The 57,671-nt window shown below is 41.4% G+C and carries 51 protein-coding genes, 2 tRNA genes and 1 pseudogene (1 of these 54 running past the window's edge); 37 read left to right on the top strand and 17 right to left on the bottom strand.

Annotated features, from left to right (window positions below):
- The 15 genes from frr to tilS all read left to right on the top strand — a co-directional run.
- Window positions 1–302, top strand: the 3' portion of a protein-coding gene (gene frr, locus CXF95_RS24130) for a ribosome recycling factor (protein WP_101201065.1). The gene continues 256 nt to the left of window position 1, outside the view; the window shows 302 of its 558 coding nt (coding positions 257–558); its start codon lies beyond the left edge, outside the window; the stop codon is at window positions 300–302.
- An 18-nt stretch (window positions 303–320) separates the two neighbouring features.
- On the top strand, window positions 321–1,061 hold the full coding sequence (gene uppS, locus CXF95_RS24125; protein ID WP_101201064.1) for a polyprenyl diphosphate synthase: 741 nt from the start codon (window positions 321–323) through the stop codon (window positions 1,059–1,061).
- A 40-nt stretch (window positions 1,062–1,101) separates the two neighbouring features.
- On the top strand, window positions 1,102–1,965 hold the full coding sequence (locus tag CXF95_RS24120) for a phosphatidate cytidylyltransferase (RefSeq protein WP_101201063.1): 864 nt from the start codon (window positions 1,102–1,104) through the stop codon (window positions 1,963–1,965).
- Window positions 1,965–3,176: a 1-deoxy-D-xylulose-5-phosphate reductoisomerase gene (ispC, locus tag CXF95_RS24115; RefSeq protein ID WP_101201062.1), complete on the top strand. Its 1,212-nt coding sequence runs from the start codon at window positions 1,965–1,967 to the stop codon at window positions 3,174–3,176. The genes CXF95_RS24120 and ispC overlap by 1 nt, the downstream gene beginning before the upstream one ends.
- The gene (rseP, locus tag CXF95_RS24110; RefSeq protein WP_101201061.1) at window positions 3,173–4,522 is read left to right on the top strand and encodes a sigma E protease regulator RseP; all 1,350 of its coding nucleotides are present in this window, start codon (window positions 3,173–3,175) and stop codon (window positions 4,520–4,522) included. Before ispC ends, rseP begins: the two co-directional genes overlap by 4 nt.
- A gap of 65 nt (window positions 4,523–4,587) precedes the next feature.
- Window positions 4,588–7,065, top strand: coding sequence for an outer membrane protein assembly factor BamA (gene bamA / locus CXF95_RS24105; RefSeq protein WP_101201060.1), 2,478 nt, complete (start codon window positions 4,588–4,590; stop codon window positions 7,063–7,065).
- 48 nt (window positions 7,066–7,113) lie between these two features.
- Window positions 7,114–7,629, top strand: coding sequence for an OmpH family outer membrane protein (locus CXF95_RS24100; protein WP_101201059.1), 516 nt, complete (start codon window positions 7,114–7,116; stop codon window positions 7,627–7,629).
- 29 nt (window positions 7,630–7,658) lie between these two features.
- The gene (gene lpxD / locus CXF95_RS24095) at window positions 7,659–8,693 is read left to right on the top strand and encodes a UDP-3-O-(3-hydroxymyristoyl)glucosamine N-acyltransferase (protein ID WP_101201058.1); all 1,035 of its coding nucleotides are present in this window, start codon (window positions 7,659–7,661) and stop codon (window positions 8,691–8,693) included.
- Window positions 8,694–8,732: 39 nt separating this feature from the next.
- Window positions 8,733–9,179 (top strand): 3-hydroxyacyl-ACP dehydratase FabZ, encoded by a 447-nt coding sequence (gene fabZ / locus CXF95_RS24090; protein WP_101201057.1) that lies wholly within the window; start codon window positions 8,733–8,735, stop codon window positions 9,177–9,179.
- Between the two features lie 3 nt (window positions 9,180–9,182).
- The gene (gene lpxA / locus CXF95_RS24085) at window positions 9,183–9,950 is read left to right on the top strand and encodes an acyl-ACP--UDP-N-acetylglucosamine O-acyltransferase (protein ID WP_101201056.1); all 768 of its coding nucleotides are present in this window, start codon (window positions 9,183–9,185) and stop codon (window positions 9,948–9,950) included.
- Between the two features lie 3 nt (window positions 9,951–9,953).
- Window positions 9,954–11,114, top strand: coding sequence for a lipid-A-disaccharide synthase (gene lpxB, locus CXF95_RS24080; protein WP_101201055.1), 1,161 nt, complete (start codon window positions 9,954–9,956; stop codon window positions 11,112–11,114).
- A 67-nt stretch (window positions 11,115–11,181) separates the two neighbouring features.
- Window positions 11,182–11,775, top strand: coding sequence for a ribonuclease HII (gene rnhB, locus CXF95_RS24075; RefSeq protein WP_101201054.1), 594 nt, complete (start codon window positions 11,182–11,184; stop codon window positions 11,773–11,775).
- Window positions 11,776–15,261 carry a DNA polymerase III subunit alpha gene (dnaE, locus tag CXF95_RS24070; RefSeq protein WP_101201053.1) on the top strand — a complete coding sequence of 1,162 codons (3,486 nt, stop codon included), beginning with the start codon at window positions 11,776–11,778 and terminating at the stop codon, window positions 15,259–15,261. It abuts the gene before it with no gap.
- Between the two features lie 55 nt (window positions 15,262–15,316).
- Window positions 15,317–16,273, top strand: a complete 957-nt coding sequence (accA, locus tag CXF95_RS24065; protein ID WP_101201052.1) for an acetyl-CoA carboxylase carboxyl transferase subunit alpha — start codon at window positions 15,317–15,319, stop codon at window positions 16,271–16,273.
- Between the two features lie 97 nt (window positions 16,274–16,370).
- Window positions 16,371–17,759, top strand: coding sequence for a tRNA lysidine(34) synthetase TilS (gene tilS / locus CXF95_RS24060; protein ID WP_101201051.1), 1,389 nt, complete (start codon window positions 16,371–16,373; stop codon window positions 17,757–17,759).
- 251 nt (window positions 17,760–18,010) lie between these two features.
- Here tilS and CXF95_RS24055 read toward each other — a convergent pair whose 3' ends face one another.
- The 5 genes from CXF95_RS24055 to CXF95_RS24035 form a co-directional block, all read right to left on the bottom strand.
- On the bottom strand, window positions 18,011–19,450 hold the full coding sequence (locus tag CXF95_RS24055) for a response regulator (RefSeq protein ID WP_232788014.1): 1,440 nt from the start codon (window positions 19,448–19,450) through the stop codon (window positions 18,011–18,013).
- Window positions 19,451–19,481: 31 nt separating this feature from the next.
- Window positions 19,482–19,898, bottom strand: a complete 417-nt coding sequence (locus tag CXF95_RS24050; protein WP_101201050.1) for an acyl-CoA thioesterase — start codon at window positions 19,896–19,898, stop codon at window positions 19,482–19,484.
- A 114-nt stretch (window positions 19,899–20,012) separates the two neighbouring features.
- Window positions 20,013–21,236: a CaiB/BaiF CoA-transferase family protein gene (locus CXF95_RS24045; protein WP_101201213.1), complete on the bottom strand. Its 1,224-nt coding sequence runs from the start codon at window positions 21,234–21,236 to the stop codon at window positions 20,013–20,015.
- Between the two features lie 298 nt (window positions 21,237–21,534).
- Window positions 21,535–25,092, bottom strand: coding sequence for a M1 family aminopeptidase (locus CXF95_RS24040; RefSeq protein WP_101201049.1), 3,558 nt, complete (start codon window positions 25,090–25,092; stop codon window positions 21,535–21,537).
- Between the two features lie 12 nt (window positions 25,093–25,104).
- On the bottom strand, window positions 25,105–26,010 hold the full coding sequence (locus CXF95_RS24035) for an ABC transporter ATP-binding protein (protein ID WP_101201048.1): 906 nt from the start codon (window positions 26,008–26,010) through the stop codon (window positions 25,105–25,107).
- A gap of 177 nt (window positions 26,011–26,187) precedes the next feature.
- Here CXF95_RS24035 and aspS point away from each other — a divergent pair, with 177 nt between their 5' ends.
- From aspS to CXF95_RS23960, 15 genes are all read left to right on the top strand, one after another.
- Entirely contained in the window at window positions 26,188–27,954 is a 1,767-nt protein-coding gene (aspS, locus tag CXF95_RS24030; protein WP_101201047.1) for an aspartate--tRNA ligase, read from the top strand.
- A 12-nt stretch (window positions 27,955–27,966) separates the two neighbouring features.
- On the top strand, window positions 27,967–28,416 hold the full coding sequence (nudB, locus tag CXF95_RS24025; RefSeq protein WP_101201046.1) for a dihydroneopterin triphosphate diphosphatase: 450 nt from the start codon (window positions 27,967–27,969) through the stop codon (window positions 28,414–28,416).
- Window positions 28,417–28,467: 51 nt separating this feature from the next.
- Window positions 28,468–28,989: a crossover junction endodeoxyribonuclease RuvC gene (gene ruvC / locus CXF95_RS24020; RefSeq protein ID WP_101201045.1), complete on the top strand. Its 522-nt coding sequence runs from the start codon at window positions 28,468–28,470 to the stop codon at window positions 28,987–28,989.
- Between the two features lie 112 nt (window positions 28,990–29,101).
- Window positions 29,102–29,725: a Holliday junction branch migration protein RuvA gene (gene ruvA, locus CXF95_RS24015; protein ID WP_101201044.1), complete on the top strand. Its 624-nt coding sequence runs from the start codon at window positions 29,102–29,104 to the stop codon at window positions 29,723–29,725.
- Window positions 29,726–29,848: 123 nt separating this feature from the next.
- Window positions 29,849–30,856, top strand: a complete 1,008-nt coding sequence (ruvB, locus tag CXF95_RS24010; RefSeq protein WP_101201043.1) for a Holliday junction branch migration DNA helicase RuvB — start codon at window positions 29,849–29,851, stop codon at window positions 30,854–30,856.
- 420 nt (window positions 30,857–31,276) lie between these two features.
- Window positions 31,277–31,681: a tol-pal system-associated acyl-CoA thioesterase gene (ybgC, locus tag CXF95_RS24005; RefSeq protein ID WP_101201042.1), complete on the top strand. Its 405-nt coding sequence runs from the start codon at window positions 31,277–31,279 to the stop codon at window positions 31,679–31,681.
- Window positions 31,671–32,381, top strand: a complete 711-nt coding sequence (tolQ, locus tag CXF95_RS24000; RefSeq protein WP_101201041.1) for a protein TolQ — start codon at window positions 31,671–31,673, stop codon at window positions 32,379–32,381. Before ybgC ends, tolQ begins: the two co-directional genes overlap by 11 nt.
- 11 nt (window positions 32,382–32,392) lie before the next feature.
- Window positions 32,393–32,815 carry a protein TolR gene (gene tolR / locus CXF95_RS23995; RefSeq protein WP_101201040.1) on the top strand — a complete coding sequence of 141 codons (423 nt, stop codon included), beginning with the start codon at window positions 32,393–32,395 and terminating at the stop codon, window positions 32,813–32,815.
- An 8-nt stretch (window positions 32,816–32,823) separates the two neighbouring features.
- Window positions 32,824–33,717: a cell envelope integrity protein TolA gene (tolA, locus tag CXF95_RS23990; RefSeq protein WP_101201039.1), complete on the top strand. Its 894-nt coding sequence runs from the start codon at window positions 32,824–32,826 to the stop codon at window positions 33,715–33,717.
- Window positions 33,717–35,087: a Tol-Pal system beta propeller repeat protein TolB gene (tolB, locus tag CXF95_RS23985; protein WP_101201038.1), complete on the top strand. Its 1,371-nt coding sequence runs from the start codon at window positions 33,717–33,719 to the stop codon at window positions 35,085–35,087. The genes tolA and tolB overlap by 1 nt, the downstream gene beginning before the upstream one ends.
- A 42-nt stretch (window positions 35,088–35,129) precedes the next feature.
- Window positions 35,130–35,699: a peptidoglycan-associated lipoprotein Pal gene (gene pal / locus CXF95_RS23980; RefSeq protein WP_101201037.1), complete on the top strand. Its 570-nt coding sequence runs from the start codon at window positions 35,130–35,132 to the stop codon at window positions 35,697–35,699.
- 12 nt (window positions 35,700–35,711) lie between these two features.
- Window positions 35,712–36,458, top strand: a complete 747-nt coding sequence (gene ybgF / locus CXF95_RS23975) for a tol-pal system protein YbgF (protein WP_101201036.1) — start codon at window positions 35,712–35,714, stop codon at window positions 36,456–36,458.
- Between the two features lie 242 nt (window positions 36,459–36,700).
- Window positions 36,701–36,776 (top strand) — tRNA-Lys (locus tag CXF95_RS23970).
- A 49-nt stretch (window positions 36,777–36,825) separates the two neighbouring features.
- A tRNA-Lys gene (locus CXF95_RS23965) sits at window positions 36,826–36,901 on the top strand.
- Between the two features lie 557 nt (window positions 36,902–37,458).
- On the top strand, window positions 37,459–38,304 hold the full coding sequence (locus CXF95_RS23960; RefSeq protein ID WP_101201035.1) for an HDOD domain-containing protein: 846 nt from the start codon (window positions 37,459–37,461) through the stop codon (window positions 38,302–38,304).
- Between the two features lie 42 nt (window positions 38,305–38,346).
- Here CXF95_RS23960 and CXF95_RS23955 read toward each other — a convergent pair whose 3' ends face one another.
- Entirely contained in the window at window positions 38,347–39,156 is an 810-nt protein-coding gene (locus CXF95_RS23955; RefSeq protein ID WP_101201034.1) for an acyl-CoA thioesterase II, read from the bottom strand.
- A gap of 218 nt (window positions 39,157–39,374) precedes the next feature.
- Here CXF95_RS23955 and CXF95_RS23950 point away from each other — a divergent pair, with 218 nt between their 5' ends.
- Both CXF95_RS23950 and CXF95_RS23945 read left to right on the top strand, forming a co-directional pair.
- Window positions 39,375–40,697, top strand: a complete 1,323-nt coding sequence (locus CXF95_RS23950; RefSeq protein ID WP_101201033.1) for an MFS transporter — start codon at window positions 39,375–39,377, stop codon at window positions 40,695–40,697.
- Window positions 40,698–40,757: 60 nt separating this feature from the next.
- Window positions 40,758–41,576 carry an alpha/beta fold hydrolase gene (locus CXF95_RS23945; protein WP_101201032.1) on the top strand — a complete coding sequence of 273 codons (819 nt, stop codon included), beginning with the start codon at window positions 40,758–40,760 and terminating at the stop codon, window positions 41,574–41,576.
- A 56-nt stretch (window positions 41,577–41,632) separates the two neighbouring features.
- Here CXF95_RS23945 and glgC read toward each other — a convergent pair whose 3' ends face one another.
- From glgC to CXF95_RS23900, 9 genes are all read right to left on the bottom strand, one after another.
- Complete coding sequence (glgC, locus tag CXF95_RS23940) at window positions 41,633–42,895, bottom strand: glucose-1-phosphate adenylyltransferase (protein ID WP_101201031.1); 1,263 nt, start codon at window positions 42,893–42,895, stop codon at window positions 41,633–41,635.
- A 544-nt stretch (window positions 42,896–43,439) separates the two neighbouring features.
- Entirely contained in the window at window positions 43,440–44,222 is a 783-nt protein-coding gene (lgt, locus tag CXF95_RS23935) for a prolipoprotein diacylglyceryl transferase (RefSeq protein WP_101201030.1), read from the bottom strand.
- A 75-nt stretch (window positions 44,223–44,297) separates the two neighbouring features.
- Window positions 44,298–44,555 (bottom strand): hypothetical protein, encoded by a 258-nt coding sequence (locus CXF95_RS23930; RefSeq protein ID WP_101201029.1) that lies wholly within the window; start codon window positions 44,553–44,555, stop codon window positions 44,298–44,300.
- A 10-nt stretch (window positions 44,556–44,565) separates the two neighbouring features.
- On the bottom strand, window positions 44,566–45,459 hold the full coding sequence (locus CXF95_RS23925; RefSeq protein WP_101201028.1) for a hydroxymethylglutaryl-CoA lyase: 894 nt from the start codon (window positions 45,457–45,459) through the stop codon (window positions 44,566–44,568).
- A complete protein-coding gene (locus tag CXF95_RS23920) occupies window positions 45,449–47,488 on the bottom strand; it encodes an acetyl/propionyl/methylcrotonyl-CoA carboxylase subunit alpha (protein ID WP_101201027.1) in 2,040 nt (679 codons plus the stop codon). Before CXF95_RS23920 ends, CXF95_RS23925 begins: the two co-directional genes overlap by 11 nt.
- 11 nt (window positions 47,489–47,499) lie before the next feature.
- Window positions 47,500–48,294: an enoyl-CoA hydratase/isomerase family protein gene (locus CXF95_RS23915; RefSeq protein ID WP_101201026.1), complete on the bottom strand. Its 795-nt coding sequence runs from the start codon at window positions 48,292–48,294 to the stop codon at window positions 47,500–47,502.
- 13 nt (window positions 48,295–48,307) lie between these two features.
- A complete protein-coding gene (locus CXF95_RS23910; RefSeq protein ID WP_101201025.1) occupies window positions 48,308–49,915 on the bottom strand; it encodes a carboxyl transferase domain-containing protein in 1,608 nt (535 codons plus the stop codon).
- A 71-nt stretch (window positions 49,916–49,986) separates the two neighbouring features.
- Window positions 49,987–51,156 carry an isovaleryl-CoA dehydrogenase gene (locus CXF95_RS23905; protein ID WP_101201024.1) on the bottom strand — a complete coding sequence of 390 codons (1,170 nt, stop codon included), beginning with the start codon at window positions 51,154–51,156 and terminating at the stop codon, window positions 49,987–49,989.
- On the bottom strand, window positions 51,153–51,563 hold the full coding sequence (locus CXF95_RS23900) for a MerR family DNA-binding transcriptional regulator (RefSeq protein WP_101201023.1): 411 nt from the start codon (window positions 51,561–51,563) through the stop codon (window positions 51,153–51,155). Before CXF95_RS23900 ends, CXF95_RS23905 begins: the two co-directional genes overlap by 4 nt.
- 208 nt (window positions 51,564–51,771) lie before the next feature.
- Between CXF95_RS23900 and CXF95_RS23895 the strand changes: the two genes are divergently transcribed.
- From CXF95_RS23895 to CXF95_RS23880, 4 genes and pseudogenes are all read left to right on the top strand, one after another.
- Window positions 51,772–52,962 (top strand): thiolase family protein, encoded by a 1,191-nt coding sequence (locus tag CXF95_RS23895; protein WP_101201022.1) that lies wholly within the window; start codon window positions 51,772–51,774, stop codon window positions 52,960–52,962.
- Window positions 52,963–53,038: 76 nt separating this feature from the next.
- Entirely contained in the window at window positions 53,039–53,281 is a 243-nt protein-coding gene (locus tag CXF95_RS30085; protein ID WP_198556690.1) for a hypothetical protein, read from the top strand.
- 33 nt (window positions 53,282–53,314) lie between these two features.
- A complete protein-coding gene (gene kynU / locus CXF95_RS23885) occupies window positions 53,315–54,550 on the top strand; it encodes a kynureninase (RefSeq protein ID WP_101201021.1) in 1,236 nt (411 codons plus the stop codon).
- A 66-nt stretch (window positions 54,551–54,616) separates the two neighbouring features.
- Window positions 54,617–54,739: pseudogene (locus tag CXF95_RS23880) on the top strand (SDR family NAD(P)-dependent oxidoreductase); the annotation flags it as partial.
- 36 nt (window positions 54,740–54,775) lie between these two features.
- Here CXF95_RS23880 and CXF95_RS23875 read toward each other — a convergent pair.
- Complete coding sequence (locus CXF95_RS23875; protein WP_101201020.1) at window positions 54,776–56,398, bottom strand: response regulator; 1,623 nt, start codon at window positions 56,396–56,398, stop codon at window positions 54,776–54,778.
- A 278-nt stretch (window positions 56,399–56,676) separates the two neighbouring features.
- Here CXF95_RS23875 and CXF95_RS30910 point away from each other — a divergent pair, with 278 nt between their 5' ends.
- Complete coding sequence (locus CXF95_RS30910) at window positions 56,677–56,844, top strand: DDE-type integrase/transposase/recombinase (protein WP_232788013.1); 168 nt, start codon at window positions 56,677–56,679, stop codon at window positions 56,842–56,844.
- Between the two features lie 161 nt (window positions 56,845–57,005).
- On the opposite strand, the gene CXF95_RS23865 is transcribed toward CXF95_RS30910, so the two are convergent.
- Window positions 57,006–57,317 (bottom strand): hypothetical protein, encoded by a 312-nt coding sequence (locus CXF95_RS23865; RefSeq protein ID WP_101201019.1) that lies wholly within the window; start codon window positions 57,315–57,317, stop codon window positions 57,006–57,008.
- Between the last annotated feature and the right edge of the window lie 354 nt (window positions 57,318–57,671).

The following is a 57,671-nucleotide window of genomic DNA, read 5'->3' as shown; positions in this document are numbered from 1 at the left end:
ACTTAGGGCTTAACCCTATGAGTGCTGGTTCTGTTATGCGTATTCCTATGCCTGCATTGACTGAAGAGCGTCGTAAGGACTTAATTCGTGTTGTGCGCCATGAAGCTGAACAAGGTAAAGTGGCTATCCGTAATATTCGTCGTGATGCGAATAGTGATATAAAAGAATTATTGAAAGAAAAAGAAATCAGTGAAGACGATAGCCATCGTGGTGAAGATGCGGTGCAAAAATTAACAGATGCTTTTGTAAAAGAAATTGATGAGATTTTAGTCGCGAAAGAAAAAGACTTAATGGAAGTGTGATTGAGTTGTAACTGATAAATGAATTCATCTGAACAATTAGTCGAATCTTCGATGCCACAGCATGTAGCTATTATTATGGATGGTAACGGTCGCTGGGCTAAGAAAAAAGGCAAAATTCGCACATTTGGTCACAAAGCGGGTGTGAAAGCAGTGCGAGCCTCAGTTTCCTACGCATTAAAGAATGGTGTGAAAGTTCTCACACTGTTTGCTTTTAGCAGTGAAAATTGGAACCGACCAGCTGAAGAGGTTGGGGTGCTAATGGAACTCTTTAAGATGGTGCTTGGCAGTGAAGTGAAAAAACTGCATAAGAATAATGTCAAGCTCAAAATCATTGGAGATACGAGTCGGTTCGATAGTAAGTTGGTGAGTAGGATCAGTGAAGCGGAAGCCCTGACTGAAAAAAATGATAGTTTAGTTTTAAATATTGCCGCTAACTATGGCGGTCGCTGGGACATAGTCAACGCGGCTAAAGAGTTAATTACACAAGTGCAAGCTGGTCAGATTGATGTGGCAGATATCGACGAAACGACATTTACACGTCATACCTGCGCAGCAGATTTACCCGCAGTAGACTTATTGATCCGCACCGGCGGAGAACAAAGAATTAGTAACTTTTTGTTATGGCAAATTGCCTATGCCGAATTATATTTCTCAGAAGACTTTTGGCCAGATTTTAATGAAGCTGTTTTCCAAACCGCGGTGGACGCTTTTAATGACCGGCAAAGACGTTTCGGTAAAACCTCAGAGCAAGTAAGTTAATGATTAGTCAAGACAAAATTAGTAAATTTGAGAGGCATACGTGTTAAAACAACGGATTATCACTGCGCTTATTCTTGCCCCTTTGGCATTGTTTGCGATTTTATATCTACCCCTATTCAGCTTTGAAATTATGATTGCCATAGTCATGGGCTTAGGGGCTTGGGAATGGTCAAGCATGTCTGGTATGACCCGTACCTATACTAAAAGTGCCTATGCCATACTCGTTGTTGCAGTCTGTTTGATATTATCAATAATATTGCCTACAGATTTGATTTGGTATCAAGGGCAGTTAAATAGTTTATATACCTACATTTTATCCATAGCCGCTTTATGGTGGGTCGTGTCATTGGCGATGATTATTGCCTATCCCAGATACAGTTCTGTGTGGTACACCAGTAAAATACTCCGCGGTATATTCGGCTTTTTAACACTTATCCCCACTTGGGTTGCGGTTGTTTCGTTGCGTACCAGTTTATACGATGTTGATCCATACTATGGTGCATCGCTCATCTTTTATGTGCTGGGCATCGTCTGGGCTGCAGATATAGGTGCTTTTTTTGTTGGCGTGAAATTTGGGAAACATAAATTGCGTCCTGAAGTTTCACCAGGCAAAACTATTGAAGGTCTTATGGGAGGGGTTTTTGCATCTTCAGCCATTATTGCTTTTGCCGCATTACATTATCAAGTCGATCCGTCCCGCATCTGGTTACATGTATTAGTCGGTGCCTTAGCTGTTGGCGTTTCTGCTTTAGGTGATCTAAATGAAAGTATGTTTAAACGCTGTGCTGGCATAAAGGATAGTGGAACGTTACTGCCTGGACATGGCGGTGTTATGGACAGAATTGATAGCTTGACTGCGGCATTCCCTGTTTTTGCATTTTGTTATGTCATGTGGATGGCCTAATGCAAAACATTACTATTTTGGGTGCGACAGGCTCTATAGGTAAAAGCACAATTGATGTGTTAATTCGCCACCCCGAGTTATTTAGTGTCTTCGCGTTGACGGCTAACAGCAATATTGAGTTGTTGTTGCAGCAAGCTCAATTATGTTCTCCTAAATATGTAGTGATTGCCGACCCTAACCAATTTAAACATGCTAAAAAATTGTTCTCAGATCATCATCAATTAAGCTGCGAAGTGTTAGCCGGTGATGAGGCGCTTGAGTTAGTTGCATCTGCACCAGAAGTCGATATTGTCATGGCGGCTATTGTGGGTGCAGCTGGATTGTTGCCTACTTTAGCTGCAGTAAAAGCGGGCAAAAAGGTGTTACTTGCTAACAAAGAATCCTTAGTTATGTCCGGTGACCTTTTCATTCAAGCTGCTAACCAGCATAATGCCCAGATCTTGCCAATAGACAGTGAACACAATGCTATTTTTCAATGTTTACCCGCAGATTTTAAATACGGTGAGCTGTGTTCTTCAGGTATCAGTAAAATTCTTTTAACGGGTTCAGGTGGGCCATTTTTGACTTCGCCATTAAGTGATCTGCATCTTGTCACACCAGACCAAGCATGCGCCCATCCTAACTGGGACATGGGTCGAAAAATATCAGTTGATTCTGCTACTATGATGAATAAAGGCTTAGAATTTATTGAGGCTAAGTGGTTGTTTGGGCTTGAATCATCGGATATTCAGGTTGTGTTACATCCACAAAGCATTATTCACTCTATGGTGCAATATCTAGATGGCTCTGTGTTGGCTCAAATGGGCAATCCGGATATGCGGACTCCCATTGCCCATGCATTGGCTTTTCCCGACAGAATTGAATCTGGTGTCTCTCCTTTAGATTTTAATCAATTGGCAAATTTTACTTTTACTGAGCCAGAAGCTGATCGTTATCCTAATTTGATACTCGCGATGCAAGCAAGTAGCGCTGGGCAGTATGCGACCACCACACTTAATGCAGCAAACGAAGTGGCAGTGGATGCGTTTTTACAAGGGAAAATTGGCTTTATGCAAATCGCACAAGTAAATGAAGAATGTTTACAACAAACATCACCTCACAACCTAGATACTATTGAAGCGGTAATTGAAAGTGATAATTTTGCTCGAAGGCTCAGTATGGATGTTATACGCAATCTTAGTCAGCCCTTTATACAGAGGGTTGGGTCTTGAGTTTTCTCATTAGTCTGGTTTCTTTTATCGTCGCTTTAGGCATTTTAGTCGCCGTGCATGAATGGGGGCACTTCTGGGTCGCTCGCAGGTGCGGAGTGAAAGTCGAACGCTTCTCTATTGGCTTTGGTAAAGCCTTATGGCGCAGAAAGGACAAGCTAGGCACGGAATATGTGATTGCGGCTATTCCATTGGGTGGCTATGTGAAAATGCTTGACGAAAGGGTTGATGAGGTAAGCGAAAAAGACTTACCTCACGCCTTTAATCGCCAACATGTATTAAAGCGTATTGCTATTATTGCTGCAGGGCCAGCTGTGAATTTTCTGTTTGCAATATTTGCTTTATTCATGATGTACTTAATAGGCTTACAAACGATTAAGCCAGTTGTTGGTAGTATTGAACCAGACAGTGTTTTCAGCCAAAGTAATATTCCTCAAAATGCTATTTTAACCCAAGTCGGAGATCGCAAAGTGGTCGACTGGGAAGATGTCGCTTATGAGTTTATGTCTTTTATTGGGAACGCTGAGATGCTAGTTAAATGGACAGATGACAAAAACTCATATGAACGCTCAGCCACAATCAATTTAAGCCAATGGGAATTCGACCCAGATAAAACCTCGGTTTTTGAGAGCTTGGGGCTGATCCCATATCGTCCTAAAGTGCTTAATGTGCTGGGATATATAGAAGATGGCTCTGCTGCACAGAGCATTGGATTCCAAGCAAATGACAAAATTGTCAGTTTAGATGGAACTAGTATGCAAAATTGGGAACAAATAGTGGGTTATGTTTCCACAAGGCCCAATCAGACTGTTCAAGCTAATGTGCTTAGAAATGAGCAAATCGTAAGCTTGAATGGAACCATTGGTAGTAAAACTGGAGAACAAACAACAAAAGGGTATATGGGTTTTACCCCGACCCTTGAACCATGGCCAGAAGGTGTGGTGTTTGTTCATCAATATGGCGTTGTTAAGGCTATGTCCAAGGCAATGGACAAAACATGGCGCTTGATGACTCTCAGTATTGAGATGTTGGGTAAGTTGATCACAGGTGATGTATCAGTGAAGAATTTGAGTGGTCCTATTTCGATCGCTCAAGGTGCAGGCATGAGTGCAAGCTTAGGTTTAGTGTATTTTTTAGGCTTTTTAGCGTTAATTAGCGTTAATTTGGGCATAATTAACCTTTTACCTCTGCCAGTGCTTGATGGTGGGCACCTACTCTATTACTTTATAGAACTTTTTAGTGGTCGGCCTGTCCCAGAATCGGTACAAGAAGTGGGATTTAAAATTGGTGGCGTATTGCTACTGCTATTAATGAGCATCGCGATAGTAAATGATATTGCGCGATTATAATTTTTATCGGTCGATTTGGCCATGCACAACACATGTTTTTGTGCGTTTAGGAAGAATATTATTAAATGAAGTTTAAACAGTTAGTTGTTGCGGGATTAATTTTATCCATTGCTAGCTTCGCGAAAGCAGCCCCGAGTAGTGAATTTGTCGTTAAAGACATCCGAATTGAAGGTTTGCAGCGTGTTGCCTTAGGTGCAGCTTTGACTTATCTGCCTGTCACAGTTGGCGATGAGATGAATAGCTTTAGAATTTCACAGCTTATCCGGTCTATGTATTCCTCTAGTCATTTTGAAAACATTCAAATATTTCGTGACGACAACACATTATTAGTGAGGGTGACTGAAAGACCTACTATCAGTAATATTGTATTTGAAGACAATGATGATATTAAGGATGAGCAATTACAAGAAAGTCTAAACGATGCCAATATTTTGGTAGGTGAACCTTTAGATAAAACCGTTTTGACCTCCATTGAAAATGGCTTAAAAGACTTTTTTTACAGCATAGGTAAATATAACGCCGACGTGACCGCGATTATTACACCTCTACCGAGAAATCGGGTCGACCTTAAATTGTTATTTGAAGAAGGCGAATCGGCTAAAATTCAACAGATTAATATAGTGGGTAATGAAATCTTCAGTGATCCTGAGTTGTTAGAGATGGTTGAATTGAAATTTGATACACCTTGGTGGGACTTTTTATCTGAAACCCGCTATCAGAAACAAACATTAACTGGCGATATGGAAACTATTACCAGCCATTATAAAGATCGTGGTTATCTGCGTTTTAATATTGATTCTACTCAAGTGTCCATGACACCCGAAAAAACCGGCATCTACGTGACTTTAAACCTGAATGAGGGTGAACAATACACTATATCCGAAGTCGAACTGATCGGTGATTTATTGGGTTATGAAGATTATATCAAACTTGTGCTGCCGTTAACTTCAGGGGAGTTGTATAACCAAGCTGAAGTCACTTACACAGAAGAATTTATCAGTAAATACTTAGGCCGATACGGTTATGCTTATCCTACTGTCACCACTATTCCTGATATCAACGAGGAAGACAAAACGGTAAAGTTAGTTTTGTCTGTTGATCCTGGTAAACGTATCTATGTGCGCCGAATTAATTTTGCAGGAAATAATGGTACTGCTGATGAAGTGCTGCGCCAATCGGTCTCTCAGATGGAAGGCTCTTGGTTATCTACTGCTACGTTAGAATCGTCTAAAAACAGCCTGTCACGGTTAACATATATGGAAAATGTAGACTTTGAAACGGTTCGTTTACCTGGCGAAGTCGATCAAGTGGATGTGAATTTCACGGTTAAAGAACAGCCTTCTGGTGCCTTTAACGCAGGCATAGGTTATGGCGATCGCACAAAGCTAAGTTTACAGGCTGGTATTCAGCAAGATAACTTCTTGGGCACAGGTAAACGTATTGCTTTTAATGTGAGTACGGTTTCTTATCAGAAAAGTGTACAGCTGTCTTACACCGACCCCTATTTCACTATAGATGGCATCAGTTTAGGTGGTTCAGTGTCTTATAGTGAATTTGACGGTAGCTCGGCTAACCTCATCCAGTACAACAGTAAACAATTTTCTGTAGGCAGTAATATTGGTTATCCCATTGATCAATTTAACCGAATTAATTTTGGTTTAACTTACAGCACGGTAGAGCTATTTCAGAATCAACCATTTGTACAAACTACGCGCTTTAATAACCAGTTTGTAGATGAGAATAATCCAGACTCCGCCATTAATTATGATAGCTTTTTGGCTTCAGTAGCTTGGTCACGAAGTACCCTAAACCGAGGTGTGTTCCCCACAGCAGGTTCGTCACAACGTGCCTCATTCGGTGTGACCACGCCTAACTCTGACGTGAATTATTTTAAGACTGAGTTAGATGGAAAATGGTATTTCCCCTTATCACGCAATCAACGCTGGTCGTTCTTAGCCCGTTTAAAAATGGGTTATGGTAATGGTTATGGTGACATAGACGGTATTGATCAAATATTGCCTTTTACCCAACATTTTACAGCAGGTGGTTCAGATTCACTCCGAGGGTTTGAAAATAATACAGTTGGACCCCGTGGAGTGCAGGTCACACCATCAACAGTCGTCACCGACCCTAACGGCAAAGTGATTTTAGGTGATAATTCTAACGATTCAATCTCTATTTCTACTCGTTCATTAGGCGGTAATGCCATGATCTTGGGTGGCGTTGAGTTAATCGTTCCCACACCCTTTGTTGAGGTCGACTTTGACAACTCGGTGCGAACCAGTTTATTTGTGGATGTAGGCAGTATTTGGGACACAGAATTTGATTACGACCGTTATAAAACCTTAAATGTAAATAATTCATTTAATAATGATGCATTAATTGATTATAGTGATCCATCCCTCTATAGAGCATCCGGTGGAGTTTCTGTACAATGGTTATCACCCATGGGGCCGATGGTCTTTAGTTTCTCGAAAGTAATACAAGAAAGAGAAGGTGATGATTCTAAATTCTTCACTTTCAACATTGGTCAAACATTTTAATTTCTGGTTGGCAAACCGACCAAAAACAACAAGAAATAGGAGTTCCTTTTGAAAAAGTTTACAAAAAGTTTAATTGCAGGTGCATTACTAACCACAGCTATGGCTAGCTCATCTGCATATGCTGAACAAAAAATTGGTGCAGTGAATGTACAGGGTATTTTTCAGGCTATGCCACAAGCTGCTAGTATCCAAGAGACCATCACTGCACAATTTAAAGATAAGACCGAAGAAGTCAGTCGTCTAGAAAAAGACATTAAATATTATCTTGAAAAAAATCAGCGTGATGCGGCCACTATGAGCGCCAAAGAAAAAACCGAACTGGAAGGGAAAATTATTGCTTTACGTGAAGAGTACACGGCCAAAGCCCAACCTTTACAGCAAGAAATCCAGGAGCGTTTAAAAGAAGAACAAAACAAGTTGTTAGGTTTGATTAAGCAAGGCATTGATGCCGTAGCATCTAAGGAAAAATACGATGTGATTTTGAATGCTAATTCTGTGGCTTTTATCAACCCAGACCATGACATTTCTAAATTGGTTCTAGAGCAAGTTGGTAAAATCAACTAAATCACCTTAGTGGTTCGAACGGAGGTATTTTGAGTCACGCAATTAGTCTTATTCAATTAGCCCAAAGCATAGGTGCACAGCTGCATCTATCAGGGGCTGACACTCAAGATACACTCATTAGTGGTTTATCTACTTTAGTGAAAGCTGGCAATGGTCAGATTTCATTTTTGTCGAATAAAAAGTATCGTAGTCAACTTCAGGACACGCAGGCGCAAGCCGTTATTTTACATCCAGACGAATTACCCCATTGCCACTGTTCTGCCCTAGTTATGAATAACCCTTATGTTGGTTTTGCAAAGGCGGCTCAATTGCTCGACACCACACCAGCACCAGCACACGAGATATCACCTCACGCTGTCATTGGGGAAAATGTGGAACTGGGTAAAGATGTTAAAATTGGAGCAAATGCTGTTATTGAAGCAGGCGCCAAACTCGGAGATTATGTTGTCATTGGTCCGGGATGTTTTGTTGGTAAAAACGCAGTGCTAGGTACGAATACAAAATTATGGGCCAATGTGTCTATTTATCATGACGTGATAATAGGCACAGATTGTTTGGTACAAGCCAATGCTGTAATCGGTAGCGATGGTTTTGGTTATGCCAACGATAATGGTAGGTGGATTAAAATACCGCAACTTGGCAGTGTGGTCATTGGCAACAGAGTAGAAATTGGCGCCAGCACTACAATTGATCGTGGCGCGTTAGACAATACAATTTTGGCTGATGGCGTAATCATTGACAATCAATGCCAAATTGCCCATAACGTTGAAATTGGTGAAAATACTGCAATGGCAGCTTGTTCTGTGATTGCAGGCAGTACTGTTATTGGTAAAAATTGCAGCATGGCGGGTTTAGTGGGCATTAATGGCCATATTACCGTATGTGACAATGTCGTATTTACTGGTATGAGTATGGTCACTAAAAGTATTTCAGAGCCCGGCGTCTACTCGTCTGGCATACCCGCTTCCGCCAACAGAGAATGGCGTAAAAACATGGTAGCATTACGAAATATTACTAGCCTTAATCAGCGTGTTAAAGCATTGGAAAAAAACCAGCAGCAGTAGTGACTTAACTACAGACTGGTTAGTTTAGGAGAACACCTTTTGGCTAATAATGTAAACACTCTTGAAATAGAAGATATCATGGCGTTGCTTCCCCATCGTTATCCTTTTTTGTTAGTAGATAGAGTGACAGATTACACTCTCAATGAGTCTATATCCGCCTATAAAAATATCACCTTTAATGAGCCTTGTTTTACAGGGCATTTTCCAGGTAAACCCATTTTTCCTGGGGTTATGATCCTAGAAGCATTAGCGCAGGTTGCAGGTGTCCTAGGTTTTAAAACCGCGGGTAATTCTGACGATCTGTATCTGTATGCTGGTATCGACAAAGCTCGCTTTAAAATGCCAGTTGTGCCAGGTGACCGTATGGATATGGAGGTAAGATTAATTAAAGAACGTCGCGGAATTTGGAAATTTCATGGTGTGGCTAGTGTTGATGGCAAAGCCGCATGTGAAGCCGAGTTCATGTGTGCCATGAGGAAAATGTAGCCGGTGATCCATTCTACAGCCATTATCCATCCCTCTGCCAAATTGGGAAAAAACGTATCAGTTGGTGCCTTTTGCCTGATTGACGCTGATGTCAACATAGGCGATGACACTGTGCTTGAATCTCATGTGGTAGTAAAAGGAAAAACCAGCATAGGCACAGGTAATCATATTTATCAATTTGCCTCTGTTGGCGAAGATTGTCAGGACAAAAAATATGCTGGCGAGCCAACTGAGTTAATTATAGGTGACAACAATATCATCCGTGAATCTGTGACTATTCATCGTGGTACGGTTCAAGATAAGAGCGTCACTAGAATTGGCTCCAATAATTTACTGATGTGTTATGTACACGTTGCCCACGATTGTGTTATCGGAGACAATAGCATATTAGCCACAGGGGCCACCCTTGCTGGGCATGTAAATATTGGTAACTGGGTTATTATGGGAGGCGTGACCGCTGCACATCAATTTTGTCATATTGGCGACCATAGTTTTATTGGCGGCGGGGCAATTGTTTTAGCTGATGTGCCGCCTTATATCATGTTAGGAAACGATAGCACGCCACGTGGTATTAATTCTGAAGGATTAAAACGTCGTGGTTTTGCAAGTGAAACCATTATGCAAATCAAACGTGGTTATAAAATATTGTATCGTAACGGCAATAGAGCCTCAGAAGCCGTTGAAAAACTATTAGAATTGGCGGGCGATACTCAAGAAGTTAAACTTATGGCTGATTTTGTTAGTCACTCCTCTCGAGGCATTGTTCGCTAAATTATGAGCGAAAAAGCACTCAAGGTAGGCATAGTTGCCGGCGAAGCGTCAGGTGATATTCTTGCCGCTGGTCTTATTAAACAACTCAAAAAACATTATCCTAATGCCACTTTTGAAGGTATAGCTGGGCCAAAAATGCAGGCCGAAGGCTGTAAAAGTTTATTTGATATGGAAGAGTTGTCAGTGATGGGATTAGTCGAAGTTTTATCGCGTATTCGCAGACTGATGTTTGTTCGTAAGTCTATGTTAAATCACTTCCTCGCTAATCCCCCTGACGTGTTTATTGGCGTTGATGCGCCCGATTTTAATTTAGGGCTAGAATTAAAACTCAAAAAACAGGGTATTAAAACCGTGCAATATGTCAGCCCTACCGTGTGGGCATGGCGCGAAAAACGTATTTTTAAGATAGCCAAAGCCACCAATTTAGTTCTCAGTATCTTCCCTTTTGAAAAGCAGGTTTATGACAAACATCATATCCCTTGTGAGTATGTCGGGCATACCATGGCCGATGATATTGCTATTCACCCAGATAAACAAAAAGCCCGTCTATTTTTAAAGCTTAAAGAAAATGAAACCGTTCTAGCTTTATTACCTGGTAGTAGGAAACGTGAGGTTGATACATTGCTTGATGTGTTTATCCAATCTTGTTTGTTATTAAAGCCAGATATAGCTGCGCTAAAAGTGTTGATCCCCGTGGTTAATCGTCAGCGTAAAGATCAAGTTGTCGAGTATATCCAGACCCATAGTCCAGATTTGTGTATACAGGTGGTCATAGGTCACGCGAGAGAAGTCATGATTGCCTCTGATGCAGTATTATTAGCTTCTGGTACCGCTACTTTAGAAGCGATGTTATGTAAGAAAAACATGGTAACAGCTTATAAACTAAGCGGGTTAACCTATCAAATGATGAAATGGTTATATAAAGCCAAATATTTTGCACTACCCAATGTTTTAGCAGACGAAAAGTTAATCCCAGAATTGTTACAAGACGACGTGACACCGCAGAACATAAGCAAATTATTATTACCTATGTTGACTTTACAACGTGGTGATGAGCAACAAGCCCTTATTGCTAAATTCGAATTACTCCATGAATCACTTAAAAAAGATGCTGATGTTCAGTCTGCGTCAGCTGTGGCTAATTTGATTGAGCAACAGCCATGAGCCAAGTAAACAGCCATGAGCCAAACAGCCATGAGCCAAACAGCCATGAGCCAAGTAAAGGAATGGTATGAGTCAGTTGATTGCTGGAGTGGATGAAGTCGGACGAGGTCCTTTAGTGGGTGATGTGGTCACTGCAGCCGTTATCCTTGATCCTCAGCATACAATCATGGGTTTAGCCGATTCGAAAAAGCTCTCTGAGAAGAGGCGTGAAATTTTGTCAGCCGAAATTAAACAATATGCTTTAGCTTGGTCCATAGGTCGAGCCAGTCCACAAGAAATTGACGAACTCAATATTTTACATGCCACTATGCTTGCGATGACCAGAGCGGTACAAGGATTGTCAGTCCAACCTAATCATGTGATGGTTGATGGTAATCGTTGTCCACAGTGGGATTACTCGAGTGAAGCCATCATTAAAGGTGATGGTTTAATTGCTGAAATATCGGCAGCTTCCATTATTGCAAAAGTGACGCGGGATAAAGAAATGTTAATTTTGGATCAACAATACCCAGAGTATGGCTTTGCCAAACATAAAGGTTATCCCACCGCATTTCATCTGGCTAAGCTTGCTGAGCTTGGACCACTACCTCAATATCGCATGAGTTTTAAGCCGGTGCAGCAGTCTCTTGCTATGCGCGATGGCCAGTTAGCAGGCTCTTAAATGACACAAGAATTACAACAAGCCTCAGTCAACTTTGTACATCTACGGGTACATAGCGATTATTCCATGTTGGATGGGCTAAATAAGGTTAAACCTCTTATCGCCCATGTTAAAGAACTGGGTATGCCTGCAGTGGCTATTACCGACCAAATGAACATGTGTGGTTTGGTAAAGTTTTATAGCCAAGCCCATGCTAACGGTATCAAACCTATTATTGGTGTGGATTTTTGGGTACAAAGCGACGAGTTGCAAGGTACTTTATTCCGTCTCACCTTGTTAGCTATGGACAATAAAGGTTACAAGAACATCACTCTGTTAGTGTCCAAGGCCTATTTACGCGGCAGTATTAAAGACAGAGCAGTGATCGACAGAGATTGGTTAGTCGAGCACAACCAAGGTGTGATTATATTATCAGGGGGTAAAGCGGGTGATTTAGGCCTGTTGCTGACTAAGGGCAATGTGGATATTGCCCTTAATGTCACACAATTTTATCAACAACATTTTGCTAACCGTTTTTATTTAGAATTGACCCGCACGGGTAGGGCTGGTGAAGAAGACTATATTCATCGAGCGGTAGATTGGGCGCAACAATTCGACTTGCCAGTGGTCGCTACCAATGAAGTCTGTTTCGTAGATAGACAATACTTTGATGCCCACGAAATTCGTGTGGCTATCCATGATGGTTATACATTAAACGATCCTCGCAGACCTAAGGAGTACTCAGAGCAGCAATATTTACGTACCTCTGAAGAAATGGCGGAGTTATTCGCTGATATCCCTGAAGCCATACAAAATACTGTAGAAATTGCCAAACGCTGTAATGTTACAGTACAGCTTGGTACTTATTTTTTACCTGATTTTCCCACTGAAGGCATGGATATCAAAGACTTTTTGGTCAAGGTATCCAAAGAAGGTCTAGAAAGACGCTTGGCGTTTTTATTTCCTGATGAGCAAGTGCGTCTAGAAAAACGCCCGGTGTATGATGAACGCTTAGAAATTGAGCTTGTCGTTATCAATCAAATGGGTTTCCCCGGCTATTTCTTGATCGTAATGGAGTTTATTCAGTGGAGTAAGGACAATAATATTCCTGTTGGGCCCGGCCGTGGCTCGGGTGCAGGCTCTTTGGTAGCCTATGCGCTGGATATCACCGACCTTGATCCACTTGAATATGACTTGTTATTCGAACGATTCTTGAACCCAGAACGGGTATCCATGCCAGATTTCGATGTCGATTTTTGTATGGACAGACGGGATGAGGTGATTGATCACGTGGCCGAAATGTACGGCCGTGATGCGGTATCACAGATTATTACTTTTGGTACTATGGCGGCAAAAGCCGTGGTGCGTGATGTGGGTCGCGTTTTGGGGCATCCTTATGGTTTTGTTGACCGGATCTCCAAACTTATTCCACCCACACCGGGCATGACGCTAGAAAAAGCTTTTCTTGAAGAACCTCGCTTACCCGAGTTATACAGCCAAGATGAAGACGTCAAAGAGCTGATTGACATGTGTCGTATTCTGGAGGGTTGTACCCGTAATGCGGGTAAGCATGCTGGTGGTGTGGTGATTGCCCCTACAAAAATAACTGATTTTGCCCCACTATATTGTGATGATGAAGGTAAAAACCCTGTCACCCAGTTTGATAAAAACGACGTCGAGACTGCTGGGTTAGTTAAGTTTGATTTCTTGGGATTACGCACACTGACCATTATTCAGTGGGCGACGGATATGATCAAAAAGGGTAAAGGCATTGATGTTGATATTGCTGCTATCCCTCTAGTCGATGCAAAATGTTTTAGGGTACTGCAAAATGCAGAGACCACTGCGGTATTCCAGCTTGAATCCCGCGGTATGAAAGAGTTGATTAAACGCCTTAAGCCAGACTCTTTTGAAGATATCATTGCACTGGTGGCCTTGTTCAGGCCAGGTCCATTGCAATCCGGTATGGTTGAAAACTTTATCGACCGTAAACATGGCCGTGAAGCCGTTTCATACCCTGACGCTGAATATCAACACGAGTGTTTAAAAGAAATTTTAGAACCCACCTATGGCATTATCTTATATCAAGAGCAGGTCATGCAGATTGCGCAAGTCATGTCGGGTTATAGCTTAGGTGGCGCGGATTTATTACGCCGAGCTATGGGTAAGAAAAACCTAGAGGAAATGGAGAAACAGCGGGAATCATTCGAGACTGGGGCCAAAGAAAACGGCATCGATCCTACTCTTGCTATCAAAATATTTGACCTAGTAGAAAAATTTGCGGGATACGGTTTTAACAAATCACACTCTGCCGCTTACGCTTTAGTGTCTTATCAAACTTTATGGCTTAAAACCCATTACCCCGCAGAGTTTATGGCCGCTGTTATGTCAGCGGATATGGATAATTCAGATAAAATTGTGACCTTGGTTGATGAATGTAACCGTATGGGATTAACCATTTTGCCTCCCGATGTGAATGCCGGTAGTCATAAGTTTACTGTGGATGAAGAAGGACGCATTGTTTACGGCATAGGTGCAATCAAAGGTGTCGGTGAAGGCCCAATCGAAGCTATTATTGAGGCGCGGCAAGAGACTGGCAAGTTCAATGACTTATTCGATTTTTGTGCCAAAATTGATCTTAAACGCATTAATAAGCGCATACTGGAAAAATTAGTCTTGGCAGGTGCATTAGATAATTTAGGACCACATCGTGCGTCGTTAATGTCTTCTTTACCTGACGCATTGGCCGCAGCAGGTCAACATGCTAAGGATAAAACCTCGGGGCAATCAGATATGTTTGGTTTGCTGACCACTGAGCCTGAGAAAGTACAACAAGCCTTTGCTGATGTGCCGCCTTGGCCTGAGAAAGTTTGGTTAGATGGTGAGAAAACTACTTTAGGCCTTTACCTAACCGGTCATCCTATCAATCAGTACCTGAGTGAAATTAAACATTATGCCCCTTGTCGTTTAGTTGACCTAAAGCCAACTAACAGAGATCAAACTGCTTTTGCTGTAGGTTTAGTATTAGGTGTCAGAGTGATGACCAATAAACGAGGTCGTCGTTGGGCATTAGTGACATTAGATGATAAAAGCGCCAGAATAGATGTCAGGTTTTTCCCTGATATGCTCGAGCAATACGAAGAATTGCTGCAAGAAGACAAAATTTTGGTAATAAGTGGACAGGTCAGCTTTGATGAATTCTCTGGTGGCAATACAATGTCGGCTCGTGATGTCATGGATTTAGTCCAAGCCCGAGAAAAAAATGCCAAGGGTCTACAAGTACATTTAGAATCAAGCTGGTGTAATCCAGCAACTGTGGCTAAACTGCAATCAATTTTGCAACCTTATCAAGGTGGAAGTTGTCCGGTTCAGATACATTATGTACACCCAGACGCAAAAGTAGATTTAACCTTGGGTGCGCAGTGGTATGTTACTCCCCAAGATGAGTTACTATATGACTTACAACAGCTATTGGGTAAACCTCAGGTTGACTTGGAATTTCACTAACTCACTTATAAAAGTGAATGCATGAAAGCTGTAAACAATTATTATTAGGTGTTCAATGAGTGTAAATTTTTTAGAATTTGAAAAACCTATCGCTGAATTAGAAGCGAAGATTGAAGAGTTAAGGCTAGTCAATCAAGGGGGAGAATTCGATCTCAATATCGAAGAAGAGATCACCAAACTTCGAGAAAAAAGTGCCGAATTAAGCCGCAAAGTTTTTGCAGACTTAGGTGCATGGCAAGTATCTCAAATTGCGCGTCACCCCATGCGCCCTTATACCTATGACTATCTTGAACGTATCTTCACCGAATTTGATGAACTGGCTGGTGACAGAGCCTTTGCGGATGACAAAGCCATAGTCGGCGGTTTAGCTAAAATTGATGGGCAGCCAGTGATGATTATTGGTCATCAAAAGGGCCGTGATACTAAAGAAAAAATCAAACGTAATTTTGGGATGCCTAAACCAGAAGGTTATCGCAAAGCGTTACGTCTGATGGAAATGGCAGAACGTTTTAATTTACCTATTCTTACCTTTATTGATACCCCTGGCGCATACCCAGGTGTCGGTGCAGAAGAGCGTGGTCAAAGTGAAGCCATCGCTCGCAACCTTAAAGTGATGTCCGGCTTAAAAGTGCCAATCATATGTACTGTTATTGGTGAAGGCGGCTCTGGTGGTGCTTTAGCAATCGGTGTAGGCGACAGAGTGAACATGCTTCAATACAGCACTTACTCTGTTATTTCACCTGAAGGTTGTGCCTCTATTTTGTGGAAAAGTGCTGAAAAAGCGCCACAAGCTGCCGAGGCTATGGGTGTCAGCGCTGGGCAAATTAAAGAGTTAGGATTAATCAATCAAATTGTGAATGAACCCTTAGGTGGTGCGCACCGAGATTATGACGGTATGGCAGCTAACTTAAAGGCTACGCTAAAACAGCAATTAGCTCAGCTTGGCAGTTTATCTACCGAAGAATTGTTAGCCCAACGTTATGAACGATTGATGTCTTTTGGTTATTGTTAAATAATTAGTGTTTTTTATAAATTAATACATAAATAAATACACTATATAGAGCCATCTGCAAAGATGGCTTTTTTGTTATTGGAGGTTGTAAGTCATCATGTCGGTCTTGAATACACTAAGAGAACAACTCAGCTGTGAGCCGCTTTTATCGGCAACTCATATCTTTGTTGCCTACAGTGGTGGTGTAGACTCCCATGTTTTATTACATGCTCTTCACAGCGTAAGGAAGGAAGCTGAACTAGACTTTCAACTCAGTGCCATTCATATTCACCATGGTTTAAGCCAACATGCAGACCAGTGGCAAACACATTGTCAGCAAGTTTGTAGTCAATTAGACATCCCATTTCAAACTGCGAATGTATCCGTTGAAGCACTACCAAGACAAAGCCTTGAAGCACAAGCAAGGGAAGCCCGTTACAACAAGTTAGTTGAATTAGCGCCTGATAATAGTCAAGTGGTACTTGGACAACATCAAGACGATCAACTCGAAACTTTTTTATTACAGTTAAAACGAGGCGCTGGACCTAAAGGTCTATCGGCAATGAATCGCGGTTGGGTTTCACCTTGCCCATTACAACCGGATAAACAAGTCGGGTTTTATAGGCCGCTACTGGATACCAGACAACAGGTTATTTTGGACTATGCCCAGCAACATAACTTGAAATGGTGTGAAGACGAGTCTAATCAAAATACTGATTTTGAACGTAATTTCTTGCGCCATGATGTATTGCCTGTTTTACAACAACGTTGGCCTGAAATATCCCGTTCAGTGGCGCGAAGTGCCGCATTGTGTGCTGAGCAACAACGTTTATTAGATGAAGTCTGTGCTGAAAAGCTTAAGCAAATACAAGCCTCTGCTAATAGTCTTCATTTACCTGCCCTTAAGGAGCTAAGTCAATCATGGTTACATCAGGTGGTGCGTTATTGGTTATCTGTGTTAGGTATTCAAAGCCCCTCTTTAGCGGTGTTAAATCAACTTATGCCAGAGGTGCTTGATGCTGCAGATGATGCGATGCCTATTTTGCAATGGAATGGTTGGCAGTTTAGACGGTTTGACCAACAATTATTTGTGATAAGAGCAAGTCTAGACAAAGTCTCAATACATAAAGTTTGGCAGGATGAGAAGAGTATTAAGTTACCCGGAACTATGGGGCACTTAACTTTTATCCAAACCAAGGATGTGCAAATGGAAGATATGTCACAGCTTACAGTTAATCCGAATTTGGGGCCGATTTTAATCCGATCAGGTGCTTATTCTGTGAGGTTTAAACCTGCGGGCAGCAATCACTCCAAACCCCTTAAACAATGGTTTAAACAATGGAAAGTGGCGCCATGGTTACGAGATTCTGTGCTCTTGGTTATTCAAAATGAGCAAGTGTTAGGCCTATTAATTGAAGGCTGTTGGCAGATAGCTCACCAAGGTGACATTTATAGTGAAAATGAGCCCCAGTGCCTTATAAAAGTGAAGCATTACACTTCAATATAAGCACTCAGTAAACATATTAGCTATGACTTTTACTATCGGCAGCATTATTCCTGAAGTGCGACTACTGTGTCGATACGTTTGTTATAGTCATTGAACTTTGCTTGTTGACCTTCTGACAATGTGACCTCTTCTAAAGCCTCTAAGCACTTTTCTACGCTCTGGGATTCTTCCTCGTTTAATCCCTCTTCCTCAGCTAAAATAGCAAGCACTTTCAACAGACTAATAGTGATGTTGGCGTTATTAGGTGATAACTATGAAGCTTGGCATAACAAGTTGTAAGCAGGTTTATATCGTTTGTTTTTATAGTGTGATGAGGCCATCTCACCCAATTCTTTTGGATTATAACGAATGTCTTGGCGTTCTTTGGATTCCTGTTCTAAATATTCAGCCAGTACTTTACCCGTAAAAGAGTCATGTCCCACCTCACTTTTCATCTGGTCAAGCAAACGTATCGATTGCTCCCACAAACCGACTTCATGAAATGCTTTGACTTTATCCAGATTATCTTCGAAATTTTTAAGCGCATTAGTCAGCGAGTGGGCCAGCATAACTTGTTCTGCCTGCTTTTTATTTTTGCGTAAATTAAGCAGTCTCACTTCAATAATGGTGATCTGATCACCCAGTTCTGAAGCCGCACCAAAGTCTTCCTTTAGCCTATCGAGTGTTTTCTCTGTATTGACTAACAACTTATTTGATTCGGTTTCAGATAAGGTTGACGCAAGATCTAAACCAGAGCGTATAACGTTTAGTTGCAAATCTGGCGAGTCATGAATGGAATTTTTAGCGTATTTAGCGATATTTCTTGTGGCTAGATATTGACCCATTCTGTCATGGTTTAATCTTGCTAAATTCCAAGATTTTCTATTACGCTCAATACTACGTGGTGCCAATTTAGTGGCTTCTTGAATAATTTCGTAACCTTGCTGGTAATCTTCTTTATCAATATGATATTCCGCAAGGATGTCGTATGTAGCAAATTTCGTGTCTTCTCGCAGTAGTAGCGCTGCGGTCAATTCGGTTGCTTCATTTATCTTATCTTGTTTGAGCAAGGTCCCAGCTAATCCAACTTGAACCCATGCGTAAGAGTAGTTTTCAGCCAGTTTTTCATAGAATTCTTGGGCTGCTTGAAACTCTTTTAATTGAAATAAGCTTCTGCCAATTAATCGATTAATGTGTGGATAATACAAAACCAAACTGAGGTCTTTTAACTGGCGCTCTGCGTAGTATATGGTCGTTGTGTACTCTTCATGGTCATAACAATAACGCAATGCGTAAAGTTTCTTCTGGATGCTAATAATTTGCTGAACACGTTTCTCGACTTTCGAGCGATCCAGTGGTTTGACCCAAAAGTCTGTGGGCTCCATTTCCACTACACAATTGACTAAACCTTTGGAAGTATCTGCGCTTAGAAACACGACACAAGTCGTTTTAGTGATGAATCCCTTGAACTTCATTTCTTCTAGAAGATTAAAACCATCTTTGTCACTTTTGACGTCAAAGGCAATCAATATCATGTCGAAACGTGTTACTTGGCATAACCTCAATGCTGAGTAGGCATTATGGGCACTTTGTACCTTTTCAATGCCCGCATCAAGCAGAGCACTTCTAACTACTGTGTGAACTAAAGATTGACCATCTATTATCAGTACTTCTATTTCGGAATTAGGCTTTTGTGCGGGTATTTTGATCAACTACTCATTCCTTTGTTCTTGGTTATATAAATCATCGATCTATATTCAAACTACGGATTTCTTGTTCCGTTTGTGTTGCAAGCTGCTCCATTGATTTACCATGGGCTACGGGTCTTTTGCTTTCAGGATCCACTCGAACAAACACAATGTCATCAGCGAAGCAGATGGTTTTTTTAGTGGCTTTATTACGCACCAAGCACGATACCGTAATAGAAGTACGGCCGACTTTTTTGGTTTCCACTCCAAACTCCACTACGTCGCCTTGAAGAGCAGGAGATTCAAAACTAATTTCACCAATATGTTTGGTTACCAGATAATTGGTTTCTAACTGACATATCGCATAAATCGCGGCTTCTTCATCAATCCATTCCAAAGCGCGGCCACCAAATAAGGCATTGGCATAATTTAAATCATTGGGCATAACAAGTCGTCTGGATAAAAAGCGCATGGGTATTCCTTAGTAAGTTTATTAAGTAAATCAATTGACTGAAAATTTTTGCTTCAATCTTAGATAAATCATTGGTCAGATTAGAGGGCGAAGCCTTGCCAACATCAGTTACATTTAAATAATCTTTGTGTGTCGTAACTGACTAATGGCGCTGCCGTCATAACCTAATAGCTCAGTTAACACTTTTTCAGTATGCTCACCAAGATTAGGTGGTGCCTGATGGTAAACGATAGGTGTACGAGAAAAGTTGATAGGGTTGGCCACCGTTGGCACTTTACCATTTACGGGATGGGTGAGTTCACCTAACATTTTGCGATGTTTTATTTGTGGGTTTTCAAAGACTTGGGCAATGTCGTTGATTGGGCCACATGGCACACCTTTTGTTTCTAACTGTTGTAACCAAAATTCACTGTTTTTTGCTTGAATGATGTTTGCCAATTGTTCAATCACTATCTCTCTGTTGCGCACCCGTGCTTGATTAGTAGTAAATCGAGGGTCTTGGATTAACGCTTGGCACTGTGCCACTTCACAAAAGTCTGCAAATTGTGAGTCGTTACCTATGGTTAAAATGATAAAGCCATCTGCGGTCTGAAAGGTTTGATAAGGCACAATATTGGGGTGGGCATTGCCCATAAGTTTGGGTGTCTCGTCGCTCACTAAATAGTTCATCGCTTGATTGGCTAAGCAGGCCACTTGTACATCGAGTAAGGCAAGGTCGATATGTTGGCCTAACCCAGATTTTTCACGCTCTATAATCGCCGCTTGTATCGCTGTGGTGGCATACATGCCAGTGAGTATGTCAGTGAGTGCTACGCCGACTTTTTGGGGGCCACCGCCAGGTAAGTGGTCAGGCTCGCCGGTTACACTCATGAGTCCACCCATACCTTGTAATAAAAAGTCGTATCCGGCTCTTTGGGCATAAGGACCGTCTTGACCAAAGCCTGTTATCGAGCAGTAAATCAACTGAGGATTTATGGCTGATAAGCTAGCATAATCAAGATGGTATTTTTGCAAATTACCGACTTTGAAGTTTTCTATCAGTACATCACAACTTGCTACCAGTTGATGAATAATAGCTTGTCCTTCTGGCTGTCGAATATCTATGGTAATCGACCGTTTGCCGCGATTAGCAGATAAAAAATATGCCGATTCTGTTGGGGTTTTGTCTTGTTGGTTATTGAGATAAGGGGGACCCCAATGCCGCGTATCATCACCTTGAAGCGGTTTTTCTACTTTGATTATTTCTGCACCTAGGTCTGCCAACATTTGTCCGGCCCAAGGTCCGGCCAGTATGCGGCTAAGTTCAAGTACGCGGATATGTGAAAGAGGTGATGACATTCGTTGCTCGAAATTGCTGTATATCGGTGACATCATACAGACTGCAATACCCATCTGCATTCTGAGTGATCACTTATTTATGAAAATTGGCCTAATTATAAGGGCAAACAGTTCGAGGGGGTTGCCGTTGGATCCAATCGTTATTAAAAAACACTGCTTGAATCATAAACTATCACTTTCCCCCTGAGGTGTGCTGCATCAGCAACAAATTTGAGATGGGCTGGTTCTGCTGGATAATCGTCATATTGTTGCCAATAAAAAAGCCCTCAAATGAGGGCTTATCTTTATAAATTAACCATTACAACTTAATGATATTATTACCTGTGTCTCGGTCAATAAAACGTACAAAGGGGTCGATACCTGCATAGTTAGGCATTCCGTCAACGATTAATTCGATGACGGTATCGCCACTTTCAATGGCGTGTAGGCCTTGATAAATAATTTTGTTTTCAACGGCAAAATCATTGGGATCTTCACTGAATAAAACAATCTCAACTTCTTTTGCAAAAGGCTGCTCTGTTTCTTTACCCTTACCATCAGCGCTAAACTTTTGTGCTGATACGGTTAAGGTAACTTTGGTTTTACCCTCTTCAAGCGCTTCCTTTACCACCTCTTTGGCGCGCAAATCGTAAATAGTAATTTGCTCAAACAAGTCTTTAATATAAGCCTGTTCTGCTGTATTAGATACATTATCTAAATGTCTGACTAAGTCTAAAGTAGTAGGGTACAAGTCTTCTCTAAACTTATATTCGTTTAACAATGCTTGTAGGGCTTGATTAAGACGCTCTTCACCTAGCTTATTAACTAACGCCATCATCACTACTGAGCCTTTGCGGTAATGAATATATTGTTGGTTTTCCGAGCGTAACAGTGGCATTTCTTCAATCCGTTCTGCGCTTCGACCTCTTAGGTAGCTATCTAACTCATAAGTCAGGAACTTACGCAGCCGGGTTTCGCCGTACTTTTTCTTCATGACCATTAATGCACTGTATTGCGACAACGTTTCCGATAATATCGCACTACCTTGCACATTGGCCGCGTTCAGTTGATGGCCCCACCATTGGTGGGCCACTTCGTGAGCAGTAACATAATACACAGGGTCAATATCGTCTGGGTTGCGTAAGTCTGAAATAAAGCCAATGTTTTCAGAGTAAGGCACGGTATTGGCAAAACTTTGCGCAAAACTGCGGTAACCTGGAAACTCAATAATCCGTAATTGTTGGTGTTGATAGGGGCCAAACTCCTGTTGGAAGTAGTCGAGTGAGTCTTGGCTCGACTCAATCATTCTGTCCACATTCCAATGATGATTTTTATGGTAGTAAACCTCAATATTAATTCCATTATGTTCAACTTGTTTCTTTTCGAGGTTAGCCGACATTATGCTAAAAAAGTTGACCATAGGTGCATCCATTTCGTACCGATAATAATTGCGGCCATCCTGTTGCCACTCTTTTTGCAAATATCCAGGCACAATTGCAAATTGATCGTCGCTTGTAGAGACTGTGGCACTAAAATCAATAAACTCGACACCTCTGCCAAAAAAGCTTTCCGTATAGCGGCTAGTATCTTCAAGTTTATATGCCCGCTGTAATGGCTCTAAGTCTCGTTTACGGCGTTCATGTTGATCGCTTATTTGGTAACTTTCGTTGAAACCAAAAGAGGGAAACAATTCGAAGTTGTTAATAAAAGTACCGTTTTTCACTAAGGTATTGTCTTCACCTCTGTCTTTAAACCCTTGATGAGAGCGGGTCACTTTGAATTGACCCGCGCGTTCTTCACCAGGAGCCATAGGTTGAGTAAATTCAAACCATGCAATGTTGTATTTGGTATTAGTTTCACCTAATTTCCCTCCAGAGATGACCACATCATAGTCTTTGGTGAATCGTGGAATATTGACCAGAAAACGCTTGATGGATTGATCTGTGCGGTTAATAAGCGTGATGGCCGCGCTAGCTTCGATACGTCGTTCTTCTGGGAAGATATCGATTGCCGCATCGACGGCAACTACGCTTGGCATAGGCGCGTCACGAAATTCCACATAATCTTTTTCGTAAGCGGCTTGTGTGTTCAAACTCTCTTCTTGGCCAGTAAAGTCATTCAAAACTTTGGTGTTGTAATGAATATAGCCACCTGTCGCCAGAAATATCAGCATTGCCGCCACTGCAATACTTTTACCTTGCTTACCTAGCTGATAACTTAACAAACTAAAACGTTGTTTAAGGGATGCATGAGGACCCCTTTGCCACATGCCATAACTCATCACACCCAGCACCACTGACAGAGCAGTCCAATAAAGCATGTACCAGTTCTGAGTCTGCATAAACCAGCCGTAGCCATTCAAATCTGAGTATTGCAAAACAGGCGCGGCACCAAAATTAAACATGTTGTGTTCAATGCCTATTTGAGGGAAGGCAATGGATACAAAGATGTAGCCAACAAAAATCAACATGCCCACATATTTATTAGGGCTGAGTACTTGAATTAAAAAAGCGAGCACTACGGTTAAACAAAATGGCAATACGGCGAAATACACTAAGCTTATTAAATATTGTCCGAATTCGATATTTTCATAACCCGAGAGCAATTGTTTAATAATCGCGACTCCCAAGCCCAAAAAATGCAGCGATACGATCACTAACATAACGGCAAGTAATTTTGATAACCAAAAAGTGACGTTGGGCACAGGCATACTGTCTACAATATCGCCCATTCCCACAGTCCGTTCACGCCACACTACTTCTGCAGTGTAATAAGTGATGACAATAATGGTCATTAAGCCAAAAGCACCCACAATAATTTGTACTAAGGTTTGAGTGAGCGGCCAGTTTGGGGCGCCATATATACCGTTTATGTCGAAAAAACTGGCAATAAGTTGAAAGGCCGAGAACAGCAATAAAACAGGAAATGCTGGGCTGAGCACGACCTGCTTTATTTCAAATTTGGTGCGAAGAATCAATTGCGCAAAACCGTTATTAGCTGAGGCCTTAATCGCAATATTGCTATTAGCGGGTATCACGTCGATTTTTTCTTTCTTGGATTTTTTATTGGCTTTGATTGCGGTTAAATTTAATGGTTTAAACAGTCCGCCTGTGGTCAGCAAAATAAAGCCTCCCAACGTTAGCCACAATAAGCGGTTTTGTAATATTGCCCCCTCAAAAACCGGTAATAATGAATTCTTTTCAAAGGATGTCCAGTAACGGGTATATTCACGAAATGAATTGAGTCCAAAAGGGTCTAGCAGTGCTCTAATAGTTCGTTGCTCGGGTTCATTAAACACTTGTCCTGCGACAACATATAAAATAAATAGACCTAGCGCACAGATGTAGCCTGCCATCACACTTTTGAAAAGATTCGTTGCTCCGTAAAATAAGGCTGAAAATACAAAAATGGTCGTGGTGGAAAAAATCAAGAAGGGTTGCAGGTACATCATCAAGCTGTTGGGGCCAATTCTTTCGCCATCGACCCAAGGCATTAAGCTTCCTATCAATATACCCAGTGGCACCATGAAAAATACGCTTAGACATATCAAATATGCGCCCAAAAACCTTCCAAGATTATAACTAAAGGGTTTAATTGGTTTGGTATAAATAATCTCTGACATCAAAGATGTATGGTTGCGTGTTGCGGTACCTGCAACAAAGTTGACCACCATAAACATGGCAAATATGCTTAAAATTAGCATAATTTGGGCCACAGCAAAGGGGCTATTAAACAGCACATTACCACCTGAGCCAATTTGCACCTGATCAATGGTGATGGCCAAAAATGGTAATAAGAAGAAGACCAAACAGGTCACAATAAAAGAGGGTTGGCGAGTAAAATAGCGCCATTCAAACCCTAACATTTGAGTAAACATTATAGAGCTTCCTTATGCTACTTGGGTTGAATGAGAGTTTTGTTGAGAGCTCTGTCGAGAATTATGCAAGGTAGAGAAATACACATCTTCTAATGTCGCAGGGGTGCTTTCAAAACCTTCAGGCGCGTCGGGAGCCAGTACATGTAAAACCGTGCGACCCGCGAACAGGCGTTTTGAAATAACAGGCAGAGTATTTTCCAATACGGCGGCTTCATCGATAGATACCGTTTTACGCCAAATTTGTCCGTTTAAGTCGGCGGTGATGTCTAATGGATTACCTTGTAACAATATTTGGCCGTTACCTAATACCGCCATATTCGGGCAAAGCTCAGATACGTCATCGACTATATGTGTCGATAAAATAATGACTTTTTCTTCGCCTAACGTTACAAGAAGGTTATGGAAACGATTACGTTCTTCTGGATCAAGGCCGGCTGTGGGTTCGTCTACAATTAATAAGTCAGGGTCGCCTAACAAGGCTTGTGCAATACCAAAACGTTGACGCATGCCACCAGAAAAACCACTGACTGCTTTTTTACGGTGTTGAAACAAATTAGTGTGAGCCAATAAGCCGTCAACGGCTTCTTTACGTTCACCTTTGTTAGCAATGCCTTTTAGAATAGCTAAATGATCTAATAAATCGTAAGCACTAACACGGGGATACACACCAAAATCTTGCGGCAAATAACCTAAACGTTGACGTAATTCATTGGGCTGTGTGAGCACATTGATTTGGTCAAAGTAAATACTGCCGGTATCGGGTTGTTGCAGCGTTGCAATGGTACGCATCAAACTGGATTTACCTGCACCGTTGGGGCCAAGTAAACCAAATAAGCCTTTTGGGATATCTAAGTTGACGCTGTTAAGAGCTTTTACGCCGTTGTCGTAAGTTTTTGTTATATTTTTAATTTTTAGCATTGTTCGATCCCTGTTTTTAGTTTTTATTGTTGTAAATATGCAGAATTCATTTTCATTAGTCTATAGAAGCAACATTTTCTTACGAAAACCGAGAATTTAATTTAGGAGACTGCTGATCCGGTATATACTCTGCGGCCTTAATTTTTCATCAAAGTTTACGTTTTAAAGGCGGTTTTCATGCGCACGGACTATTGTGGCAACATCAATTCATCTTATATCGGACAAACCGTCACTTTGTGTGGCTGGGTTAATCGTAGTCGCGATTTAGGTGGGGTTATTTTTCTCGACCTACGGGATCGAGAAGGTGTGGTGCAGGTGGTGTTTGACCCTGATTTAGTCGAAACCTTTGATACTGCAAATAGCCTACGTAACGAATTTTGTGTGCAGTTAAGTGGTGAGGTGCGCGCCAGACCACCAGGCCAAGTCAATAAAGATATGTCTACTGGCGAAATCGAAATGCTCGGTACATCTTTGACTATTCTAAACAAAGCTGCGCCACTACCCCTAGATTGGAATCAAGAGAATTCCGAAGAACAGCGACTTAAATATCGTTATTTAGACCTACGTCGTCCATTGATGAGCGATCGTTTAAAATTCCGGGCCAAAGTGACCAGCACTGTGCGCAATTATCTTGAAAACGATGGTTTTTTGGATATCGAAACACCTATTCTGACCAAAGCGACACCAGAAGGTGCCCGTGATTATTTGGTGCCAAGCCGCACCCATAAAGGCCAGTTTTTTGCTTTGCCACAATCACCACAATTGTTTAAACAATTATTGATGATGTCGGGTATGGACAAATATTATCAAATCGTAAAATGTTTCCGTGACGAAGATTTACGAGCAGATCGCCAACCTGAATTCACTCAGATTGATATTGAAACTACCTTCTTAGATGCTGGTGGTGTGATGGCGATTACGGAAGGTTTAATACGTAATTTATTCCAAAAAATGTTATCGGTGGATTTGGGCGAGTTCCCAAGCATGACCTACGCCGATGCCATGCGCCGTTTTGGTAGCGACAAACCTGATTTACGTAACCCATTAGAATTGACTGATATAGCTGATTTACTGAAAGACGTTGAATTTAAAGTGTTCTCTGGCCCCGCCAACGACGCTAAAGGACGTGTTGCCGTTATCCGAGTGCCGGGCGGTGCTAAGTTATCTCGCAAGCAGATTGACGACTACGGTAAATTTGTCGGCATATACGGTGCTAAAGGTTTGGCATGGATGAAAGTCAACGACATTGATGCTGGAATGGAAGGATTGCAATCACCTATCCTTAAGTTTTTAACTGAAGACGTGGCCAAAGGTATTTTAGAACGCAGTGGCGCGCAAAATGGCGACATTCTGTTGTTCGGTGCTGACAGCAACACAGTGGTGACCGAAGCATTAGGAGCCCTCAGACTAAAATTAGGCGAAGATTTAGATTTATTAGAAGGCAAGTGGAAACCGCTTTGGGTAGTCGACTTTCCTATGTTTGAAGAATTTGATGGCCAGTTCCATGCATTGCATCATCCGTTTACAGCACCCAGAGATATGACCCCCGATGAGCTAGCGGCTAACCCTGCAGGTGCCTTGTCAAATGCTTACGATATGGTCTTAAATGGTTGTGAGTTAGGGGGCGGTTCGGTACGTATTCACCAACAAGATATGCAAGCCAAAGTGTTTTCATTGTTAGGAATTAGTGATGAAGAAGCCGAAATGAAGTTTGGTTTCTTGCTTGAAGCCCTTAAGTTTGGTGCGCCGCCCCATGCTGGTTTAGCTTTTGGTTTAGACCGCTTGGTGATGTTAATGACGGGGGCTACTTCTATTCGTGATGTGATGGCCTTTCCTAAAACCAACACCGCGGCTTGTCCTTTGACAAATGCACCTGGTGCAGCCAACCCAGAGCAACTCAAAGAGCTGTCGATTCAAACTGTGGTAGAAAAGAAAGCTGATTAATCGATTAATACAGTGGAACCAGTATATCGTATTCCTCAATCTGCCCTCACGGTTGTATATAACCGTGCTGGGCAGGTGTTGGTGATGCAGCGCAATGACGATCCCGAATTTTGGCAATCAGTGACAGGCACCTTAGAGCAAGGTGAAAAGCCAATCGACACGGCTCGGCGTGAGGTGTTGGAAGAAACCAGCATTGATATCACACAATCTGCTTACCAGCTAATGGATTGCCATAAAATCAATACCTATGAAATCCGTGATAGGTGGAAACACCGCTATCCACCGGGTACAGCCTACAACACCGAACATGTATTTGCGGTTGAAGTCGCCAATGATCAGGGCATAGTGTTAACAGAACACTCTGCCTATTTATGGTTAGACAAACCAACCGCTATGCAAAAAGTGTGGTCAGACACTAATCGTGAGGCAATCTCTTTATATGTGCCAGATGCCAATATATAAACTCAATCGTTACCTTAATTGGTTAACTGCGACAGTTCGAGTCATGGACTAATGGCGATTATTTTGGGTATTGATCCCGGCTCTCGTATTACAGGTTATGGTGTCATTAAAAAAGTCGGTCAGAAATCCGAATATATCGGAAGTGGCTGTATTCGCTTGCAAGGCGATGAGCTTGCTCCAAGGTTAAAACAAATCTTCGATGGTGTGAGAGAAATTATTCACCAATTCCAACCTACCCAGTTTGCGATTGAACAAGTCTTTATGGCGAAAAACCCTGATTCAGCACTAAAGCTTGGTCAAGCCAGAGGCGCCGCGATAGTGGCTGCAACGACTTTTGATTTACCCGTTGCTGAATATTCAGCGCGGCAAATCAAACAATCAGTTGTGGGTAACGGTAATGCGGACAAATCTCAAGTTCAGCACATGGTGACGTACTTATTAGGGCTGGCCTCAAAACCCCAAGCCGATGCCGCTGATGCTCTCGCTGTTGCTCTGTGTCACAATCATACCCAACAAAGCTTAATACAAATGTCCGGCCAAGCCACAAAAACGGTGCGTGGGCGGTTGCGATAACTCGCTTGAGATAAGGCGGTTGCGATAACTCGCCTGAGATAGGTCGGTTATGGTAAGTCGATTTAAATAACTCGTTAAAACTAGCCGTTAGTTAAAAACACAAGGAAACAACATGATTGGTAATATTCGTGGCATATTAATTGAAAAGCAGCCACCGGAAATTCTGATAGAAGCGGGGGGCGTGGGGTATGAAGTACAAGTGCCTATGACCAGTTTTTATCAATTACCCGAAATTGGTCAAGAAGCCAATATATGTATTCATTTTGTGGTGCGTGAAGATGCACAACTGTTATTTGGTTTTGCCAATAAACAAGAACGGGCTGTCTTTCGTGAACTAATTAAAGCAAGCGGAGTCGGGCCAAAGTTAGCGCTCACTATCTTGTCTGGTATGAATGCGCAACAATTTATGCAATGTGTCAGTTTGGAAGATGTGACCGGTTTAACTAAACTACCTGGAGTCGGCAAAAAAACGGCTGAACGCTTAGTCATTGAAATGCGCGATAGGTTAAGCAAGTTAGCCAAAGATCAGGGCTATGCACAAACAGTACATCTCACACCTGATTTACCTGTTGAGAACACCTTTGTGCAACGCACCGATGCGAAAGAGGAAGCGTTAAGTGCGTTGATTGCTTTGGGATACAAATCTCCACAGGCAATGAGAGTGATTAATGGGGTATATAAAGAAGGTCTTAGCAGCGAAGCACTTATTCGAGAAGCCTTACGAGCCATGGTCTAAAAAGTCTAACAAAATCACTCAAGGCAACAAGTCTATTAAAGCGACTTTTTAAAGACGGCTTTCAATAATTTTGTTACTGTATAAAAGTACACTCTTTCACTTAAAATATTAGTTAAATAACACATGATTGAAGCAGACCGCATAATAAAACCTACCGCCAACCATGAAGATGAAGTGGTTGACCGCGCCATAAGACCTAAAATGTTGGCAGATTATACGGGGCAAAATCATGTTTGTTCGCAAATGGAAATTTTTATTGAGGCAGCGCGAAAACGTAGTGATGCTTTAGATCACTTACTTATTTTTGGTCCTCCTGGTTTAGGTAAAACTACATTAGCCTATATTGTTGCGAATGAAATGGGGGTAAACATTAAGACCACCTCTGGTCCTGTACTTGAAAAAGCGGGTGATTTGGCCGCGCTTTTGACAAACCTCGAAGAAAATGATGTGTTATTTATTGATGAAATTCATCGTCTTAGCCCTGTAGTTGAAGAAATTTTGTATCCCGCAATGGAAGACTACCAGTTGGATATCATGATTGGTGAAGGTCCAGCGGCGCGGTCAATCAAATTAGAATTACCCCCTTTTACTTTAATAGGCGCTACAACTAGAGCAGGCTCACTCACGTCGCCTCTTCGAGACCGTTTTGGCATAGTGCAGCGTCTTGAATTTTATAACATTAAAGACCTCACCCAAATTGTAAAACGCTCGGCCAGTTACTTAAATTTAATCTTGCAAGAAGAAGGGGCACTTGAAATTGCTAGAAGATCGAGAGGCACCCCTCGGATTAGCAATAGACTATTACGCCGAGTAAGAGATTTTGCCGAAGTCCGAGCAGACGGAAATATTACCTTAGAGGTAGCTAGTCAAGCCTTGGATATCTTGGACGTCGATAAAGAAGGCCTTGATTATATGGATCGTAAGTTACTGTTAGCCATTATTGAAACATTTATGGGTGGCCCTGTGGGGCTGGATAATCTAGCCGCGGCTATAGGCGAAGAAAGAGAAACGATAGAAGATGTGATTGAGCCGTTTTTGATCCAGCAAGGCTTTTTGCAGCGAACTCCAAGAGGACGAATTGCCTCACAACGTGCTTTTTTGCACTTTGGTAAAGATTACTCACCTGAGTAGTTATTTTTAGGGCTTGACCTAAAACTTTAAGACAAAAAAAAGCCCACATATTAGATATGGGCCAAACAACTAGTGTTAAAGGAAATAAATCCAGGGAACATGTCAAATAAACTATTTACCCCATCATTTAACTTCAAAAAGATAAACAATGTGCAGTTCAGGAAACAAGGCGTATTCTAGTCAGATTAATCAAATACACAATTGAATTAAATTAATCTTTGGATTACAAAAACTAATGCATTTTAATTCTGCATTCAACTCAAATGAATCATTTGTTATTTGTTTACTTATAACATTATGAATTATATCGGATATTTGTATGGTGTGTTTTTTGTTCTATTAATATTTCTGTTGCTTGTTATTTTTTTGTTGCTTAAATGTATTTTCAATTTTTCTTAGACAAATAAAAGTGTTTTTACCATGAGCAAACATAGTCATAATGTGCGAGTGTATTACGAGGACACAGACGCCGGAGGCATAGTTTATTACGCTAACTATCTGAAGTTCTTTGAGCGCGCCAGAACCGAGTGGTTAAGGCAAATGGGCACAGAGCAAGACATTCTTTTGGAACGTTCCGTGGGTTTTGTCGTCAAACGGGTTGAAATGGACAATCACGCGCCTGCTCGTTTCAATGAATTGTTGTGTATTCAGTCTGAAATAGTAGAATTGAAGCGTGCTAGTTTACTATTCAAACAAATAATAATAAGTCCAAACGAACAACGTTTGGTCAGTGCTTTAATTAGAGTCGCTTGTGTCAATTTATCCAATATGAAACCACAAGCTATTCCTGTCAAAATTTTAGGGGAATTTTCACGTGTCATCTGAGATATCTTTCATCGATCTTATTTTAGAGGCCAGTTTTCTTGTTCAACTGGTCATGTTGTTGTTGCTTGGGGCATCCGTTGCCTCATGGGCATTTATTTTTGAACGCAGCCGCGCACTCAATTTTGCCCGTTCTGAGATGAAAAAGTTTGAAGATAAATTTTGGTCTGGTGTCGACCTTAATCAATTTTACAAAGAATTAGCTGCTCGTCAATCACTGGAAGGCATGGCCAGTATGTTTTGTGCCGGTTTTAAAGAATTTGTTCGATCTCGTAAGAACGTTTCTACTCCAGCCGAAGCAGTCATGGAAGGTGCTTCAAGGGCTATGCGAGTTTCTTTATCCCGTGAAATAGACCGTTTAGAAAGTCGACTCCCCTTTTTGGCTACCACGGGTTCAATTAGTCCTTATATTGGTTTGTTTGGGACTGTGTGGGGGATAATGAATTCGTTTATCGCTCTAGGTGGTCAACAACAAGCCACCTTATCCATGGTTGCGCCAGGTATCGCTGAAGCATTGATTGCCACTGCAATGGGGTTGTTTGCTGCTATTCCAGCTGTTATCGCCTACAACCGATTTAGCCATCAAGTAGAAAAACTTGAAAATAGCTACGGCAATTTTATGGAGGAATTCTCCAGTATTTTACATCGACAGGCATTATCATCAGGTGAGAATACTTCTCACTCAGCCCAAACGACTGTTTAGGCTGATTCATTATGTATGTAAGAAAGCGCAGACGCCCAGTTTCAGAAATTAACGTGGTTCCCTATATTGACGTAATGTTAGTGTTGCTGATTATTTTTATGGTAACCGCGCCGCTTGTTACTCAAGGTGTGAAAGTGGATTTACCTAAAGCACAAGCCCAGCCTTTGGATGAAGAGTCAAAACCTCCTTTGGTTGCATCTGTTGATGCCCAAGGCCAATATTTTTTGAATGTGGGTGATAGTCAACAAGAGCCTATGTCAGCGGTAGATTTGGCAACCTTAGTGGCTGCGCATCTACGAATTGAACCAAACACACCTGTAGTGGTTAAAGGTGATGGAGCTGTTGCTTATAGTGAAGTGGTGCAGTTGATGGTGTTGTTGCAACGGGCTGGTGCGCCTTCCGTTGGCTTAATGACTACGCCACCCGAGGGTTAATAAATAAAATGTCTAAGCTGCGTATCGCACTTTCTATTTCTTTATTTTTGCATTTAGCTGTGATTGCTGGGTTGTTGATAAACGGGCATTTTTCTAAGTCCAAAGTGACACCTGAAGCCTTTAATTTAGAGCCTATTATTGAAGCAACAGTGATTGATGAAAATATGTTGCAGAAACAAGTTCAGAAGGTAAAGGATGAACAAACAGCTAAACGTGTAAAAGAAGAAAATCGAGTGAAAGAGCTTGAACGTCGTGCTACAGATGCAGAAAAGAGGCGCAAAGAACAAGAGACCGAAGTATCAAAATTAAAAGAGCAGACTAAGAAACAGCAAGTAGATAAGCAAAAAGCTGAACAAGCGGCCGTAGCTGCAAGAGAAAAGCAAAAGCAAGAAAAGGCTAAAGCTAAGCAGCTAGAAGATGATCGCAAGCGTAAAGAATTAGAAAAGGAAAAAGCCGAAGAGCAAGCTAAACAAGCTAAGGCAAAACGCGAGAAAGAAGAAAAGGCCCTGAAAGAAGCTGAACGCAAGCGTCAAGATGAGAAGGATAAAGCTGAACAAGAAAAAATACTTGAAGATCAGCTTCAGGCAGAACAAGCTGTTCGTCAACAAAAAAGAAATAAACAAGTTTTGACCGAGGTGCAAAAATACCAAGCGCTCATCAAACAAACTATTCAGCGCAATTTGATTGTTGATGATGCGATGAAAGGTAAGTCTTGTCGTTTGAATATTCGTTTAGCTTCAAATGGCTTAGTGACTCAAGTAACAGAATTGGGTGGAAATACCATTTTATGCCGAGCTGCCAAAGCTGCTGTATTTAAATCAGATACATTGCCTGTGTCAAAAGAAGCCGATGTTTACCAAAAATTACGTGAAATTAATTTAACCGTTGAGCCAGAATTATAATGTTTAAAACACTGTCCATAACTAAGCAGGTATTGCTTTCATTTTTTATTTTATCAATCAGTTTTCGCAGCTTTGCAGCATTAGAAATTGTTATAACTGAGGGTATCGATACTTCCAGACCAATAGGTGTGGTGCCATTCCAATGGGTGGGTGAAGGTGTTATGCCAGAAAAACTCACTAATGTGATTGCTGCTGACTTACGCCGCAGTGGTAAATTTAATCCTATTGATGCTAACGATATGCCGCAATATCCCTATTCAGACAAAGACGTAGACTACAGTGCATGGGCATCTAAAGGTATTGAAGCAGTGTTGGTCGGCAAAGTTGAACTATCTGGCATTGATAGATACACGGTGTCATATGAGTTAATCGATGTATTACGTGGTCAAATTACTGGTGGTCAGTCGCAAGTGCTAAGTGGAGGCAAACTGATTGCTAGCAATGATCATGTGTTAGCCGTCAGTAAAATGACTATTTCAGGCAATGATTTTAGACGGCACTCACATCGCATTAGTGATGTGGTCTACGAAAAATTAACGGGTGAACGAGGTGCTTTTCTGACCCGTATTGCTTATGTCATCGTCCGGGACAGAGACGTGCATGAATTACCCTTTCAGTTAGTTGTTGCAGATTATGATGGCGCCAATGAAACCACTTTACTGCGTTCACCTGAGCCATTAATGTCACCTTCTTGGTCTCCTGATGGTACTAAATTAGCTTACGTCAGCTTTGAGAATAAACGTCCGCAAATATTTATCCAAGATATCTACACCATGAATAGAACACAAATGACCAGTTTCCCAGGGATTAATGGTTCACCCAAGTTCTCGCCTGATGGCAAGACGTTAGCTTTGGTGCTATCAAAAGATGGTAACCCTGAACTCTATCTGATGAATATTGCCAGTAGGCAACTACGCAGAGTAACTAAAAATAGAGCAATTGATACTGAACCAAGCTGGACTCCAGATGGTCAGAGCTTAATATTTAGTTCAGAACGGGGTGGTAAACCTCAGATATATCGCGTAAATTTAGCATCTGGTAAGATTCGTCGCTTGACTTTTGAAGGCGAAATGAACTTAGGGGGAACTATTACCCCAGATGGCAAACAAATGGTGATGGTCAATCGTACTCGTGGTAATTACCATATATCACGGCAAGATTTGACAAACGGCAATCTACAGGTATTAACTGAAACCTATTTAGATGAATCACCCAGTATTGCCCCTAACGGTAGTATGATTATTTACAGTACATTACATCAAGGCAAGCAAGTATTGTCTTTAGTGTCTTTGGATGGCAGATTTAAAGCGCTTTTGCCAGCGGCCGATGGCCAGGTGAAAGCGCCTACATGGTCACCATTTTTGCGTTAATTTTACATTTTTACTTAAATTCAATAAAAACAGGAAAAAAGAATGCAACTAAATAAAATTTTTAAAGGGTTAGTTATCGCTCTTCCAGTTGTAACTATGATGGCTTGTTCATCAACAGACGATACTGCAGCAAAAGTGGCTTCAGAAGAATCACGAATTGCCCAAGAGCAAGCAGAGGCGGATCGTAAAGCGCAAGAAGCACGTGATTCAATGGTTGAAACCGGCACAGTTAAACCTGTAATGACTCCTGCAGAAGAAATGAAGCAAGAATTAATGGCGCTAGAAAACAATCAGTTGGTTTACTTTGATTTTGACCGTGCCAGCATTAGCTCTAATTTTTATAACGTTTTAGATCAACACGCTGCATTTTTAACAAAAAACAGTGGACAGTCAATTGTGATTGAAGGTCACTGTGATAGCCGTGGCACGCCCGAATATAATATTGCATTAGGTGAGTCTCGTGCTAAATCAGTGCAAACTTATTTATTGAACGCAGGTGTGAGTGCATCACAAATGTCTGTTGTGTCCTACGGCGAAGAAAAGCCTGTTAACACTAGTTCATCTGAAGCGGCTTTTGCTGAAAACCGCCGCGGTGTTTTGGTTTACCAATAATAGAAGCCTAATATGATGAAACGCACCTTAGCGATAAGTTTGCTAGGGCTATATGTAGCCGCAGTGATTGCGGCTCCTGCGCCTGTGACAGATGTAACCAGTGGTAATAGCGATCAACGTATTACCGAGCTGGAAAGAAAGTTTTCAGCACGTACAGAAGCCCAACATCGTCAGCAAGTTCAGCTGGATGTGATGCAAAACGAGGTAAATGAACTTCGTGGTGCAATGGAAGTGCAAAACTATCAGTTAGAGAAAATTCTGGAACGTCAAAGAGAGCTCTATCTAGAAATAGATAAACGTATCGAAGCGGTCAAGACTCAACCTCAAACAATGCCTACGGCAGTTGTCAACAACACAGCTTCAACTGTAGAAGCCCCTTTATCAGCGAATGAGAATGACGCTTATGATAAAGCGGTGAATTTGATCCTCAAAGATAGGTTATATGAACAAGCAATACCTGAGTTTCAAAGGTTTTTACAAAACTTCCCGAATTCTAGTTATGTCCCTAATGCACATTATTGGTTAGGGCAGTTATTGTTTAACAAACAAGATTGGGCTGGTGCCGGTGAACAATTTCAGTCGTTAATTGTTAATTATCCAGATTCGACTAAAAGAGCGGATGCAACGTTGAAGTTGGGAATAACTGAGATGGAACGTTCTAATGCAGCCCGCGCTAAACAACTTTGGGAACAAGTTGTTGCTGAATTTCCCGACTCGTCTTCAGCTAAATTAGCTGAAAAGCGACTCAAAGGACTGTAATTAATTAATATGCCTGTATCGTTTTGATTGTGTTCCTAAAATACAATTGAGATATATATGGGCTATTTATGTGGTTTTCATGTGATTTTTTTCAGTCGTCATGGTTCGTTAAATAGACTATTGTTCGGTTTTTCAGCAAACGGTTTGAATTATTGAAATAATAATGCCATTTGGGTTGCACTGGAGTTTCAATTGAGTATTATATGCCGCCTTCGCTTGAGGCGGAAAGAAAAATGAAAGATGGGTCGTTAGCTCAGCTGGTAGAGCAGTTGACTTTTAATCAATTGGTCGCTGGTTCGAATCCAGCACGACCCACCATTTTTCTATCACTTCATGCAATGTGAGTACTTAGTAAAGTTTAATCGATGGGTCGTTAGCTCAGCTGGTAGAGCAGTTGACTTTTAATCAATTGGTCGCTGGTTCGAATCCAGCACGACCCACCATTATCTTTATAATCTCACTATCTTCTTTTTAGTAAAGTTAAGCACATTTCAAGTCATTCTTAATCTCACAAATACTCATCTGTGATGTCATTCATCCATATTTGACTTCTCGATTACTGCTCCTGTCTTGTTCTTCCTTTCTGCATCCATGCAGGTCATATGTTCAACCAAGTGTTATTGTGCAGTTAAAGACTCTGGCTTCACCCCACCCATGTCTTTAATTGATTCAGGTTAAATATATTCCAAATCACTAGAAACCTTCACCCGAGTCAATCATACCTTGCCGATAATATACACTTGGTATTGCCTGCTGTGGTAAGCCATTTAATCGAGCTGAACTGCGTTCTTAAAGCGTCCGATTATATTTTTGACATCATGCGTTAAGTCTAATCTTATATAGCAAGACATGAACCTTGAGGAGCACGGTTCATAAACAATCCTGTTGCAGATCATTAGTTGTTGCAACTTTATTCTTTGTAATTTTATGTCATTCAGCATGAAGTAAAATCAATCATAGCTTACAATCAGTAACACAGACTCTTAAGTGAATTAGTTTTATGAATGCACAAGACTATGCAGTAAACGCAGGTGATGTTTTTGTGTTACCTGAAGCGGTCTTAAAGATTAAACAATTAATTGATGATGATGCTACTTCTATGCGTGATATTGCAGATGTGATTAATTATGATCCGGCTGTCATGTCACAAGTATTGAAAATTTCTAATAGTGCCTTGTATCAATTCCCAAATACTATTACTACAGTTACCAAGGCTATTCAGGTGATTGGTACGGGTTCAATTTATGATCTTGTTTTATCTTATGGTGTTGCGAATGCCTTTAAGGATATTGATCCCGATGTAGTCGATTTAGAAAAGTTTTGGGAGCTAAGTGTAAGTTGCGCTTTGTTATGTAAATTTTTAGCAGAAGAAGTCGGGCTGAAAGAGCCTGAAAAGTTATTTGTGTGTGGTTTGTTACACAATCTTGGTGAACTGGTTTTGGTGCAATTAAATCCAGAAGATGCTCATAAATGCGCATCTATCTCAAGTGAAAATACGCCTTTGTTAATGCAAAAAAAGTATTTGGGTTTTTCATACTCAGATATCTCATTTGAATTGTTAAAACTTTGGGGTATACCCCAAGATATTTCGAAACTAGTCTCAAGAACACATGCTAGTGAATACACTGCTCAGAACAAAGCTGAAAAAATTATCCAACTCGCTTACTTATTAGCGCTTAATAACGTTCACAGTGAATTGTATTCAATACATTCTGGCATAACAGAGAATATGTACCAAAGCATAGGGATTGATGAAGAGTGTGTTAACAATGCACTCGATTTTAGTAATTTGAAGTTAATGAGTGTATTGGCATTATTTAGTCCATCAACATTCACTATTTTCTAAGGCGTTATCACATAACACTCTTGTCACTTTTACCCATTGCGATTAAGCAAATACTGCCACTACCTGCCTACTAATTGCCACTAAGGAACCATGTTTATCCAAGATATTGGCTTCAGTGTGGGCATATCCATCAGCTGCTTGTCTAGTATGTGCTTGATAAGCAAACCAATCACCACCTGACATTTTCTGATGAGGATGGATAAACTCTAAATTCCAGCTCAATGTACTGGCCATGGCTGGAGAGTTTAACATTTGTAAAATGGTTGGCGGCCAAATATCAATTAAAGCTATTAAATGAGCGTCAGAAGAGTCATTTGGCGGCTTTTTAAAACGCATCCATCCGTGAACGTCACTGTCCTTTTTACCCGTAAATGGCAATCCGCCTTTAGATTGTGCTAAATCAAAATACCCTAAAAACTTGGGCGTCACCTTGGGGATCTGGAGTATGAAATTCGGTGCTTGTGGGTAATCCATGTTGTGTTGTAGTGGATCAGATATGTTGACTATAGACTGCCTCGCAATACCAAAGCTCGCCTGACTCATCAACGCAACTTTGTTGTCTTGCACTATTCTGCCGACAACTTGAGTCACATTCTTTCCCTCCCTGAGAACCTCAACAATGATGCTAAACTCGGTATCTGCTTCTATAGGCCCTATAAAGTTGGTGCTTAGGGAACGCATCACCTTTTCAGAGTCAACGACGTCACGCATTGCCTGATAAACTAAAGAGGCAGACATGCCACCATAAAGAGTACGACCTTGCTCCCAACTGCTAGGGACTGACAGGGTGATGTCATTAATATTTGATTTTGCTTGTTGTTTGACTGAATTTAGCAATGTATCAATATGCATAAATACTTTGACTCCGTTAAATCGATTATTAGTCAATAACCGATCTTATCTGCAATCATTTATCATAAGACTTGGATGTGGTTAGATGATTTCATATCTTTATGGTTGAGCATAACTAACTGTTATACTTAGAAAAAGATAACAATTTAACTTGTAACTACTAGGTTTGCAGCCGTAACATAAGCCGATAATAAAAATGTATTTCCAAGGATTTATAGATGGCAAGTGACGACACAGTGAGCAGTGAATCCGTAGACGTTCCAACCGCGATATCGAATGGTTATCGGAATTATGTGTTATTCATTTTAACTTTAATTTACGCCTTTAATTTTATTGACCGTCAAATAATCGGAATCTTATCGCCCTTTATCAAGGCTGATTTGGGGTTAGATGATGCGCAGTTAGGCTGGCTCAAAGGCATATACTTCGCGTTGTTATACACAGTATTGGGCATTCCTATCGCTTGGCTCGCTGACAGATACAGTCGGGTCAATATAGTCACCATTTCACTCACTCTTTGGAGTGGCTTTACTGCTGCATCAGGTTTAGCCAGTAATTTCACACAACTTGCTTTTGCTCGAATAGGTGTAGGTATCGGTGAGGCTGGGGGCAGTCCACCATCTCATTCGATTATTTCAGATTTATTTCCTAAGGAAAAACGTGCTGGGGCTCTAGCTATTTATTCTTTAGGTATTCCTTTTGGTATTATGCTGGCGTTTTTTGCGTCCGCTTTTTTTCTCAGAGGTGGTGAAGCGGACTGGCGTATAGTCTTGATAGCGGTTGGTTTACCTGGAGTAGGATTGGCCATATTACTTAAGTTAACGGTTAAAGAACCTGCTCGCAGCGGTAATATGCAAACAGCCTCGGCACAAGGTAAATCATGGCAATCTATTAAGGCCTTGTTGTCTATTAAGTCTTGGTGGGGAATGTGTTTTGCTATTTCCTTTGGCTCTTTTGGCAATTACGCTATATCTACTTGGATGATTGACTTTTATGTGCGCGCCCATGCAGGTTTGGATATCACTCAATTCCTTATTATATTGGGCGTCATCAATGGTACTGCTTACGCTGGTGGTGTTTGGCTAGGTGGTGCATTGGTTGATAAATGGGGTAAAACTAACAGAAGGGCTTATGGATTGGTGCCAGCATTAGCGCTAGTAGTGGGGGCTCCTGCTTATTATCTTTCGTTGCAAGTGGAATCTCTTGAACTGTCCATCGCTTTAGTCACTATTTTACTCTTTACCAGTGGCTTCTATTTAGGGCCTTCTTTCGCACTTGCTCAAACGTTAGCACCGGTAAAAGTAAGAGCGATGTCTACGGCGTTATTTTTCTTTGTATTGAATATTATAGCCTTAGGTGGCGGGCCAACTTTTATTGGTATATTGAGTAACTTTTACACAGAACAACATGGTGAAGTTGAAGCCTTAAGATTATCATTATCTTGGCTTGCGGTGCCTTACATTATGTCGATTATTGCTTTCTTTTGGACTGCTAAACATATACCTGGTGATTGGAAAGCCGCTGAAATTCGCAATGGATAGATCACAGATGACTGATAATAGAAGTGCAGGTGAAAACTGCAGGATAATGGTGCGAGTAAAATGAAAAAATCATCAAAAATTGACTTGCACTTTGCCCATGCTAATGGATTTCCAGCACCCAGCTACCAGCAAATTTTCAATCAACTACCTGATAACTTTGAGTTACATGCATTAACCAAATTTGCACATTCAGTGCGCTTTCCCGTCAATGCCAATCTAGGCAATCAAGTTGCAGAGCTAATTGATTATTTAACTCATAAGGTAGCTAAACCTGTTTATGTTGTGGGTCATTCAATGGGAGCGGTGGTGTCCTTTATGGCTGCTTGCGAAAGACCTGATTTGATCAAAGGAGTGATAATGCTCGATCCTCCTATCGCTTCTGGGCTCGCTAGAATTGCATTTAAATTATTAAAATATTCACCCTTAATTGATAGGTTTTCACCTGCGGGTAAAGCCAAAGTGCGTTGCCAGAGTTGGCCTTTAGGCACTGACTTGGTGGCTTATTTTAAATCTAAGGCTTTATTCAAACACTTCCAATTGGAATGCATTCAAGATTACGTAGCCGCTGCTATTGACGAACGGGAGGGTAAGTTACAACTTAACTTCGACGCGCAGATTGAAGCGAGTATTTATCGAAATGTGCCCCACAATATCAATCAGTATTACCCGCGCCTATCTGTACCAAGCTTACTTGTAACTGGAAGTCATAGTGATGTGTGTATTCCATCATTTTTGGCGACTTTTGTTAAAAAAAGCAATATTGAACACCTTGTTTTTGAAGACGGGGGGCATATGTTTCCGTTGGAAAAACCACAGCAAGTAGCAAAAATTATTACTGATAGAATTCGTTTATGGGAAAAGGCTAGTAGCTTACAATAAAAAGCCGCTGTTAAAGCGGCTCTGTAATGTCTATGTCGATGGTTAATGTTTTAAACTTAGTATCCGATTTTTAGTCCAAACATTTCTCGGGTGACTAACACCACGCCCTTTTCTGTGACTCGGAAACCTCTGGCTAAATCATTCTCGCGACTATGACCAATAATAGTACCCTCGGGGATCACACAACCGCGGTCAATAATGGCTTTACGTATTCGGCAATTCCGTTGTACTTCGACATCTGGCAATAAGACAGAATCTTCTACTTCACTGTATGAGTGCACCCTGACACTAGAAAAACATATACTACGGCGTAAAGTGGCGCCAGAAATAATACAGCCACCTGAAACCACTGAGTTAATCGCAGTACCTCTGCGATTATCTTCTTCCCATACAAACTTGGCGGGAGGCAATTGTTCTTGATAGGTCCAAATCGGCCATTTTTTATCATATAAGTTCAGTGCAGGAACCGGGGCGACTAATTCCATATTGGCTTGCCAAAATGAATCTAAGGTACCTACATCGCGCCAATAGGCCTCGGTATCATCATCACTTTTGAATTGGAATGCATAAATCGCACCTTCTTCGATTATCGAAGGGATAATATCTTTCCCGAAGTCTCGTTCAGATCCTGATGTTTCGGAATCTGTTTTTAATTTCTCGAATAAATAATCGGTATCAAATACATAATTGCCCATGGAGGCTAGACATTTGGTGGGATCGTTAGGCAAAGGGGTAGGGTTCTCAGGTTTTTCTTCAAACCCAATAATTTTGAAATTTTCATCTACCGACATAACACCAAACTGCCCCGCGGCCTCTTCCAATGGAACGGGCATACAGCTAACTGTCATTTTAGCTCCCGATTCGGCATGTTGCGCAATTAAATTACCGTAGTCCATTCGGTATATATGATCCCCAGATAACACTAATACATATTTCGGCAGTTCGTCGCGGATGATATCGATATTTTGAAAAACAGCATCTGCGGTACCTTCATACCAGTTATCAGAAAAGCGCTGTGATGCAGGAAGGATCTCAACCGACTCGCCTAGTTCTTTCTTAAAATGTCCCCAGCCTCTGACTAAATGCCGAATCAGCGAGTGAGATTTGTACTGGGTAACCACGCCAACATTGCGGATCCCTGAATTAATACAATTGGATAAAGGAAAATCGATAATACGAAACTTACCGCCAAAATATAATGCCGGTTTTGCTCGCCAATTTGTCAGTTCATAAAGTCTTGAACCTCTACCACCGGCTAATATTAGTGCATAGGTATCGCGTGTTAAATTGCTGATATAACGAGACGCTTGTTTCGCCATAAATCCTTACTCCTGTCCGATTAACATTATTGTCATTTTACTCGCCACATTATTGAGTTTACACGACAGTTAACTAAATTCAATCAGGACTATTTGAAGGATCGAATAAATAAAAAATTTGATGGAAATATTAATTGTAGATAACCTAAACGTCTGGTTAAGACGTGCCGCTTGCCTTAAATTCATGACCTTTTCGATTTGAGTTAAAAGTTGGTAGGTGATCTAAGGCTTAACGATAAACCCAGTTGCTATTTCTTAACTTACTCAATATATCTATGGGGATTAGTATTACTCGATAAAAATCAATATCATCCAAATTGTTTTCTCACTGCAACATCATGACATTAGATAAATCTAAAACTACAGTTGCGCAATTCCACATCAATTTCGCAGTTCGCTATCTGTAAATTACTCAGCATCAAACGTACTGCAGGCCTTTGAAACCTAATGGGACTAAATGTATAACAAAGCATTAGAAGTGAAGTGCCATCCAGTAACCTAAAATATCAGCTCTGGATGACACTTCAACTAGGTGTAAGGTCGGTTAAGTACGACTTTTTTTCCATGCATTTAGCAGCAAATAAATACCAACCACAAAAAAAGGAATACTTAATAGTTGCCCTGTGCTTATGAGCGTATCTGAGGCATAAGCGGCTTGTTTGACTTTAACAAATTCGATGAGATATCTAGCGGTAAATACTAAACATAAAAAACCACCAAATAGTGCGCCTGATTGCTTTTTGATGTTGGAAAAACGATATAACAAGATCAAGGCTATAAATATGCTTAAGTAAGACAATGACTCATAGAGTTGAGCTGGATGCCTAGGCAATAGATCAATACGCGCAAATACCACAGCCCAAGGAACATCAGTCTGAATACCAATAATCTCGGAATTCATAAAATTAGCAAAACGCACAAAGAAGCCAAACAATGCAGTCGCAATAGCGAGCCTGTCTAATAACCACAAATACTTAACTTTATGTTTTCTTTGGAAAAAATATACAGCAATGATCACACCTAAACCACCACCATGGCTGGCAAGGCCTCCCTCCCATATAGCTAATATTTTCAGCGGGTTACTGAGGTAAAATTCTGGGTCATAGAATAAACAATGGCCGAGTCTGGCACCTACAATAATGCCGAAAACACAATACATCAGCAGTGAATCAAGTAATTCTAATTTGATTTTTTCTTGTTGGAAGATCCATTTCATGACTTGCAAACCCGCTAAAATAGCAGTAGCAAATAAGGCACCATACCAATGTATTTTTAATCCGAAAAACTCTATTAATACTGGGTTTACATCCCAAGTAAAAAATTCCATTCAATCTACCTTACTGCTGTTTGTGTAACTTAAGGGTATACATGTATTGTACCCGAATGACTTTTTAAACTCGTGCTAGTTTATGGTTTTATCACTTTTTTTATCACGCTTTTTCATGGAAAGGCGCGGTGGGTGACCACTGATAACCACGTAGTAAGCTAAACAACAGAGCATCGAAAAGATGATCATGCTGATAGAAACACTGCGCCAACCATCATAAAACAAGGTGTAAAGCAACATACCCACCACCAACAGAGTAGGTGATGCGGTTAATGCAATCATCACTCTGACATTTGCAGGTAGTGTGGGGCGAGATGGGGTTTGTTCAGTCAAGAAACTATCCTTATGCTGTTATTGCTCGAGCTACTTTGGAGTTCGATTGTCTACCTAATGCTTGCATCATTTTTAATCCAGCCTGAGTCAGCTGTTTAAGATTGATACCTGTTTTGATATTCATACCATCGAGCATATAGACTAAATCTTCTGTGGCGACATTGCCAGAGGCACCTTTGGCATAAGGGCAGCCACCCAAACCCGATACCGCACTATCTACCACCGATATACCCTGTTGCAGGGCAACCAATATATTAGCCAGTGCTTGGCCGTAGGTATCATGAAAATGCACGGCTAGTTTATCTTCTGGGATATTGTTTAAAACGGCAGCTAACATCTTCTGGGTTTTTATAGGAGTCCCTACACCAATGGTATCGCCTAGGGATACTTCATAGCAGCCCATATCAATTAACCGTTGACTAACCTCTGCTACTTTTTGTGGGTCAATATAACCTTCATAAGGACAGCCCAATACACAAGATACATAACCCCGAACGGGTAGATGATGTTTTTGCGCCAGCTCTATCACAGGTAAAAAGCGCTCTAGGCTTTCGGCGATAGAGCAGTTGATGTTTTTTTGTGAAAATGCCTCCGACGCGGCACCAAAAATAGCCACTTCGTCAGCTTTTGCCTCGATTGCTGCCTCTATACCACGTAAATTAGGGGTTAGCGCCGTATAACGAACATTGGGTTGTCGTTTGATTTGCTGAAACACCGCAGCGCTATCAGCCATTTGTGGGACCCACTTAGGTGAGACAAAGCTACCTGTTTCTATCACAGTACAACCTGCGTCAGCTAATTGTTCGACTAATGCAACCTTGGCTGCTAAGGGCACCAACTCTTGTTCATTTTGTAAGCCGTCTCTTGGGCCGACTTCGACTATTTTGACCGACTTAGGTAACATTTTCAGATGACTCTTTGTTAGTTTGTAAAACTTCAGCAGCTTGAAAATTCAGTAATTCGGCACCGCCATCGACCAACTCACCTGCTTTAAAATAAAATTCTTTAACACAACCTGCGGCAGGGGCTTTTAAACTATGTTCCATCTTCATGGCTTCCATCACCATTAAGGTTTGTCCTAGTGCAACTTGTTGGCCTAGTTCGACTAAAATAGCCACAACCGTGCCGTTCATAGGCGCGATAAACCCTGCGTCTGCGTTATTGTCTTGAGTATCACCTAAATCAGCCTGGATTGATTTAAAACGGATGACTTTGCCATTACAAAATACAGAGTGGCCATCTTGATGGGCGTTAACATTGGCGAGTGTTTTGTGTCCATTAATGGTGGATGTTAATTGGTTTTTCTCAATTACTCCTGAGCATTGATATGCTTGCTGATTGACTTTGATATCAAACACACTATGGCTACCTACACCCGTTTGGCTGACCTGTACGCAAAAAGCATTGTCGCCCACCACCAATTCTAAGTTTTGAAGGTGTTGCTCATTCGCTCGCCACGCATTACTTAACGACCAAGGTGAATATTGGTCTTGAACATTTGACGCGCTGTTTTGTTGACTACTAAGCATCAAATACAATGCAGCTATGGGTAATAAATCCTTAATATCTTGCTTATCGTTAAGCAGTAACAAGTCTTGATTTTTTTCTATAAAGCCTGTGTCAATTTGCTCAGCTTTAAAGGGGGCACTGTTGGCTAAGTTATACAAAAATTCAATGTTAGTGACAACACCGTCAATATGATACTCGGTTAAAGCTTTGGTTAATCTAGCTAGGGCCATGTCTCGGTTTTCGTCCCAAACAATTAATTTTGCGATCATGGGATCATAAAAAACGGATACTTCATCACCTTGTACCACTCCGGTGTCTACGCGAACATGCCGTGATTCAATCGGTGGTTGCAGTAGAGATAATCTGCCGGTCGCGGGTAAAAAGTCATTATTTGGATCTTCAGCATAAATTCTTGCTTCAAAAGCATGACCATTAATTTTTAGGGCATCTTGTGCCAATGGCAAGGGTTCGTTGTTGGCGACTCGCAGTTGCCATTCAACTAAATCCTGTCCAGTGATCATTTCAGTGACGGGATGCTCGACCTGTAAACGGGTATTCATTTCCATAAAATAGAATTGCCCATCACTGTCTAACAGAAACTCTACTGTACCAGCTCCGGCGTAATGGATGGCTTTAGCTGCTTTTAATGCGGCTTCGCCCATTTGCGCTCGCAACGCTTGTGTCATGCCAAAAGCAGGAGCCTCTTCGATGATTTTTTGATGGCGACGTTGTACCGAACAGTCCCGCTCAAACAAATAGACCCCATCGCCAAAGTTGTCACAGAACACTTGAATTTCAACATGACGCGGTTCGGTGAGGTATTTTTCGACTAACATCAAGTCATCGTTAAAGCTCGACATCGCCTCACGTTTTGCGGCTGCTAACGCATCGTTAAATTCGCTGCTTTTCCATACTTGGCGCATGCCTTTACCACCACCACCGGCAGCCGCTTTGAGCAATACAGGGTAGCCCATTTTGTCTGCGTGAGATTTTAAGCCGTCGACACTTTGGTCGTCACCATGGTAGCCCGGTACTAATGGCACCTTGGCAAGCTCCATTATATTTTTGGCAGCCGATTTTGAACCCATAGCCTCAATAGCACTAACAGGTGGACCTACAAATACAATATTATTTTGCTCACACAAATTTGCAAACGCGGCGTTTTCTGATAAAAACCCATAGCCTGGGTGAATCGCATCTGCGCCGACTTTTAGCGCGATTTGAATGATTTTTTCAGCTTGAAGATAACTGTCTTTAGATGGGGAAGGGCCGACATGAATCGCTTCGTCAGCCATCTTCACATGTAAAGCGTGTTGGTCGGCATCTGAATACAAGGCAACGGTTAATATACCCATACGTTTGGCTGTTTTGATAATGCGGCAACTAATTTCTCCGCGATTAGCAATCAATAATTTAGTGAACATGGTTTACTCCGTTATTCTTTTATCCAGTTGGCTCGGCGTTTCTGTAAAAACGCATTGAGGCCTTCTTGACCTTGTTCAGAGACTCGAAGCTCGGCAATTTTTTCGCTAGTCTTAGCTAAAAGTTCATCAGTAATAGGCTGATTCTGTACATCAAAAACAAGTTGTTTAGCTTCTCGGATGGCAGCGGGGGAGTTTTTTAGAATATGTTCAATTAGGTTTTCAATGGTGCGGTCGAGTTCTTCCTCTACTACTGCTTCACTAAGAAGCCCTAAACGTCTAGCGCGAGTGGCAGAAAATACCTCGGCAGTGGTAAAATAGCGTCTTGCTATTCTGGCACCTAAGGCATCAATCACGTAAGGGCTGATGGTGGCTGGGATCAATCCTAGCTTAACTTCGCTTAAACAAAACTTACTTAACTTACTACCAATGGCCATATCACAACAGGCCACCAAACCCACGGCACCACCAAACGCTGCACCTTGTACTCTAGCAATAGTGGGTTTGTCGATAGTGTTGAGGATAAAAAACATCTTAGCTAAGGCATTGGCATCGGCCAGATTCTGCTCATAGCTATAGGTTGCCATGCGCTGCATCCAGTTTAAATCGGCGCCAGCACTAAAGCTTTTTCCCGCTGCTGCCAACACCATTACCCGAATATTTTGATCCTGATTAACGCGGCTAAATATGTCCGTTAGTTCCAGAATCAACTTATCGTCAAAGGCATTATGGATCTCTGGCTGATTTAAGGTGACGGTAGCCACACCTCTTGTATCTATATTAAATAGAACTTTATCGGTTTGATTCATTATATTCTCATCCTTACATTCTAAAGACGCCAAACCGGGTGTCCTCTATAGGTTTATTTAAACTAGCTGAAATACACAATCCTAACACCTGGCGGGTGTCAGCTGGGTCTATTACACCGTCGTCCCACAACCTTGCTGAAGCATAATAAGGATGACCTTGGGTTTCGTAGGTATCAATAATAGGTTGTTTGAACTGGGTTTCTTGCTCTGCACTCCATTGCTCGTTGACACGCTCTTTTTGTTCACGTTTAACTTGCGCAAGCACACCTGCTGCTTGTTCGCCTCCCATCACAGAGATGCGGGCGTTAGGCCACATAAACATAAAACGTGGATCATAAGCACGGCCACACATGCCGTAATTGCCTGCACCAAAACTTCCACCAATCAAGATGGTGAATTTAGGTACTTTGGCACAGGCTACTGCTGTGACCATTTTCGCGCCATGTTTTGCTATGCCGCCTGCTTCGTATTGTTTGCCCACCATAAATCCAGTAATGTTTTGTAGAAACACTAAGGGAATTTTGCGCTGGGCACAGAGCTCAATAAAGTGTGCGCCTTTTTGCGCTGATTCTGAAAATAAAATACCGTTGTTGGCGACTATGCCCACGGGGTAACCAAAAATTCTGGCAAAACCGCAGATCAGTGTTTGACCATATAACGCTTTAAATTCATCAAACTCTGACCCATCTACCACACGTGCAATCACTTCTCTTACATCATAGGGTTGTCGTTTATCTTTTGGGATAACACCATATATTTCGTCACCTGCATAGGATGGCTCAACCGGTTCGAGTACATCGAGTTCAATTGTTTTTTTACGGTTTAATCTGGCGATAGCGTCTCTGGCAATCTTTAATGCGTGATGGTCGTTGTTGGCTAAGTGATCGACGACTCCTGATGTACGGCAATGCACATCGCCGCCACCTAAGTCTTGTGCACTGACCACTTCACCTGTGGCTGCTTTGACTAATGGAGGACCACCTAAAAATATAGTGCCTTGCTCTTTAACAATAATGGACTCATCAGCCATCGCAGGCACATACGCCCCTCCGGCGGTACATGAACCCATCACCACGGCAATTTGTGGAATATTTTGCGCAGACAAGTTGGCTTGGTTGAAAAATATTCGGCCAAAATGTTCTCTGTCTGGAAACACTTCATCTTGACGAGGCAAGTTAGCCCCACCTGAATCCACTAAATAGATACAAGGCAAATTATTTTGTTCAGCTATGGTTTGGGCCCGGAGGTGTTTTTTCACGGATAACGGGTAATAACTGCCCCCTTTTACTGTGGCGTCGTTGGCCACTATCATACATTCAACGCCCGACACGCGGCCTATACCCGCAATCACACCCGCAGCAGGAACATTGTCTTCATACACTTTGTATGCAGCAAGTTGTGACAATTCCAGAAAAGGTGAGCCTGAGTCAAGTAGGGTATTGATCCGCTCTCTAGGAAGTAGTTTGCCTCGATCAAGATGCCTTTGGTTGGCCTTTTCGCCTCCGCCGTTTTTGATGATCGCAATTTTATCTTTTAGGTCGTCTACTTGCTCTTGCATGTGTAGCGCGTTAACCAAGAATTCTTGGCTTTTGGTATTTAGCTTACTGGTGATTTTCGGCACAGTATTGCTCCGGTTATTTGCAAAAGGAGGTTTTAAACGGGCTCTTTATAACAGCTCTTTATAAAAGCAATTTAAGCTGACTCTTTAAACAACTCTCGACCAATCAACATTCTGCGAATTTCAGACGTGCCCGCACCAATTTCATACAACTTGGCATCTCGTAACAAACGCCCCGCTGGAAATTCGTTGATGTAGCCATTGCCTCCTAAAAGTTGGATCGCGTCTAAAGCCATTTTTGTTGCCAGCTCTGCAGAATAAAGGATCGCGCCTGCTGAATCTTTTCGGGTGGTCTCACCTCTGTCACACGAACGTGCGACGGCATAAACATAAGCTCTAGCAGCATTCATCTGGGTGTACATATCCGCTACTTTGCCTTGTACTAATTGGAACTCACCAATCGATTGTCCAAACTGTTTACGGTCATGGATATAAGGTACCACTAAGTCCATACAGGCTTGCATGATACCCAGTGGTCCGCCGGATAGAACCACACGTTCGTAATCTAAGCCACTCATCAACACTCTTGCACCGCCGCCTTCTTGGCCAAGAATGTTTTCTGCTGGGACTTCACAGTCTTGAAAAACTAGTTCGCAAGTGTTAGATGAACGCATCCCTAATTTGTCCAACTTCTGTGCCTGGGTAAATCCTTTAGTACCCCGTTCGACGATAAAAGCGGTCATACCTTTGGCACCGGCTGTTACATCGGTTTTGGCATACACTACAAAGGTATGAGCATCAGGGCCGTTGGTGATCCACATTTTGCTACCATTTAACACATACACATCGCCACGTTTGTCGGCACGAAGTTTCATGCTAACGACATCTGAGCCTGCGTTTGGCTCACTCATCGCTAAGGCACCGATATGTTCACCGCTAACTAACTTGGGTAAGTAGGTTTTTTTCTGAGCATCGCTGCCGTTTTTGTGGATTTGATTGACGCATAAATTTGAATGAGCGCCATAACTTAACCCAATGCCAGCTGAGGCACGGCTGACTTCTTCCATGGCAATGACGTGAGCCAAATAGCCCATATCAGAACCGCCGTATTGTTCGGCAACCGTCACGCCTAAAAGCCCCATCGCGCCTAGTTTCGGCCATAATTCATTTGGGAAACTATTATTTTTATCTGCCTTGTCCGCTAAGGGGGCTATTTCACCTTGGGCGAAGTTATATACGTGGTCACGTAACATATCGATATCTTCACCGAGACCAAAATTTAAGGTTGGATAGGGGGCATTCATGCGGTTTGTCCTTGTTTTAAGGTATGGAGCGTTAAGGCATTGAGTTCTTCTTGGCAGCGGGCTTCTACGTCTTCTAGTTCAGCCTTTAGCATTTCAATGTCTTCTAGTTGTTGTTGCATATGAGCACGTTTTTCATCTGTCATTTTGAGCATAGCTTCTAGCTGTACTTTTGAATTTTGGTGACTGTCATACAAATCAAATAAGGTTTTGGTTTCCGCTAAGGAAAATCCTAAACGTTTACCACGTAAAATCAGTTTTAAACGAACCTGATCTTTTTTCATATAAATACGATTTTGGCCATTACGAGTCGGGCTTAATAAACCTTGCTCTTCATAAAATCGAATAGAGCGCGGTGTAATGTCCATTGATTTGGCTAGTTCGCCTATGCTAAAAGTCATTTCACTCATTATTTTCTCAGGTTAGTAAGATCAATATTTGGTAATAAGGTTTACGTTTACGTAAACTGAAACTAAATGTAAAGTGTTACGGTTTTAAAATCAATCTTGTAAAGCGTATATTAGCTAAGTCAGTCATTGTGATAACAGCCAAAGCGTGCAAATTCCTGTACGCCAGTGGGTAACAAAATAGTAAATAGATCAAAATTTAGGAGTTTTTATGTCTGATAATACAATTGTAATTGTGTCTGCAAAGCGCACACCTTTGGGTGGGTTTATGGGAAGTCTCTCGCCGATGACGACTACAGAAATAGGGGCTTGCGCTATTCAAGCTGTACTGGAAGCCACCCCAGATTCTGCTGGAGTAATGTCACATATCGATGAAGTGATAATGGGCTGTGTGTTGCCAGCAGGTTTAGGGCAGTCTCCAGCCAGACAAGCGTCGTTAAAAGCAGGTTTACCCTTAGCAACTGGCGTAACAACCATTAACAAAGTCTGTGGCTCAGGTATGAAAGCCCTTATGTTGGCCCATGATTTGATCAAAGCGGGCACGGCAGAAGCGATAGTGGCAGGGGGCATGGAGAGCATGAGCAATGCGCCTTATTTATTGCCAAAAGCCCGTTCTGGTTATCGCATGGGACATGGGCAGGTACTAGATCACATGATGCTCGATGGTTTAGAAAATGCCTATGATGGACAAGCCATGGGATGTTTTGCCCAAGCAACAGCCGATGCTGAAGGCATTACTCGTGAACAAATGGATGAATTTGCTTTAGCCAGTTTACAAAAGGCCAACAGTGCTCAAGATGCAGGTTTGTTCGTTGACGAGATAACCCCAGTGACTATTAAAAGTCGTAAAGGCGATGTGTTAATTGATAGCGATGATGGCCCAAAACAAGCTAAACCAGAAAAAATACCCACCTTACGCCCAGCATTTAAAAAAGACGGAACAGTGACTGCCGCCAATTCAAGTTCTATTTCTGACGGTGCTGCTGCTATGTTGGTTATGTCTGCTAGTAAAGCCCAAGCTTTAGGTTTAACACCTTTAGCTAAAATTGTTGCCCATAGTTCCCATGCCATTGAACCAGAAAATTTCACAGTTGCCCCAGTGGGCGCAATGGAAAAATTATTTAAAAAAACGGGCTGGTCTCATGAAGAGGTAGATTTATTCGAAATTAATGAAGCCTTTGCTATGGTCACTATGTTGGCCATTAAAAAGCTCGGATTAAACCCAGACAAGGTCAACATTAAAGGTGGAGCCTGTGCCCTTGGGCATCCTATTGGCGCATCTGGTGCAAGGGTTATTGTCACCTTATTACACGCCCTTAAACAAAAAAATCTTAAAAAGGGTATCGCGACTTTGTGTATTGGTGGGGGCGAAGCTACCGCAATTGCAGTTGAAATGATCTAATCCAAATATTGGTTTAGCTTGTATAGAAGCAGTGTTAGTTTTAACGCTGCTTTTTTCATTAAGGAAATCGACTATTGTGAATTGGTTACTAATATTATCCCTGAGCATCCTCTCGCTCACTGCCATCGCTTCGCAACCCATCATAAAATTTCCAAAGGTAGAGATGGATGTTGCCTTCTCAAAAATTGCAGCATTACCTTTCAGGCCCGCAGACAATAAAATTGCCTATGGAGAAGACCCTTTACAATTCGCGTTACTTTGGCGAGCTAAAAAGGTTAGCAAGCTTGAAAATAAACAGCAAAACCTCTGGTTATTTTAATCCATTGACCCAACAATTAAACGGATTAGCAAAATGAATTTTGATGAGATTATTGCCTTAGATAAAGCCGATCCTTTAGCTAAAAAACGTTTAGAGTTCGACCTGCCAGCCAACACCATATACTTAGATGGCAATTCATTAGGCGCCTTGCCTAAATCGGTCAAATCAAGGGTGGCAGAGGTGGTTTGCCAGCAATGGGGAAACGATTTAATCAAAAGTTGGAATAGCCATAGCTGGATTGATTTGCCGATTAAAGTGGGCGAAAAAATAGCGCCCATTATTGGCGCGGCCCAAGGCCAAGTTATATGTTGTGACTCTATATCTGTGAATTTATTTAAGCTGTTATGTAGTGCCCTTACACTGAATTCAGAGCGAACAGTGGTGTTGTCAACAACAGACAACTTTCCCACTGACTTATATATGGTGCAAGGGTTGAGTGATTTGTTAGGACCCGACCTATGCCAACTTCAAATGGTTGAAGAGCAAGATATACAGCAAAATTTAACCGAGTCTGTAGCTGTATTATTGCTCACCCAAGTGAATTTTCGTACCGGTAGGTTATTGGACATGGCAAAGCTCACCCAGCTTGCCCATGAAAAAGGTATTATAGTGATTTGGGATTTAGCCCATAGTGCTGGTGCTTTGCCTGTGGAGCTCGATACCTGTGAAGCTGACTTTGCGGTGGGTTGTGGTTACAAATATCTAAATGGTGGACCAGGATCGCCGGCATTTTTATACGTAGCCAAACGCCATCAACAAGGGCTTAAACAACCCTTATCTGGCTGGATGGGGCATGCAAAACCTTTTGCTTTTGATGCTAAATATGCGCCTGCGCCGAATATTAATCAATTTCAGTGTGGTACGCCTAGTGTGATATCTATGAGTGCCTTGGATGCGGCCCTTGATGTATGGCAGGACGTGGATATGTTGCAGATTAGAAATAAGTCAGAGGCGTTAGCTGATGCATTTATTAAGCTTATTCAAATGAACGATTGTTTACAGGACTTAGTCTTGTGTTCACCTGAAATTGCGCAGCAAAGAGGCAGTCAGTTGGCTTTCTCACACAATGATGCGTTTGCCATTTGCCAAGCTCTAATTGAAAAGGGGGTGATAGCCGATTTCCGTGCACCCAATATATTGCGCTTTGGTTTTACCCCACTGTATACCTCGTTTGAGGATATCTGGTTGGCCGTGACAATCTTGGTCAATATTGTAGAAAGTGAGGAATATAAAGAGCCACGTTTTAATATCACTCAAAAAGTGACGTAAATTTTGTTTTAAACGATATATGCGCGATTTTCGCAACCACCCGTTGAAATATTGGTAGATGATTTTATGCAAACTAACAAAATAGTGGTTATTACCGGTGCGAGTAGAGGAATTGGTGCTGCAACAGCTAAATTTTTTGCGCAAAAGGGTTATTGGGTATGTATCAACTTCTTAGGTGATGATATTGCTGGTGGATTGTAAACGCTTTCTGTTTAGTCAAAATAATTATGCCAAGGCATCTAAAATGGTACGGATCTTGTGATACCTTTCTTGTTGCGTATCATTTAACTTACTATTTTCAATCGTTTTAATACATTTTTTAAGTACAGGATTAGATAGGTTTAGGGCACCTAATTTTGCCGCCTGTGATGAAATTGCTTGCAACAGATTAAGGGCAATAGAAGTATTTTTGGGCATAATGGCAAAGGCCTGAGTAAATACCTCCATGGCATGGTCGATATCCCCTTTTTCAAAATATTCAACTGCTGTGTTGTTTAAGTCTTTTGAACTAAATTTAATCGTAGACTTCTCTTGTTTTTCTTGATTGATATAATGTAAAAAAATCTCATTTTGATCAGAATCGTCCTTACAACGGTCTTCTATTTGTTTTAACACGGCTTGTGAGCGTTCATGTAAACCTACATCATGAAATATCTTGGCTTTATCCAATAAGGCCTCAATGCCTTCTTTGTCCCAACTGTCTTCGTCTAGCTTACTGAGTAAAGCTAAAGCATTATCTTTTTCATCTTCGAGATACATTAATCTCGCATTGACAACTTTCATCTGCTCTTGCACATCTGCTTTTGGAAACGCCTGTTTAAGCTGCCTAACGTATTCCTTTGCTTGTTTGATTAATCTCTCGGTATCAGATGCCTCTGTTGTCATGGCATAGTCGATACCCGATCTGGCAACGTTTAAATAATTTTCAGGTTTATCATGAATAGAGTTTTTAGCAAAACGAACGATTTTTTTCGCCGCTTCGAATTGGGTTTCATAGTCATGTGTAATACGAGATAAGTCCAGAGCAGTTTTATGCCGACGAATACTCCGAGGAGAAATCTCAGTGGCCATCATCACGCACTCCAGTGCGGTATCAAAATCATTTTGTTTGATCTGCAAGGCTGTTAGCAGGTCATACGCGGCAAGTTGTGAGTCTGGTTTGAAGGCTAAGCGTAATACCAGTTTTTCTGCAGATTCATCTTCATTGAGATGCAAATAACTGTTTACTAATCCCAATTGCGCCCAGGTAAAAGTTTGCACTTTTAAGATGGCTAAATAAAAGTCCTTAGCCTGTTGAAAGTTGCCGCAGGCGGTGAGCATTTCACCTTTAATTTTCAGCGCCAAAGGGAAAAACTCTGAATATTTAGGCTTGCCTAAAAACAACTCCACCTCTGATAAGGCTCGAACAAATTGATGTTTATCAATACACAGATAGACATCATTTAAGGCTTTTTTACGGGTCAGTACACGGCTTAATCTGCGATCTAATTCTTTGACTGTAAATGGTTTAGCTAAAAAATCGTCAGGTTGTAATTCAATAATGCTTTGCACTAAATCAGAATTAGTATCGGCACTAATAAACACAAAAGCGGTACTTAAAGGCAGCTCACCATTGGTTTTAATTTCATCATAAAAATAATAACCATCTTGCTCGTGTTTTAAGTTGTAAGAACAAATGATTAAATCAAATCGCTGACTTCTTAATGTGGTTAGAGCAAGATTAATTTTATCCACATAAGTAATATCGCTAAACCCCAGCTCCTCTAAGGAATATTTCATATATCCCTTAGCTAAAGCTTGATCATCTACGATGAGTACTTTGGTATTTTTAGCCAGTTGTGAATTCATTGGTAACCAATATTTTTAATATGCCTAAAGGTTATCGTATTTGCAGCTAAAATAATAAGTCCTAACGCAGAAAATAGTGACATTTTTTAACTCATACAACGGATTAAGTTGAAAGTTTTTATGAATAATTGTCTCCATTGATTAAAAAATGAGGCGACAACAATCCTGACATAGCGGTCAGTTACGAAACTGTTAGAAATTGGTGTGATAAATTCGGGCAAAGGTATTGTAGTAAAATCAGGAAGAACCGAGGGCAATTAGGTGATACCTGGTATCGTGTGGTCTTTATCAAGATCAGCGGTGTTCTGCATTACCTTTGGCGGGCCGTCGATCAGGATGGTGATGAAATTGACATTCTGGTTCAAAAACGTAAAGACAAGAAAGCAGCGAGCCGATCCTTCCGAAAGTGGTTAATAATCTATTTAGGCTTGGTCGCCATTCCATGAAAGCGAGTCATTATAGAGTTTTGCGAGACCGAGCTTTCGTAGAGTGGGATAGGGCAAGTTGTGTCCAAAATTTGGCATAGCTAGCTAAATCATCATTCAATTCATCCGAACTCAATAACTTGACAGTACCGTCAAGTTCATTAATGTCCAACAAACATTTTTTAACGAGCTGACTCCTTAAGTCGCTCGTAAGCCGGAATGTTGAAAAAATCACTGTCGTCATCAATCAGGGCTTTTTTTACCTGTTCTTTGTGATTTTTGCGTTCTTCAACGGTTTGGCCGAACACTTCAATATGCGCTTTGTTCATCAGTTCTTTGGCATTGTCTGGACTAAAAAAGCCAAGTAACTTACCAGCTTGCAACAACCCCTCGGTACGAAACTTTAACTTATCGTCCTTTTGTCCTTTGAGAGTGTTGCTAAACACCTGTACCAGTTGGCTATAGCAATAAGCTGAGTATTCTTGGTTGTTCATGATTAACGTCCATTATTCCTTGGTAGATTTGGAGACTAACTTGTTTTTTATTTTGAGTGAACATATTAATATTTGCCACAATTGAAGTAAGGTAATCTGCCGAACCCATAGTAGACTAAAGTAGTAATTACTTATTGCATTTACATAATTTTAGAGTAGTTTAAATCCCTGATAAGTAACAACTTACTTTTTAAAGTGGTAGGTAAGGGAATAATAGATGTTAGTCCATGGACTACATACATAAGGGGTCAGGTCTTTACATACATAAGGGGTCAGGTCTTGAATTTTGTACATACATAAGGGGTCAGGTCTTGAATTTTGCACAAAATTCAAGACCTGACCCCACACTTTTTG

The sequence above is a fragment of the Paraglaciecola sp. MB-3u-78 genome, assembly GCF_002835935.1.
GTDB lineage: Bacteria > Pseudomonadota > Gammaproteobacteria > Enterobacterales > Alteromonadaceae > Paraglaciecola.
Note: the sequence above shows the minus strand (reverse complement) of the source record. Positions and strands in the feature narration are given on the sequence as shown.

Coding starts and splice junctions, on each gene's coding strand:
- uppS (WP_101201064.1), top strand. CDS start 321: ATGAATTCATCTGAACAATTAGTCGAATCTTCGATGCCACAGCATGTA.
- ispC (WP_101201062.1), top strand. CDS start 1,965: ATGCAAAACATTACTATTTTGGGTGCGACAGGCTCTATAGGTAAAAGC.
- bamA (WP_101201060.1), top strand. CDS start 4,588: ATGAAGTTTAAACAGTTAGTTGTTGCGGGATTAATTTTATCCATTGCT.
- lpxB (WP_101201055.1), top strand. CDS start 9,954: ATGAGCGAAAAAGCACTCAAGGTAGGCATAGTTGCCGGCGAAGCGTCA.
- rnhB (WP_101201054.1), top strand. CDS start 11,182: ATGAGTCAGTTGATTGCTGGAGTGGATGAAGTCGGACGAGGTCCTTTA.
- dnaE (WP_101201053.1), top strand. CDS start 11,776: ATGACACAAGAATTACAACAAGCCTCAGTCAACTTTGTACATCTACGG.
- accA (WP_101201052.1), top strand. CDS start 15,317: ATGAGTGTAAATTTTTTAGAATTTGAAAAACCTATCGCTGAATTAGAA.
- tilS (WP_101201051.1), top strand. CDS start 16,371: ATGTCGGTCTTGAATACACTAAGAGAACAACTCAGCTGTGAGCCGCTT.
- CXF95_RS24050 (WP_101201050.1), bottom strand. CDS start 19,898: ATGCGCTTTTTATCCAGACGACTTGTTATGCCCAATGATTTAAATTAT.
- CXF95_RS24045 (WP_101201213.1), bottom strand. CDS start 21,236: ATGTCATCACCTCTTTCACATATCCGCGTACTTGAACTTAGCCGCATA.
- CXF95_RS24040 (WP_101201049.1), bottom strand. CDS start 25,092: ATGTTTACTCAAATGTTAGGGTTTGAATGGCGCTATTTTACTCGCCAA.
- CXF95_RS24035 (WP_101201048.1), bottom strand. CDS start 26,010: ATGCTAAAAATTAAAAATATAACAAAAACTTACGACAACGGCGTAAAA.
- aspS (WP_101201047.1), top strand. CDS start 26,188: ATGCGCACGGACTATTGTGGCAACATCAATTCATCTTATATCGGACAA.
- ruvC (WP_101201045.1), top strand. CDS start 28,468: ATGGCGATTATTTTGGGTATTGATCCCGGCTCTCGTATTACAGGTTAT.
- ruvA (WP_101201044.1), top strand. CDS start 29,102: ATGATTGGTAATATTCGTGGCATATTAATTGAAAAGCAGCCACCGGAA.
- ruvB (WP_101201043.1), top strand. CDS start 29,849: ATGATTGAAGCAGACCGCATAATAAAACCTACCGCCAACCATGAAGAT.
- ybgC (WP_101201042.1), top strand. CDS start 31,277: ATGAGCAAACATAGTCATAATGTGCGAGTGTATTACGAGGACACAGAC.
- tolR (WP_101201040.1), top strand. CDS start 32,393: ATGTATGTAAGAAAGCGCAGACGCCCAGTTTCAGAAATTAACGTGGTT.
- tolA (WP_101201039.1), top strand. CDS start 32,824: ATGTCTAAGCTGCGTATCGCACTTTCTATTTCTTTATTTTTGCATTTA.
- tolB (WP_101201038.1), top strand. CDS start 33,717: ATGTTTAAAACACTGTCCATAACTAAGCAGGTATTGCTTTCATTTTTT.
- pal (WP_101201037.1), top strand. CDS start 35,130: ATGCAACTAAATAAAATTTTTAAAGGGTTAGTTATCGCTCTTCCAGTT.
- ybgF (WP_101201036.1), top strand. CDS start 35,712: ATGATGAAACGCACCTTAGCGATAAGTTTGCTAGGGCTATATGTAGCC.
- CXF95_RS23960 (WP_101201035.1), top strand. CDS start 37,459: ATGAATGCACAAGACTATGCAGTAAACGCAGGTGATGTTTTTGTGTTA.
- CXF95_RS23955 (WP_101201034.1), bottom strand. CDS start 39,156: ATGCATATTGATACATTGCTAAATTCAGTCAAACAACAAGCAAAATCA.
- CXF95_RS23950 (WP_101201033.1), top strand. CDS start 39,375: ATGGCAAGTGACGACACAGTGAGCAGTGAATCCGTAGACGTTCCAACC.
- CXF95_RS23945 (WP_101201032.1), top strand. CDS start 40,758: ATGAAAAAATCATCAAAAATTGACTTGCACTTTGCCCATGCTAATGGA.
- glgC (WP_101201031.1), bottom strand. CDS start 42,895: ATGGCGAAACAAGCGTCTCGTTATATCAGCAATTTAACACGCGATACC.
- lgt (WP_101201030.1), bottom strand. CDS start 44,222: ATGGAATTTTTTACTTGGGATGTAAACCCAGTATTAATAGAGTTTTTC.
- CXF95_RS23925 (WP_101201028.1), bottom strand. CDS start 45,459: ATGTTACCTAAGTCGGTCAAAATAGTCGAAGTCGGCCCAAGAGACGGC.
- CXF95_RS23920 (WP_101201027.1), bottom strand. CDS start 47,488: ATGTTCACTAAATTATTGATTGCTAATCGCGGAGAAATTAGTTGCCGC.
- CXF95_RS23915 (WP_101201026.1), bottom strand. CDS start 48,294: ATGAATCAAACCGATAAAGTTCTATTTAATATAGATACAAGAGGTGTG.
- CXF95_RS23905 (WP_101201024.1), bottom strand. CDS start 51,156: ATGAATGCCCCCTATCCAACCTTAAATTTTGGTCTCGGTGAAGATATC.
- CXF95_RS23900 (WP_101201023.1), bottom strand. CDS start 51,563: ATGAGTGAAATGACTTTTAGCATAGGCGAACTAGCCAAATCAATGGAC.
- CXF95_RS23895 (WP_101201022.1), top strand. CDS start 51,772: ATGTCTGATAATACAATTGTAATTGTGTCTGCAAAGCGCACACCTTTG.
- kynU (WP_101201021.1), top strand. CDS start 53,315: ATGAATTTTGATGAGATTATTGCCTTAGATAAAGCCGATCCTTTAGCT.
- CXF95_RS23875 (WP_101201020.1), bottom strand. CDS start 56,398: ATGAATTCACAACTGGCTAAAAATACCAAAGTACTCATCGTAGATGAT.
- CXF95_RS23865 (WP_101201019.1), bottom strand. CDS start 57,317: ATGAACAACCAAGAATACTCAGCTTATTGCTATAGCCAACTGGTACAG.